51 protein-coding genes, 1 other RNA gene and 1 pseudogene (2 of these 53 running past the window's edge) are annotated in these 55,827 nt (G+C 71.0%); 23 read left to right on the top strand and 30 right to left on the bottom strand.

From position 1 onward, the window contains the following. The 3 genes in view from PZC42_RS18570 to PZC42_RS18560 are tightly spaced (at most 45 nt apart) and all read right to left on the bottom strand, a layout consistent with a single transcriptional unit that may run on beyond the window. Positions 1 to 158, bottom strand: partial view of a phosphotransferase enzyme family protein gene (locus PZC42_RS18570; protein ID WP_277213224.1) — the 5' portion only. It extends 757 nt beyond the left edge of the window; the window shows 158 of its 915 coding nt (coding positions 1–158); its start codon is at positions 156 to 158; the stop codon falls past the left edge of the window. Continuing rightward, positions 155 to 631: an SRPBCC family protein gene (locus tag PZC42_RS18565; RefSeq protein ID WP_368860279.1), complete on the bottom strand. Its 477-nt coding sequence runs from the start codon at positions 629 to 631 to the stop codon at positions 155 to 157. Before PZC42_RS18565 ends, PZC42_RS18570 begins: the two co-directional genes overlap by 4 nt. Before the next feature lie 45 nt (positions 632 to 676). Further along, positions 677 to 2,398 carry a serine/threonine-protein kinase gene (locus PZC42_RS18560; protein ID WP_277213222.1) on the bottom strand — a complete coding sequence of 574 codons (1,722 nt, stop codon included), beginning with the start codon at positions 2,396 to 2,398 and terminating at the stop codon, positions 677 to 679. Positions 2,399 to 2,572: 174 nt separating this feature from the next. Here PZC42_RS18560 and PZC42_RS18555 point away from each other — a divergent pair, with 174 nt between their 5' ends. After that, a complete protein-coding gene (locus PZC42_RS18555) occupies positions 2,573 to 3,019 on the top strand; it encodes a GNAT family N-acetyltransferase (protein ID WP_277213221.1) in 447 nt (148 codons plus the stop codon). Here the strand turns inward: PZC42_RS18555 and PZC42_RS18550 are convergent. Together PZC42_RS18550 and PZC42_RS18545 are read right to left on the bottom strand one after the other, a co-directional pair. Beyond that, positions 3,009 to 4,235, bottom strand: a complete 1,227-nt coding sequence (locus PZC42_RS18550) for a DUF418 domain-containing protein (RefSeq protein WP_277213219.1) — start codon at positions 4,233 to 4,235, stop codon at positions 3,009 to 3,011. The genes PZC42_RS18555 and PZC42_RS18550 overlap by 11 nt on opposite strands. After that, positions 4,232 to 4,945, bottom strand: coding sequence for an NAD(P)-dependent oxidoreductase (locus PZC42_RS18545; protein ID WP_277213217.1), 714 nt, complete (start codon positions 4,943 to 4,945; stop codon positions 4,232 to 4,234). Before PZC42_RS18545 ends, PZC42_RS18550 begins: the two co-directional genes overlap by 4 nt. 78 nt (positions 4,946 to 5,023) lie before the next feature. Between PZC42_RS18545 and PZC42_RS18540 the strand changes: the two genes are divergently transcribed. From PZC42_RS18540 to PZC42_RS18505, 8 genes are all read left to right on the top strand, one after another. Beyond that, the gene (locus PZC42_RS18540) at positions 5,024 to 5,701 is read left to right on the top strand and encodes a TetR/AcrR family transcriptional regulator C-terminal domain-containing protein (protein WP_277213215.1); all 678 of its coding nucleotides are present in this window, start codon (positions 5,024 to 5,026) and stop codon (positions 5,699 to 5,701) included. Between the two features lie 7 nt (positions 5,702 to 5,708). Then, positions 5,709 to 6,116 (top strand): phosphotransferase, encoded by a 408-nt coding sequence (locus PZC42_RS18535; RefSeq protein ID WP_277213213.1) that lies wholly within the window; start codon positions 5,709 to 5,711, stop codon positions 6,114 to 6,116. Further along, positions 6,113 to 6,358, top strand: a complete 246-nt coding sequence (locus PZC42_RS18530; RefSeq protein ID WP_277213211.1) for a hypothetical protein — start codon at positions 6,113 to 6,115, stop codon at positions 6,356 to 6,358. The genes PZC42_RS18535 and PZC42_RS18530 overlap by 4 nt, the downstream gene beginning before the upstream one ends. Before the next feature lie 63 nt (positions 6,359 to 6,421). Beyond that, positions 6,422 to 8,209 (top strand): bifunctional 3'-5' exonuclease/DNA polymerase, encoded by a 1,788-nt coding sequence (locus PZC42_RS18525; protein ID WP_277213210.1) that lies wholly within the window; start codon positions 6,422 to 6,424, stop codon positions 8,207 to 8,209. Between the two features lie 75 nt (positions 8,210 to 8,284). Continuing rightward, positions 8,285 to 9,700, top strand: a complete 1,416-nt coding sequence (locus tag PZC42_RS18520; RefSeq protein WP_277213208.1) for a sugar porter family MFS transporter — start codon at positions 8,285 to 8,287, stop codon at positions 9,698 to 9,700. 43 nt (positions 9,701 to 9,743) lie between these two features. Beyond that, the gene (locus PZC42_RS18515) at positions 9,744 to 10,610 is read left to right on the top strand and encodes a Nif3-like dinuclear metal center hexameric protein (RefSeq protein WP_277213206.1); all 867 of its coding nucleotides are present in this window, start codon (positions 9,744 to 9,746) and stop codon (positions 10,608 to 10,610) included. Positions 10,611 to 10,645: 35 nt separating this feature from the next. Then, on the top strand, positions 10,646 to 11,383 hold the full coding sequence (locus tag PZC42_RS18510) for a zinc ribbon domain-containing protein (protein ID WP_277213204.1): 738 nt from the start codon (positions 10,646 to 10,648) through the stop codon (positions 11,381 to 11,383). Then, a complete protein-coding gene (locus PZC42_RS18505) occupies positions 11,383 to 12,066 on the top strand; it encodes a histidine phosphatase family protein (protein WP_277213203.1) in 684 nt (227 codons plus the stop codon). The genes PZC42_RS18510 and PZC42_RS18505 overlap by 1 nt, the downstream gene beginning before the upstream one ends. A 19-nt stretch (positions 12,067 to 12,085) precedes the next feature. Here the strand turns inward: PZC42_RS18505 and PZC42_RS18500 are convergent, their stop codons facing one another. Continuing rightward, a complete protein-coding gene (locus PZC42_RS18500) occupies positions 12,086 to 12,919 on the bottom strand; it encodes a YaaA family protein (RefSeq protein WP_277213201.1) in 834 nt (277 codons plus the stop codon). 28 nt (positions 12,920 to 12,947) lie between these two features. Here PZC42_RS18500 and PZC42_RS18495 point away from each other — a divergent pair, with 28 nt between their 5' ends. Beyond that, positions 12,948 to 13,415 carry a nucleoside deaminase gene (locus tag PZC42_RS18495; protein WP_277213199.1) on the top strand — a complete coding sequence of 156 codons (468 nt, stop codon included), beginning with the start codon at positions 12,948 to 12,950 and terminating at the stop codon, positions 13,413 to 13,415. Between the two features lie 19 nt (positions 13,416 to 13,434). On the opposite strand, the gene PZC42_RS18490 is transcribed toward PZC42_RS18495, so the two are convergent. Genes PZC42_RS18490 through PZC42_RS18480 form a run of 3 tightly spaced genes read right to left on the bottom strand, consistent with a single transcriptional unit; the run spans position 13,435 to position 15,484 of the window. Further along, positions 13,435 to 14,034 carry a transcriptional regulator gene (locus tag PZC42_RS18490; RefSeq protein WP_277213197.1) on the bottom strand — a complete coding sequence of 200 codons (600 nt, stop codon included), beginning with the start codon at positions 14,032 to 14,034 and terminating at the stop codon, positions 13,435 to 13,437. Continuing rightward, the gene (locus PZC42_RS18485) at positions 14,031 to 15,101 is read right to left on the bottom strand and encodes a PEP/pyruvate-binding domain-containing protein (RefSeq protein WP_277213195.1); all 1,071 of its coding nucleotides are present in this window, start codon (positions 15,099 to 15,101) and stop codon (positions 14,031 to 14,033) included. Before PZC42_RS18485 ends, PZC42_RS18490 begins: the two co-directional genes overlap by 4 nt. Continuing rightward, positions 15,098 to 15,484, bottom strand: a complete 387-nt coding sequence (locus PZC42_RS18480; protein ID WP_277213193.1) for a hypothetical protein — start codon at positions 15,482 to 15,484, stop codon at positions 15,098 to 15,100. The genes PZC42_RS18485 and PZC42_RS18480 overlap by 4 nt, the downstream gene beginning before the upstream one ends. Before the next feature lie 116 nt (positions 15,485 to 15,600). Here PZC42_RS18480 and PZC42_RS18475 point away from each other — a divergent pair, with 116 nt between their 5' ends. From PZC42_RS18475 to PZC42_RS18460, 4 genes are all read left to right on the top strand, one after another. Beyond that, a complete protein-coding gene (locus tag PZC42_RS18475) occupies positions 15,601 to 15,984 on the top strand; it encodes a tautomerase family protein (RefSeq protein ID WP_277213191.1) in 384 nt (127 codons plus the stop codon). Between the two features lie 20 nt (positions 15,985 to 16,004). Then, the gene (locus PZC42_RS18470) at positions 16,005 to 16,679 is read left to right on the top strand and encodes a hypothetical protein (RefSeq protein WP_277213189.1); all 675 of its coding nucleotides are present in this window, start codon (positions 16,005 to 16,007) and stop codon (positions 16,677 to 16,679) included. Between the two features lie 21 nt (positions 16,680 to 16,700). Then, positions 16,701 to 17,105, top strand: an RNA gene (gene rnpB / locus PZC42_RS18465) — RNase P RNA component class A. A 329-nt stretch (positions 17,106 to 17,434) separates the two neighbouring features. Then, a complete protein-coding gene (locus PZC42_RS18460) occupies positions 17,435 to 18,496 on the top strand; it encodes a glycoside hydrolase family 12 protein (RefSeq protein ID WP_277213187.1) in 1,062 nt (353 codons plus the stop codon). Here PZC42_RS18460 and PZC42_RS18455 read toward each other — a convergent pair. Both PZC42_RS18455 and cofG read right to left on the bottom strand, forming a co-directional pair. Continuing rightward, positions 18,493 to 20,046: a flavin-containing monooxygenase gene (locus tag PZC42_RS18455; protein WP_277213185.1), complete on the bottom strand. Its 1,554-nt coding sequence runs from the start codon at positions 20,044 to 20,046 to the stop codon at positions 18,493 to 18,495. The genes PZC42_RS18460 and PZC42_RS18455 overlap by 4 nt on opposite strands. Beyond that, positions 20,043 to 22,442: a 7,8-didemethyl-8-hydroxy-5-deazariboflavin synthase CofG gene (cofG, locus tag PZC42_RS18450; protein WP_277213183.1), complete on the bottom strand. Its 2,400-nt coding sequence runs from the start codon at positions 22,440 to 22,442 to the stop codon at positions 20,043 to 20,045. The genes PZC42_RS18455 and cofG overlap by 4 nt, the downstream gene beginning before the upstream one ends. A 211-nt stretch (positions 22,443 to 22,653) precedes the next feature. On the opposite strand from cofG, the gene PZC42_RS18445 reads away from it, so the two are divergent. Both PZC42_RS18445 and PZC42_RS18440 read left to right on the top strand, forming a co-directional pair. After that, complete coding sequence (locus PZC42_RS18445; RefSeq protein WP_277213265.1) at positions 22,654 to 24,906, top strand: ATP-binding protein; 2,253 nt, start codon at positions 22,654 to 22,656, stop codon at positions 24,904 to 24,906. Positions 24,907 to 25,029: 123 nt separating this feature from the next. Beyond that, positions 25,030 to 25,761 carry an alpha/beta fold hydrolase gene (locus PZC42_RS18440; protein ID WP_306575650.1) on the top strand — a complete coding sequence of 244 codons (732 nt, stop codon included), beginning with the start codon at positions 25,030 to 25,032 and terminating at the stop codon, positions 25,759 to 25,761. A 41-nt stretch (positions 25,762 to 25,802) separates the two neighbouring features. Here the strand turns inward: PZC42_RS18440 and PZC42_RS18435 are convergent, their stop codons facing one another. Together PZC42_RS18435 and PZC42_RS18430 are read right to left on the bottom strand one after the other, a co-directional pair. After that, complete coding sequence (locus PZC42_RS18435) at positions 25,803 to 27,017, bottom strand: cation:proton antiporter (protein WP_277213179.1); 1,215 nt, start codon at positions 27,015 to 27,017, stop codon at positions 25,803 to 25,805. Positions 27,018 to 27,081: 64 nt separating this feature from the next. Then, positions 27,082 to 28,113 (bottom strand): FUSC family protein, encoded by a 1,032-nt coding sequence (locus PZC42_RS18430; RefSeq protein ID WP_277213178.1) that lies wholly within the window; start codon positions 28,111 to 28,113, stop codon positions 27,082 to 27,084. Between the two features lie 476 nt (positions 28,114 to 28,589). Between PZC42_RS18430 and PZC42_RS18425 the strand changes: the two genes are divergently transcribed. After that, positions 28,590 to 28,913 (top strand): STAS domain-containing protein, encoded by a 324-nt coding sequence (locus PZC42_RS18425; RefSeq protein WP_277213176.1) that lies wholly within the window; start codon positions 28,590 to 28,592, stop codon positions 28,911 to 28,913. A gap of 54 nt (positions 28,914 to 28,967) precedes the next feature. On the opposite strand, the gene ppgK is transcribed toward PZC42_RS18425, so the two are convergent. Then, positions 28,968 to 29,732: a polyphosphate--glucose phosphotransferase gene (gene ppgK, locus PZC42_RS18420; RefSeq protein ID WP_277213174.1), complete on the bottom strand. Its 765-nt coding sequence runs from the start codon at positions 29,730 to 29,732 to the stop codon at positions 28,968 to 28,970. A 28-nt stretch (positions 29,733 to 29,760) separates the two neighbouring features. On the opposite strand from ppgK, the gene PZC42_RS18415 reads away from it, so the two are divergent. Beyond that, the gene (locus tag PZC42_RS18415) at positions 29,761 to 29,964 is read left to right on the top strand and encodes an SPOR domain-containing protein (protein ID WP_277213172.1); all 204 of its coding nucleotides are present in this window, start codon (positions 29,761 to 29,763) and stop codon (positions 29,962 to 29,964) included. Between the two features lie 37 nt (positions 29,965 to 30,001). Here the strand turns inward: PZC42_RS18415 and panB are convergent, their stop codons facing one another. Then, entirely contained in the window at positions 30,002 to 30,874 is an 873-nt protein-coding gene (panB, locus tag PZC42_RS18410) for a 3-methyl-2-oxobutanoate hydroxymethyltransferase (protein WP_277213170.1), read from the bottom strand. Positions 30,875 to 30,980: 106 nt separating this feature from the next. Here panB and glnA (PZC42_RS18405) point away from each other — a divergent pair, with 106 nt between their 5' ends. Together glnA (PZC42_RS18405) and PZC42_RS18400 are read left to right on the top strand one after the other, a co-directional pair. Continuing rightward, positions 30,981 to 32,318 (top strand): type I glutamate--ammonia ligase, encoded by a 1,338-nt coding sequence (glnA, locus tag PZC42_RS18405; protein WP_277213168.1) that lies wholly within the window; start codon positions 30,981 to 30,983, stop codon positions 32,316 to 32,318. A gap of 35 nt (positions 32,319 to 32,353) precedes the next feature. Next, entirely contained in the window at positions 32,354 to 35,470 is a 3,117-nt protein-coding gene (locus PZC42_RS18400) for a bifunctional [glutamine synthetase] adenylyltransferase/[glutamine synthetase]-adenylyl-L-tyrosine phosphorylase (protein WP_277213166.1), read from the top strand. A gap of 99 nt (positions 35,471 to 35,569) precedes the next feature. Here PZC42_RS18400 and PZC42_RS18395 read toward each other — a convergent pair whose 3' ends face one another. The 8 genes from PZC42_RS18395 to PZC42_RS18360 form a co-directional block, all read right to left on the bottom strand. Beyond that, entirely contained in the window at positions 35,570 to 36,283 is a 714-nt protein-coding gene (locus tag PZC42_RS18395; protein ID WP_277213164.1) for an ABC transporter permease subunit, read from the bottom strand. Positions 36,284 to 36,291: 8 nt separating this feature from the next. After that, a complete protein-coding gene (locus tag PZC42_RS18390) occupies positions 36,292 to 37,203 on the bottom strand; it encodes an ABC transporter ATP-binding protein (RefSeq protein ID WP_277213162.1) in 912 nt (303 codons plus the stop codon). Beyond that, entirely contained in the window at positions 37,203 to 38,108 is a 906-nt protein-coding gene (locus PZC42_RS18385) for an ABC transporter permease (RefSeq protein WP_277213160.1), read from the bottom strand. Before PZC42_RS18385 ends, PZC42_RS18390 begins: the two co-directional genes overlap by 1 nt. Further along, the gene (locus PZC42_RS18380; protein WP_277213158.1) at positions 38,095 to 39,009 is read right to left on the bottom strand and encodes an ABC transporter ATP-binding protein; all 915 of its coding nucleotides are present in this window, start codon (positions 39,007 to 39,009) and stop codon (positions 38,095 to 38,097) included. Before PZC42_RS18380 ends, PZC42_RS18385 begins: the two co-directional genes overlap by 14 nt. A gap of 87 nt (positions 39,010 to 39,096) precedes the next feature. Continuing rightward, entirely contained in the window at positions 39,097 to 39,849 is a 753-nt protein-coding gene (locus tag PZC42_RS18375; protein ID WP_277213156.1) for a DUF429 domain-containing protein, read from the bottom strand. A gap of 214 nt (positions 39,850 to 40,063) precedes the next feature. Beyond that, complete coding sequence (locus PZC42_RS18370; RefSeq protein WP_277213155.1) at positions 40,064 to 41,050, bottom strand: nucleotidyl transferase AbiEii/AbiGii toxin family protein; 987 nt, start codon at positions 41,048 to 41,050, stop codon at positions 40,064 to 40,066. Next, positions 41,047 to 41,643 (bottom strand): hypothetical protein, encoded by a 597-nt coding sequence (locus PZC42_RS18365; RefSeq protein ID WP_277213153.1) that lies wholly within the window; start codon positions 41,641 to 41,643, stop codon positions 41,047 to 41,049. The genes PZC42_RS18370 and PZC42_RS18365 overlap by 4 nt, the downstream gene beginning before the upstream one ends. A 47-nt stretch (positions 41,644 to 41,690) precedes the next feature. After that, on the bottom strand, positions 41,691 to 42,041 hold the full coding sequence (locus PZC42_RS18360; RefSeq protein WP_277213151.1) for a tyrosine-type recombinase/integrase: 351 nt from the start codon (positions 42,039 to 42,041) through the stop codon (positions 41,691 to 41,693). Positions 42,042 to 42,464: 423 nt separating this feature from the next. On the opposite strand from PZC42_RS18360, the gene PZC42_RS18355 reads away from it, so the two are divergent. Continuing rightward, positions 42,465 to 42,638: a hypothetical protein gene (locus PZC42_RS18355; RefSeq protein WP_277213150.1), complete on the top strand. Its 174-nt coding sequence runs from the start codon at positions 42,465 to 42,467 to the stop codon at positions 42,636 to 42,638. A gap of 11 nt (positions 42,639 to 42,649) precedes the next feature. Here the strand turns inward: PZC42_RS18355 and PZC42_RS23610 are convergent. The 3 genes and pseudogenes from PZC42_RS23610 to glnA (PZC42_RS18340) all read right to left on the bottom strand — a co-directional run. Further along, positions 42,650 to 42,766: pseudogene (locus PZC42_RS23610) on the bottom strand (transposase family protein); the annotation flags it as partial. Positions 42,767 to 43,121: 355 nt separating this feature from the next. Continuing rightward, positions 43,122 to 48,371, bottom strand: a complete 5,250-nt coding sequence (locus PZC42_RS18345; protein ID WP_277213148.1) for a helix-turn-helix domain-containing protein — start codon at positions 48,369 to 48,371, stop codon at positions 43,122 to 43,124. 232 nt (positions 48,372 to 48,603) lie between these two features. Beyond that, a complete protein-coding gene (gene glnA, locus PZC42_RS18340) occupies positions 48,604 to 50,028 on the bottom strand; it encodes a type I glutamate--ammonia ligase (RefSeq protein WP_277213146.1) in 1,425 nt (474 codons plus the stop codon). A gap of 134 nt (positions 50,029 to 50,162) precedes the next feature. On the opposite strand from glnA (PZC42_RS18340), the gene PZC42_RS18335 reads away from it, so the two are divergent. Continuing rightward, positions 50,163 to 50,609 carry an RDD family protein gene (locus tag PZC42_RS18335; RefSeq protein WP_277213144.1) on the top strand — a complete coding sequence of 149 codons (447 nt, stop codon included), beginning with the start codon at positions 50,163 to 50,165 and terminating at the stop codon, positions 50,607 to 50,609. 48 nt (positions 50,610 to 50,657) lie between these two features. Here the strand turns inward: PZC42_RS18335 and PZC42_RS18330 are convergent, their stop codons facing one another. Genes PZC42_RS18330 through PZC42_RS18315 form a run of 4 tightly spaced genes read right to left on the bottom strand, consistent with a single transcriptional unit; the run spans position 50,658 to position 53,637 of the window. Continuing rightward, the gene (locus tag PZC42_RS18330; RefSeq protein WP_277213142.1) at positions 50,658 to 51,389 is read right to left on the bottom strand and encodes a DUF4191 domain-containing protein; all 732 of its coding nucleotides are present in this window, start codon (positions 51,387 to 51,389) and stop codon (positions 50,658 to 50,660) included. Positions 51,390 to 51,400: 11 nt separating this feature from the next. Continuing rightward, a complete protein-coding gene (lipA, locus tag PZC42_RS18325) occupies positions 51,401 to 52,411 on the bottom strand; it encodes a lipoyl synthase (RefSeq protein WP_277213140.1) in 1,011 nt (336 codons plus the stop codon). A gap of 26 nt (positions 52,412 to 52,437) precedes the next feature. After that, positions 52,438 to 53,169 (bottom strand): lipoyl(octanoyl) transferase LipB, encoded by a 732-nt coding sequence (gene lipB, locus PZC42_RS18320; protein ID WP_277213138.1) that lies wholly within the window; start codon positions 53,167 to 53,169, stop codon positions 52,438 to 52,440. A 9-nt stretch (positions 53,170 to 53,178) separates the two neighbouring features. Further along, complete coding sequence (locus PZC42_RS18315; RefSeq protein ID WP_277213136.1) at positions 53,179 to 53,637, bottom strand: MarR family winged helix-turn-helix transcriptional regulator; 459 nt, start codon at positions 53,635 to 53,637, stop codon at positions 53,179 to 53,181. A gap of 27 nt (positions 53,638 to 53,664) precedes the next feature. Here PZC42_RS18315 and PZC42_RS18310 point away from each other — a divergent pair, with 27 nt between their 5' ends. Next, positions 53,665 to 55,827: the 5' portion of an MMPL family transporter gene (locus PZC42_RS18310; RefSeq protein WP_277213134.1), read on the top strand. It continues 117 nt past the right edge of the window; the window shows 2,163 of its 2,280 coding nt (coding positions 1–2,163); the start codon lies at positions 53,665 to 53,667; the stop codon falls past the right edge of the window.

Raw genomic sequence — 55,827 nt, 5'->3', positions numbered from 1 at the left:
TCGATGCCCGACATCCGGTACTCCCGCAGCACCATGTCGCCCTGGGCGGTCGCGATGCGGAAGTTGCCGTTGTCCTCGCCGCCTTCGAGCAGCTTCGGCTCACCGGTCGGGCGCAGACCGTACTCGGCCAGGATCGTGGGGACGTCGACCTGGTTCATCGTCTCCGTCCTTCTGGTCCGTCGGCGTCGCGGGAGACGAGCGCGACGAGATGCGTGTTCCTCGTCCGGATGAGTCGGCGCAGGTAGGGCACCAGCACCAGCCGCTCGGCGACGCGACCGAGCACGGGTGCCGCGATCGTGATCCGGTCGGTCATCCGTGTCGTGCCTGCCGCCTCGGTGAACTCGTGCTCGTGGACGAAGCTCCGAAACGGACCGCGGACCTGCTCGTCGACGAACCGGTGAGGTCGTTCCAGCGCGGTGATGAGCGACGTCATGCGGAACCAGATGCCGACGTGCCGTGCTCGCCAGGTGACGGTCTCGCCGAGACTGATCCGGCCCTGGGTCACGCCGCCGACGGCCCGTTCGCGCGACGCCGCCATCGAGTCGACGTGCGCGTCGATGCTCAACGAGGCGTCGAAGAGCGCCTCGGGCGGGCACGGGCACTCGGTGATGACCTCGAAAGTCGTCGGCACGTTCGCCATGGTCGCACGTGCCCGGGAGGTGCTACGGGCGCCTCGTCAGGGTGCGGGGTCGGTCTCGCCGTCCGCCGTGTCGCTGCCGCCCGCCGAGCCGTCACCGGGGTCCGGGTCCGACGGCGGGTTCGGGTCCTCGGGCGGTGTCGGGTCCGGGTCCGAGGGCGGGTCCGGGTCGCTGGTCGGCGTCGGGTCCGAGGTCGGGGTGGGGTCGCTGGTCGGCGTCGGGGTCGGATCCTCGGTCGAGTCGTCCGTGGGCGACGCAGTAGGTGTCGAGTCGGGCGAGGGAGCCGCAGACGGCGTCGGCGTCGGCGTCGGTGTCGACCGGGCGGTCGGCGCGGACGGCGGCGCTGGGGCCGCCGTCGGACGCGTCTCCGACGGCGTGGGCGACGGAGACGGTGACGGGCTGTGCGTGACCGGTGCGACCGGCACGCTGCCGTCGGTATCGCGCGACGCCCAGAACGCGGCGGCTGCGACAGCGGCCGCCACGACGATCGCGAGGACGGCGACCAAGATCCACCTGCGGCCGGGACGAGCCTCGTGCCCCGTCTCCTCCGAGGGCACCGCCGCGGTGTCCTCGGACGCCGCCGGAGCCGGCACGCCCTCGGGTGGTGTGGCCGGTGTGTCCACGGCTCCGAGCTGGCGCGTGCGCTGGAGCTCGGCCTCGTCACCCGCAGCGGCCGCCGCTGACGCTGCCGCCGCTGCGCCCGCCGCTCCGACGACTGCCGTCCGGTGGGGATCCTCCGCAGCGATCTGACCCAGTGTCATCGTCGCGTCCGAGCCCGTCGCGCCGGTGCTGTCCGGCACCACACCCGTGCCCAGCAGTGCCGCCGTCGCCGCGCGCATCGCGTCGGCGGAGGCGAACCGGCGGCCGGGATCCTTGGCCATCGCCTGTGCCACGTACCGGTCCACCGCGACCGGGATCGCGGCCCGCCGGGCCGATGGTGCCGGCACGGGGGCCCCGACGTGGGCGCGCAGCACGTCGTCGGGACGGGCGCGCTCGAACGGCGCGTGCCCGGTGAGGGCGAAGTAGGTCAGCGCCCCGACCGCGTACAGGTCGCTGCGTGCGTCGAGCGGCCGGCCCTGGGCCTGCTCGGGCGACATGCCCACCACTGAACCGGCCACGAGCTCGCCGTCGCCGTCACCACCCTCGGGGGCGGCGAGGCCGAGGTCGAGCAGCCCGACCACCAGCCCGTCGCCGTCGTGCCGGTCGACCACGACGTTGCGGGGACTCACGTCGCGGTGCACCAGGCCGGCGGCATGTACGGCCGCCAGCGCGTCGAGCAGCCCGTCCACCAGGGCGAGTGCCTCCCGCCACGGCAGGCCGTCGCCGGCCGCCAGCTCGGAGAGAGGTGCGCCGGGAAGGCGGCGGGTCAGGACCCAGGGCACGTTCGCACCCGCGACCTCGTCCTCTCCGGTGTCGAGGACCTTCACCACGCCCGGGTGGTCCACCTGGTCCGACGCTGCGATCTCGCGGGCCAGCGCGGCGCGCGCGACCTCGTCGTCGACCAGGTGCGGGTGGAGGACCTTGACGAGGAGCGCCGGTTCGGGTTCGGAACCGTGGGCCGGTCCGTCACCGGCGTCACCGGCGTCACCGGCGTCACCGGCTTCGCCGCCGTCGCGATCGGCAGCGGCGCCGTCCGGTACACGTGCGGCCTCGTAGACGGTGTAGGTGCCGCCCGTGCCGAGAATCTCCCCCAGGACGTACTTGCCCCCGAGCGCCACCTGCCCGTCCGCCGGCTCCCCGGTCGGTCCTGTCGGTGTCATGCCGCTCACGGCCGGCGGGGCGGAGCGTCGACGAAGGTGCCCGCGCACCGTGGCACGGCTGGTCCGGTCATCTCAGTCATCTCAGTCATCAGCCACCACAGGATATGCGGTGGGCGACACGACGTGCGCGACCCGGCGCCGACGATTGTCAGAGGCGCGGGCTACGTTCTGGCCATGGACCTGCGCATCGAGCCGCTCACACGCGACAACCTCGACGACGTCCTGCGCCTGCCTCCGCAGGCTGGTGACGACGAGCCGGTGGCACCCACGGCGTGGTCGGTGGCCGAGGCGTACGTGCAGCCGACGGCGTGGCCCCGGGCGATCATCGCGGACGGCACCGTGACCGGGTTCGTCATGGCCAACTGGAGCCCCGAGGAGTCGGAACCTGCCTTTCGCGCCGGCATCTGGCGGATGAACGTCGCCGAGGACGCACGCCGCCGGGGCATCGGCAGGTTCGCCGTCGAGCAGGTGGCTGCCGAGGCCCGTCGTCGGGGCGTGGACAGGATCACGGTCCTGTGGGACGCGGGCCATCCCCGGAGCCCGGAGGGCTTCTACCTCCGCTGCGGCTTCCTGCCGATCGGTGAGCTGTTCGGTCAGCGTCTCGGAGAGCTCATCGTGTGAGGCGGCTGACCGGTGTCGCGGAGGTCTCCGTGCCCCGGTAGGAGAGCGCGCGCAGTGCCCGCTCCGCCGGGCCGCGCCGACCGGTCCGGGCGAGTCCGACGGCGACGGCGACCGTCACCAGCCATGCCGCCACCGCGACGAGGGCCGCCTGCCACTGATCCAGGACGCCGCCGAGACCGAGGCCCCAGGCGCACAGCAGCGGTGCGAAGATCACGGACTGCAGCAGGTAGCTGGTCAGGGACCGTTGGCCCACCGCGGTGAGGGCCGCGGTGAACCCGCGCGGGGCGCTGCCGGCGGGGACGCGCAGGGCCAGCAGCGCGAACAGGGCCGCGTACCCGAGTGCCGCGAAGAGGCCGGTGACCAGGTGCAGCACCACCGGGGACCACTCGGGCGCGTCCCAGGTGCCGAGGTGCACCAGCAGCGACGGCACCGCGCCGGCCCAGCCCACCGCGATGCCGACGACGGCGGTGCGCCTCAGCGCCCGGCGGTACGCTCCGGGCTCCTCCAGGATCCGTGCCCGTGCGCAGGCGATGCCGAGGAGCGCCGCCACGGGCACGACGAGCCCGACGATGCTCTGCATGAGCGTGAGGGGCAGCCAGAACGCGAGACGAGGCAGGATCGAGGCGGCGTAGGGGGTGACGCCCGCGAGGTCGGGGTTGGCGTCGCCGGTGACCTCGGTGAGCTCCGCCGGGAGCGCGGCGCCCAGCGCGAGGCTGCCGAGGGCGACGAGGAACAGGACGCCGGTGAGCACACCGGCCCAGACGAGCAGCGTCCGGGTGGTGCGGCCGAGGAAGAGCCAGACCACGAGGAGCCCGACCAGCCCGTAGGCGCCCAGCACGTCGCCGAACCAGAGCAACGCCGCGTGGAGCGCACCGAAGACGATCAGCAACAGGTGACGTCGTTGCAGCACGCGCCGCACAGCCCGGTCGTCGAGCCCCGCTGCGCGCTGCCGTGCGAACGACTGCCAGATGCCGTACCCGAAGAGGAACGCGAACAGCGGGTAGCTGCGCCCGTCGACGGCGACGATCGCCACTGACTGCCAGGCGGCGTCGAGCGCCGTCGAGGGCTCGCGGTGCGCGCTGGTCAGGGAGGTCTGCGTCCCGTAGAGGAACCAGGGGACGTTCGCCAGCGCGATGAGCAGGAGCATCAGCCCGCGCGCGAGGTCGGGGGCGACGGCGCGGACGCGGGGCGGTCGGGCGAGGTCGGGCGTGGTCATCGTGCTCCTTCGGGCTGCTGTCGGTGGGCGGTCGCGCTGGGGGAGAGGCGCCCGACGATGGCAGGCTCCTGGTGGACGAGGCTGTCGTCGTCGAGCGCGGCGACCATGAACAGCGCGAAGTCCACGCGGCGCGTGAGGTTGCTCTCCAGGATGGGATCTCCGACGTGACGGCTCCACACCGGGAGGCCCTGGCTCGGGCCCTCCTCGAGGTCGCTGCCGCGTACCACGGTCCACCGTCGGTCGCTGGTGAAGATGCGCCGGCACGCCTCGACCTGGTCGTCGATCTCGACGGCGCGCACGGCCTTCGCCAGCCAGGTCACCAGGCGCACCGTGGCCAGGAACCGCCGGGAGTACCGGTCCTGGCCGTCGCGGGTGATGTGCCAGCCGCAGGAGAACACGAGCCGCGCGTGGGGCTCGGCGTGATCGAGCACGGCCTGCGCCGTGCCGGAGGAGTACTGCTGCACGCCCCACGGTGCGAGCACCGTCAGCACGCCGTCGCAGCCGGCGACGGCCTGCCGGACCACCTCGGGGTCGTTCGTGGGGCCGGGCACGATCGAGATCCGGTCGGCGAACCGGTCGAGCTTGGGGGCGCTGCGTTCGCGGCAGACGCCTACGACCTCGTGGCCCCGATCCAGGGCGTGCTGGACCATGTACTGCCCGAGCTTGCCGGAGGCCCCGATGATGCAGACCTTCTTCGTCGTCCTGCTCATGAGAGCTCCCTGTCGCTCGACGGCTTACGTTGTAAGTACCGTAGGCTTACAGTGTAAGCAGCGTCAAGGGGGATCGTGATGGCAGCTCTCGGCAAGGTCGACGCACCAGGCTCGCGGCGCGAGCCGCTCGATCGTGCGCGGGTGGTCGGCGCGGCGGTGGCCCTGGCGGACGACAAGGGCGTCACCGGCGTCACCATGCGCGCCGTCGCCGGCAGCCTGGGCGTCGAGGCGATGTCGCTGTACAACCACGTCCGGGGCCGCGACGACCTCCTGGACGGGATGGTCGACGCCGTCTTCGCCGAGATCGAGCTGCCGACCGGGGAGGCGGACTGGCAGGACGCGATGCGCCGACGTGCCGACTCGGCGCGGGCGGTGCTCCGGCGCCACCCCTGGGCGGTCGGTCTCCTGGACTCCCGCAGCGCCCCCGGGCAGGCCACCCTGCGCCACCACGACGCCGTCCTCGGCGCGCTGCGCGCCGGAGGGTTCTCCGTCGCCGGCGCGGCGCGGGCCTTCTCCGTCATCGACAGCTACCTCTACGGGTTCGTGCTGCAAGAGGTGAGCCTGCCGTTCCGCAGCAGCGCGGAGCTCAACGAGGTCGCCGGAGGCATCCTCAGCGGTCTGGACGCCGACCAGTACCCGCACCTCGTGGAAGTCACCACCGAGCACGCCCTGCAGCCCGGGTACGACTACGCCGACGAGTTCGACGTCGGCATCTCGCTGATCCTCGGGGCTCTGCAGCCGGACGACCTGCCATGATGCGGGCATGGAGCTCCTCGCCTCGGGTCGTGGCGCGGACGTCTTCGCCCTCGACGTCGGACGCGTGCTGCGCCGCTACCGCGACGGACGCTCCGCCCTCCGGGAGGCCGAGACCCTCCGTACCGTCGTGGCCGTCGGGTTCCCCGCACCGGCGGTGCATGCCACGGACGGCCCCGACATCGTGATGGACCGTGTCGACGGACCCACGCTCGGTGCGGCGCTCCTCGACGGCACGATGCCGGTCGACGAGGCGGGAGCGACACTCGCCCGGCTGCACCGGGCGCTGTACGCGATCGAGGTGGACGGCGGCACGCTGGTCCACCTCGACCTCCACCCGCTCAACGTGATCCTCGCCCCTGCCGGGCCGGTCGCGATCGACTGGACCGACGCCCGGCCGGGCTCGACATCGCGATGACCGCGCTGATCTGTGCGCAGGTCGCGCTCCGGCCGCAGATGTCCGACCTCCCCGCCGACCTGCTTCCCGTGGTGGGCGCCAAGATGTCCGGCCTGCTGCGGGCCTACGCCTCGCACGTCGCGCCGTCGTACACGGACCACCTCGCGGCCGCAGCTGCGCTGCGTCGCGCCAACCCGACGCTGTCGCCCTCGGAGACCGCCCTCGTCGACGATGCGGTCGTGGTGGCGGCCTCCGCGGCCTGACGGACGCCCGGGCGTTCGCACCATCGGCGGTGCCTTGTCGGTAGCGCCGGGCAGGATGAGCCCGTGCACGTCGTCCTCGCCCGGGAGCCCGCGGGCACCGTCCGTCTGGTCCGCGTCGCCGACGACGGCGGCACACCGGACGACGCCGGTGCGTCCGGCCCGCAGGTGGTCGCGCCGGACGACCTTCCCGCCGTCGTGCAGGACGTCGAGGCGTCGTCCGCCGCGCCGCCGCGCTGGACGTGGGAGGACACCAACCGGTGGTACCCGGCGCTGCTCACGGCGGGGGTGCGCGTCGAGCGCGGCCACGACCTGCGCCTCGCGCGCCGCATCCTACGCAGCTCGGTCCTCGCCGCCGGCTCCGCCCTCGCCACGGGCGCCCCGGACGACTGGGACGCGATGACGCCCACCCCGCCCGGCGGCGCGCCGGCCACCAGCGCGCTGCGCCGTCCGCAGGAGGAGTCGCTCTTCGACCTCGGGACCGCGCCGCGGCCCCGCGCCGGTGGCGGTGCAGCCGCACCGTCGTCGGACGCACCACCTGACCCGCTCGTCGAGCTGGGGGCACAGACGGCCGCCGTCGCCGGCTCCACCGGCCCGGGACGGCTGCGACTGCTGCTCGCGGCCGAGTCCGCCGGGGCGCTCGCCGCGGCCGAGATGCACCACGCCGGGCTGCCGTGGCGCACCGACGTCCACGACGCGATCCTCACCGAGGTGCTCGGCCCCCGGCCGGTCGAGGGACGACGCCCCGAGAAGCTCGAGGCGCTCGCGGTGCGGATCCGCGCCGCCCTGGACGCACCCGCCACGCTCAACCCGGACTCCCACCCCGACCTGCTGCGGGCCATGGAGTACGCAGGTGTGGGCGCACGGAGCCTGCGCAAGTGGGAGCTGGAGAAGATCGACCACCCCGTCGTGGCGCCGCTGCTGGAGTACAAGAACCTCTACCGGTTGTACACGGCCAACGGCTGGTCGTGGCTGGAGCACTGGGTGCGCGACGGCCGGTTCCGGACCGACTACGTCGTCGGCGGCGTCGTGACCGGGCGCTGGTCGTCCAGCGGTGGGGGAGCGCTGCAGCTACCCCGGTCCGTGCGACGGTCCGTCCAGGCCGACCCGGGGTGGGTGCTCGTCGTCGCGGACGCGGCCCAGCTCGAGCCGCGCGTGCTCGCGGGCCTGGCCGCCGACGAGACGATGGCCGCCGCCGGCGCCGGCGGCGACCTGTACGCCGGGATCGTCGCCACCGGTGCTGTGCCGACCCGTGAGCTCGCCAAGGTGGGGATGCTCGGCGCGATGTACGGCGGTACCACGGGCGCCAGTGGTCAGGTCCTGCCGAGGCTGTCCCGCGCCTTCCCGCGTGCGATGGGGCTCGTCGAGGACGCCGCGCGCACGGGGGAGCGCGGTGGCGTCGTGAGCACCTGGCTCGGACGCACCTCGCCACCGCCCGGACAGGCCTGGGACGCCGCCCAGTCGGGGGCCCTCGGCGACGGGGCCGCCCCCGACGCCGCCACCCTGGCCCGCTCGTCGGCCCGCTCGTGGGGCAGGTTCACCCGCAACTTCGTGGTCCAGGGCACCGCCGCCGAGTGGGCGCTGTGCTGGATCGCCTCGATCCGCCGGAGGCTGTGGGACCTGCCGGCGGCCGCCGATGCGAACAGCGGACCCGCACCGTTCGCCGACCGGGCGCACCTGGTGTTCTTCCTGCACGACGAGGTCGTGGTGCACGCCCCGGCGGCGCTCGCGGAGGAGGTCGCGCACCAGGTGCGCGAGGCCGCCGTGGAGGCGGGGCGGCTGCTGTTCGGTGACTTCCCGGTGTCGTTCCCCCTCACGGTCGCGGCGGTCGACTCGTACGCCGACGCCAAGTGAGAGCACCGATGGCGCGGTCCGGGCCACAGGCCTAGTCTGACGAAACCTTGGCGACGGCGGCAGGAGGGGCACGTCATGTCCGGAACGGTCCACACCCACGAGCAGGGGTTTCACGCGGCGAGGGTGATCCAGCTAGCGGTCGCCGCCGCGCTCGGCGGATTTCTCTTCGGATTCGACACGGCGGTGATCAACGGTGCGGTGACCCCCATGCAGGCCGAGTTCGGCATGGGGCCCGGCATCACCGGGTTCGTCGTCTCCTCGGCGCTGCTGGGCTGCATGGCCGGCGCCTACTTCGCCGGCCGGCTCGCCGATCGCATCGGCCGGGTCCGGGTCATGGTCATCGCGTCGGGGTTGTTCACGCTCTCCGCGATCGGGTCGACCTTCGCGATCGGTCCGGGCGACATGATCGCCTGGCGCGTCATCGGCGGCCTCGGTGTCGGGGCCGCGTCGGTCATCGCCCCGGCCTACATCGCCGAGATCTCGCCCGCGCATGTCCGTGGCCGGCTCGGCTCCCTGCAGCAGCTGGCGATCGTCACTGGCATCTTCGTGGCCCTGCTGTCCGACTACGCGATCGCCGCGGCGGCCGGCGGCGCCTCCAACGAGCTGTGGTTCGGCCTGGCCGCGTGGCGGTGGATGTTCTTCGCCGAGGTGGTGCCCGCCGTCGTCTACGGTGCGCTGGCACTGACGATCCCGGAATCACCACGCTTCCTCGTCCACCAGGGTCGTGAGGAGGAGGCGCGCACGGTGCTGAGCAGCGTCCTGACCGAAGGCGTCGAGACCCGCATCGCCGAGATCCGCCGGACGATCATCCGCGACCGGGCGACGTCCCTGCGGGACCTGCTGAAGCCGACCGGGGGACTGCTACCGATCGTCTGGATCGGTATCGCGCTGAGCGTCTTCCAGCAGTTCGTCGGGATCAACGTCATCTTCTACTACTCCTCGACGCTCTGGCAGGCGGTCGGGTTCTCCGAGGAGGACGCGCTGCAGCAGACCGTCATCACGTCGATCACGAACATCGTGGTGACCGTCGTGGCCATCCTGCTCATCGACAAGATCGGCCGACGACGGCTGCTCACGATCGGGTCGGCGGGCATGTTCGTCGCGCTGGGCGTCATGACGGTGGTCTTCAGCCAGGCGCCTCTCGTGGCCAACGCCGAGGGCGAGCTCGAGCCCGTGCTCCAGGGGGCGGCCGGGCCGATCGCCCTGGTCGCCGCCAACCTCTTCGTCGTCTTCTTCGGGATGTCGTGGGGCCCGGCCGTCTGGGTGCTGCTGGGTGAGATGTTCAACAACAAGATCCGCGGCACGGCGCTCGGCATCGCCGCCGCCGCGCAGTGGCTGGCCAACTTCGCGATCTCCAGCTCCTTCCCGACCATGGCCGACGTCGGGCTCTGGTTCGCGTACGGCTTCTACACGCTGGCGGCACTCGCCTCGCTGTTCTTCGTGCTCAGGTTCGTCCCGGAGACCCGGAACAAGGAGCTCGAGGACATGTAGCGCGTCGTCCGTCGGTCGCGCGCGCGTCGGTATCGTCGGGCGCATGAACGCACCCACGCTGGCCGACGTCGTCACCGTCCTGGAGGACCTCTACCCGCCGTCGACGGCGGAGGGGTGGGACGCCGTCGGGCTGGTGGCCGGCGACCCGCACCGACCGGTACGCAAGGTGCTGTTCGCCGTCGACCCCGTGGACGCCGTGGTGGACGAGGCGGTCGAGTGGGGTGCCGACCTGCTGGTGACGCACCACCCGTTGTTCCTCAAGCCCGTCACGTCCGTGGCCGCCACGACCTTCAAGGGTGCCGTGGTGCACCGCCTGCTCGCTGCGGGGTGCGGTCTGCACGTGGCGCACACCAACGCCGACTCCGCGCCGCGCGGGGTCGCCGACGCCCTCGCGGACCTGGTCGGGATCACCGACCGCCGCCCGCTCGTGGCCCGCGTCGACGACGCCGAGCGTGGCATCGGTCGCGTCGGGCCGCTCGACCGGCCGACGACGCTGGGCGAGTTCGCCCGCCGGGTCGCCGACGTGCTGCCCGCCACTGCCCAGGGGGTGCGCGTGGCCGGCGACCTCGACACGGAGGTGACCACCGCTGCCGTCGTCGGTGGCTCCGGCGACTCGCTGTTCGACGCGGTGCGCGCGGCCGCCGTCGACGTCTACGTCACGGCCGACCTGCGCCATCACCCGGCGTCCGAGCTGCGTGAACGCGCCGCCTTCGAGTCCGGGCGCGACACACCAGGCGGCGCGGGGCGCCCGTTCCTCGTGGACGTCGCCCACTTCGCCTCCGAGTGGCCCTGGCTGGCCTATGCCGCCGCCGATCTCGGCGACCGTCTGGGAGACGGTACGGTGACCACCAGAGTGAGCACCTTGGTGACGGACCCGTGGACGACCCGGGTCGCGAGCACGGGTCGCTGACCGTCATCTGAAGAGTTGCACGAGAGGACCCATCCATGGCTACCGCACCCGTCGAGGACCAGCGTCGCCTGCTCGAGGTCCAGGCCCTCGACACCAAGCTCCAGCAGCTCGCGCACCAGCGCCGCAACCACCCCACCCTCGCCACGATCGCCGAGCTGGACGGGCGCATGCGCGACCTGCACGGCTCGCTGGTCGACTCCCGCACCGCCGTCGCGGACCTCGAGCGCGAGGTCACCAAGGCCGAGGGCGACGTCGAGCAGGTCCGCAACCGGGTGACCCGCGACCAGCAGCGCCTCGACGCGGGCGCGCTCAACGCGAAGGACGCGACGGCCGTCATGAGCGAGCTCGAGTCGCTGGCCCGTCGCCAGAACGTCCTCGAGGACGCCGAGCTCGAGCTCATGGAACGGCTCGAGGCGCACCAGGAGGCCCTGGCCAAGGTCGAGGCCGCCCACGGCGACCTCGTCTCCGCCCACGACAAGGCCGCCGCTGAGCGCGACGCGGCCTTCGCCGAGATCGACGGCGCGGCACGGGCCGTGACCGCCGAGCGCGCGTCCGTCGCCGAGGGCCTCGACGCCGGCCTCGTGACCCTCTACGACCGGCTGCGCTCGCAGCTCGGCGGGCTGGGCGCGGCCGCGCTGAACGGCAACCGCTGCGAGGGCTGCCGCCTCGAGCTGAACCCGGGCGACCTGGCCGCCGCGAAGAACGCCCCGCCCGAGCAGGTCGTCCGGTGCGAGGAGTGCGGCCGGATCCTCGTGCGGGTCACCACGGCCTGATGTCGCGCCCGGCTCCCGGCGCGCTCGCCCGGTACGACGGCGCGGTGCCGACCACCGTGGTGCTGGTGCGCCACGGGGTGACGGCGCTGACCGAGATCGGCGCCCTCTCCGGTGGTGACGTGCCCGGGCCGTCCCTGACGACGGCGGGACAGCGGCAGGCGGCGCAGGCGGCGGACGCCGTCTTCCGGGTCGGCAAGGACCTCTGGCCCGACGTCGCCCGCCCCGGTGCGGTGCTCGCCTCGCCCATGGTGCGCGCCCAGGAGACCGCGGCAGCCGTCGGGCGGCGGCTCGGTGCCCGTGTCGGCACCGACGACCGGCTCGCCGAGATCCGGTTCGGCGCGTGGGAGGGCCTGGTCCCCGAGCAGGTGCAGGAACGCTGGCCGGGCGGGCTCCTGCGCTGGGTGACGGAGGGTACCTTCGCGCCTCCCGGTGGCGAGTCGTACGCGGACCTGGCCACCCGGGTGCAGCCCGCCCTGGACGACGTCGCCGCGCAGGGCGAGGGGAGCACGTCCGTGGTCGTCGCGCACGCCGCGGTGGTGCGAACCCTGGTGGGCCTGGCGCTGGACGCCCCGCCGAGCTCCTGGGCCCGCGTACGCATCCCGCCGTGCTCGCTGTCCGTGCTGCGCATCTGGCCCGACGGCGCCCGCGAGGTCACCGCCGTCGGCTTCCCCGCGGCGGAGTGACCGCGGCGGTACCGGGAGCTCAGGCGATGACGAGCTCGAGGGTGCGTGCGCCGCGACGCGACGCGGGAGCGCTGAGTGTCGCCTCGATCATGCGGTAGCTCAGCCCGGTGCCGACCTCGGTGCCGATGATCTCGCCGTCGAGCTCGCGGGCGGCGGCGAGCAGCTCGTCTGCCGACGACGGAGGGTCTCCCGCGCGGCGCAGCAGGTGGCCGGTGAGCACCCCGCGGGTGTGCTTGGCGTTGTGCGAGACCACCGCGCGCCTGCCGTCGGTGTCGCGCACGACCCGGACGGTGACCCACTCGGCGGCGCGCTCGCCCTCTGTCGGGGGCTTCCACGCGGCCAGGTAGGCGGCCGAACGGCAGTCGACGACGACGTCACCCGACGCGCGCTCGGCCAGCGCGTCCGCGAGGTGCGCGCGCCACGCCGTGGCGAGCCTGCCGATCCCCGGCAGGTCGACGCCCATTGACAGGCGGTAGGCCGGGATGCGGTCCGTCGGCGCCACCGCGCCCCACAGACCCGAGAAGATGCGGACCGAGTCCGCGGCGAGGGCTGCCGGCGGGCCGGTCAGGTCGCCCAGGCCCGCCGCGGCGTAGAGGACGCCGGTGTAGACCTGCGTCGCCGGAGCGGCCGGAGCGGTGCGCAGCGACGTGTTGCGGGCGACCTCGTCGGCCAGGCTCGCACCGACCTTGAGGATCTCGGTGGCGTCGGGTCGTACGCTCACCGTGGCCAGGGCGTCCAGCACGGTCTCGCGCTGTGGGCTGAGCCCCGGCGCGGTGAGGGCCGTGAGGTCGACCGGGGCGCCGCCGTCGGGCGCGGGCGTCTTGCCCTCGGAGGGCGGCAGGCAGATCAGCACCCGGACACCCTATGGGAGCATCGGGACCATGACGTCCGACGAGCGGTGGCTCACCCGCGCGGTCCAGCTCGCGGTGGCCGGCGTGCCGGCGGGCGACGGCCCGTTCGGGGCGATCGTGGTGCGTGACGGCGAGGTCGTGGGGGAGGGGACCAACCGCGTCACGGTGGACCTCGACCCGAGCGCGCACGCCGAGGTGGTGGCGATCCGAGCCGCCTGCCGGACGCTCGACGCTTACTGGCTGCGCGGCGCCGTGCTGTACAGCTCGTGCGAGCCGTGCCCGATGTGCCTGGCCACCGCCCTGTGGGCGCGCCTCGACCGCGTCGTCTTCGCGGCCGACCGCCACGACGCCGCCGCCGCCGGGTTCGACGACCGCGACTTCCACGAGGTGCTGGCGGGCCGGGCTCCCGCCCCCGTGCCGATCGAGCAGGTGCCGGTTGGCTCCGCGCAGGCGCCGTTCGATGCCTGGCGAGCCCACGGCGGCCGGATCAACTACTGACCCCGTCGTGCCCGAGGCGTCATCGGGACAGCCCGAGGGTCGCGATGAGGTCCTCGTGCAGCTCGAACCAGACACGGTGGCACGAGTCCCGGTCGGCCGCTGTGATCCATGCCGTGTCGTCCCGCGCCGCCTCCAGCGCTTCGGCGAACCGGCCGTGGTACCCGGCGAACCGCTCGAGGTGTGCGACCAGGCGTTCCTCCAGCCCCACCAACGCCGCCGCAGGTCCTTCGAGGGCGGCGAGCGTGGCAAGGGCGGTCACGGGTTCGGCGCGGACCCCGAGCTCGGTGAGCTGCCACGCGGTGCAGGCCGCGGAGACCTCGTCGTTGAGCGGAAGGAAGTCCCGGTGGACCTCCTCGACGGCGGTGCGGGCGCCGGCATCGTCGAGCTCCGCGGCGAGCAGACTCTCACTGTGCCGTGCGCCCCTGGTCGTGGGTGACCACCCGCCGTCGCCGTCGAACTCCGACCAGCCGACCCGGCCGGACGCCTGTGCGTCGAGCAGGTTCTCGTGTACCTCTGCCTCCGGCAGGCCGAGGCGTTCGGCGACGCAGGCCGTGTCCGCATAGCCGAGGAGGCGGACCGCGTGCGGCACGAGGACCTCGATCGGGGTGCCGCGAGTCATGGGAGCACCGCCGTCAGGTCCTCGTGGACGGTGCCGCGCGACCCGTCCACGGACACCGTGCGACCGTCGGTGAGCATCGACGTCGCCCGCGGCGCGGCTACCACGGCAGGGATGCCGAACTCGCGAGCCACGATCGCTGCGTGCGCCAGCGCTCCGCCGACCTCGGTGACGACGGCGGCCGCGCGGGCGAGGAGCGGGGTCCACGCGGGGGAGGTGGTCCGGCAGACGAGGACCTCTCCCGGGCGGAACGTTCCGAAGTCGTCGAACCCGTGGACGACACGTGCCGGTCCGGTCGCGGTCCCCGGGCTCGCCGCGGTCCCGGCCACCAGCAGGTCGCCGCTCTCGGGAGGGGCCCAGGCTGTATCGCCGGGGTGTGTCGTGATCGGCCGTGCCTGCAGCACCCAGGCGGTGTCGCCGGCGATCGCCCACTCCACGTCTTGCGGGTCACCGAGCACCGCCTCGACCCGCCGTGCGAGCCCGGCGAGCGCACGCGCCTGCGGCTCGGTCAGCACGGGGTCGACGCTGCGAGCGGCGACCGTGTCTCCGTCCACCACCCAGGAGGCGGGGGTGCGGTTCCCGTCGACCAGTGCGTTGCCGAGACCCTGGACGGCCTCGATCACCACCTGGTCCTCGCCGGTGACGGGGTGGCGGGTGAACGCCACCCCCGCGGCGTCTGCTCGTACCAGTGCTTGGACGAGCACGGGTACCTGCTGGTCGACCGCGCGCCCGGTGCGCGCGGCATAGGCGGTGGCGCGGCGCGACGCGGCCGACGCCGTCGTGTGCTGGATCGCCGTGAGCACCTCGGTGGGACCGCGAGCGCCGAGCGTCGTGCGCAGCTGCCCGGCGAAGGAGGCCGCGCCTCCGTCCTCGCCGCGGGCGGAGGACCGGACGGCGACCGGGATGTCACCGAGCCGAGCCAGCGCGCGGGCGAGATCGTCCTGCCAGCCGTCGCGCAGGTCACGGACGACGAACCCGTCCGGCACGTGGAACCCGGCGTGGAGGAGCCGTCCGAGGTGGTGCGCCTTGGCCCCGCAGAACGTGTCGGCGTCGGCGAGCCAGGTGATCATCGGTCACGCACGACGCGGTGGGACCGGGCCAGCACGCGGTCGAGACGTTGCTGCGCAGCCTGCGCGGAGCCGAGCCCCAGCGCAGACGCGATCCCTTGCCAGGTCATGCCGGAGCCGCGGGCCGCGAACAGCAGGCCGGCCTCGAGCTGGTCGAGCTCGGCACGCGCGGAGGAGAGCAGCCCCAGCCCTGCGGCGACGACGGACGGGTCTGTCGCCGCAGGGTCGCGAGCCGCCCACGTCGCGAACCGCACGAGGTCCAGGTCCGACGGCGGTTGGTCCGGACCTTGCCAGGGGCGACGCGTGAGAGCGCTCGCGCCGGCGCCGTCAAGGGTGCCGCGGGCCTGATCGAGGCTGGCGGCGCTGTCGTGGTCCGCTGAGGTCATTGACTCAACCGACCACATCAACGATGCGTTGTCAACGAACTGTTGATATCTCGTGTCGGAGTGCGGCGACCAGGTCGACTGCTGACGGCTCGGTCGCCCGCCCGTACTGTGTCGGGATGGCGCAGGTGAAGATCTACGGCAACAGGTCGGTGTGGGGCGAGCGGCGCACGGAGGTGTCCGACGCCGTGCACGCGGCCGTGGTGGCGTCGTGGCAGCTTCCCGAGGACAAGCGGTTCCACCGCTTCGTGCTGCTGGACGACGGCGACCTCGTCGCCCCGCGCTCGCCCGCGTACCTCGTGGTCGAGATCCTCTGCTTCACCGGCCGCACGGTAGCGGCCAAGAAGGCGCTGGTCCGCGCGATGTACGACGACGTCGCCCCTGCGCTGGGGCTCGACGCCGACGATCTCGAGATCGTCATCGTGGAGAGCCCGCGCGAGAACTGGGGCATCCGAGGGCGCAGCGCGGACGAGCTGGCGCTCAACTACCGGGTGGAGGTCTGAGCAGGGCTAAGGTGCCGCCCATGGACTCCGTCGTCGTCGGCCCTCGCCCATCGTTGCTGACGAGGGTTGAGCCCTGGCTCTCCTCGCGCCTGCCGGACGCACCCCCGCATGCAGTCGTCATCATCGGTGCCGGTGCCACGGACGCAGAACGTGATGCGGCTCGCGAACGCGTTCTCGCCGCGGCTTCCGCCGCCGACCGGTTGCAGCGGAGACACGCCGTCGCTCAGCTCGTGATGCTGGTCCTGGCGTTGGGGTTCTTTGCCGTGACCACAGGCGTGCTCCCGATGACCGACGAGGTCATCCCGCTGGCCCTCGTCGTGCTGGTCCCGCTGTTCTTCCTTGTGGTGGTGGTGGATCTCAGGCGGATACGTCAGATCCGCCGGCATCTGAACGTCCCGCATACCCTCGCCGAAGAGGTGGCCGCGGTGCGGCTTATAGCGCTGACGGGGATGGGCAGCCCGCCCGGGGACGTGAGGGTGAAGGAACTTGTCGACGTGCTCCGGACACGGTCGCCGCATGACCAGGCGCGGGTCGCGTCCATGCTGTGGGACTACTCCGCCGCTCTCGAGGCGGAGGCGGCGTCGTGGCAGTCACCGGAGGCATCCGAGGCCGCGCTCCAGGAGTCCCGCGCAGCAGCAGCACGGATCGAGGCCGAGTTCTCGGTGTACCAGACGGCGTCGGATCAGCTCCGCTGAGGGGTATCCTTGCCGGGCGGACGAGTCGGTCGGACGGTCGCGTCGTCGCTGCTCCTCGGAGCGGCGACGCCGAGGAACGTCCGGGCTCCGAAGGGCAAGGTGGTGGCTAACAGCCACCCGGGGTGACCCGCGGGACAGTGCCACAGAAAACAGACCGCCCGCACGCCTCGGCGTGCGGGTAAGGGTGAAACGGTGGTGTAAGAGACCACCAGCGTGCCCGGTGACGGGTGCGGCTCGGTAAACCCCACCTGGAGCAAGGTCAGACAGACTGTGATGGAGGGCGGCCCGCCCGATTCTCTGGTGAGAAGCACAGTCGGGTAGACCGCTGGAGGCCTGCGGCAACGCAGGTCCTAGATGGATGACCGTCGCCCGCGCGGGGGCAACTCGGCGCGGGAACAGAACCCGGCGTACAGACCGGCTCGTCCGCCCTTCAACCCGCAAGGAAGCCCCGGCCAGAGGCGCCCGGGACACACGTGGCACACATGATGGTGCAACGCGATGGCCTCGGGCCACAGTTGGTGTTAGCGCTCACACCCTGCCGCCGCACTGCCTGCACGTGCAGGGGACGACGTCGGGTGGAGCGAAACTGCCCGGTGTGCCAGGCGTTCGACACTCGCCACGGGCAACTGTGAGCGGTAACATGATATTTCTCCAATATCGCACCTCCCTGGGCGTTCGCGCCCGTGGGCTCACACCGATCCCCGGAACGGACAAACATGAAGACAGCGAGGCAGAGGCACGCCGCGTGGCGGAGCGTGACCAGGCACCGGCTCCTGTGGGGTGGCGCGGTCGCGCTGGCCGTCCTGGGGGTTCTCTCGTACCCGGTCGTGGCGTCGCTCTCGGACGGCGCGGCCGACACCGCGCGGACGGCAGACGCTCTCGTGGCCAGCGCCTCACGGGTGAGTACCCCGACCCCGACCCCGACTCCGACAGCCACTCCGACCTCCACGGCCACCCCGACTCCGACAGCCACTCCGACCTCCACGGCCACCCCGACTCCGACAGCCACTCCGACTCCCACGGCCACCCCGACTCCGACTCCCGGTGCCCCCGACCCGGCGGCAGGGCCGTCGCCCGACACGACCACGCCGCCGAAGTCGAACACGGCCGGGTCCGCGGGACGGACTCGCCCCGGGACCACGGACGAGGAACAGGAAAAGGCCAAGGTCTACTCCTCGTGCGACACGTGGGGGGAGCACACCCAGGGCGACTGGACGGTCTACAACAACGTCTGGGGCAACACAGGCAACAACTCGCAGTGCCTCACTGTCCACAGCATGAACTCGTGGTACGTCGACTCGACCCAAACCGGCGGCGGCATCAAGTCGTACCCGAACACCTCGGTCAGACCGCGAACCCCCCTGTCGCAGATGGCGGACGCGGGGTTCACCTACAACACGTCATCAGCCCCCTCCGCCAGCGGAGACTGGTGGAACTGGACGGCGGACCTCTGGTCCACCGACAACCAGGACGAGATCATGATCTTCACCAGCTGGTACCCGAGCGCAAACGGCTGGGGGAAGAAGATCGCGAGCAACGTGACGATCGGCGGCATCCTCTACTCGGGGGTCTACCAGGCCGACCCTGGCTGGAACGTCCTACAGTTCATTCCCGCCAAGCAGAATCATGACGGCTACGTGGACGCCCTGGCGACCTGGCGATGGGCCGCGGACCGAGGTCTCCTGCGCAACACCACCTTCGACACGATGCAGTTCGGCCTCGAGATCACCTCGACCAGCGGTCAGCAGAAGAGGTACTCGCTGAACGACTACCACGCCTCGTGGACCAACACCTCGGGCCGCGGGTCGGGCATCTAGTCCGGCAGCCGCACCGACACGTCGAGCCCCGCCCTGTGCGCGGCTCGCCCGAGAGGCCTCGGCCCAGGGCGCTGCGCCCGGGCCGAGGCCGTGACCGGAATCGGCGTCCGAACCGCGAACGGCGCCGGGTCGAACACGCCGAACCGCTCGCGGTACTCCGCCGCCTGTCCGGGCCACAGGAGCGTGAGCCGGCCCGAGCGCTCGTCCACGTACCAGCTGCGGCAACCGCCGCGCAGCCACACCGTCCCCGCGGCGCGCTCGTCGATCTCCCGGGTGTACGCCGCCTCGGCCGCCGCGGACACCTCCAGCGGCCCGCCGGCCGCGTCGAGGTGGTCGAGCGCGCCGAGCACGTAGCCGATCTGCGCCTCGATCACCTCCAGCGCGGAGTGATGGCCGAGCCCTGCGTTGGGGCCGTCCAGCACGAACAGGTTCGGAAAGCCGTGCACGGCAGTCGAGGCGTGGCTGGTCATCCCGCCGGCCCAGTGCTCGGCGAGCGTCTGCCCGCCGCGGCCGGCCACCAGGTGCGCGAACGGCGGGCGCGTCGTCTCGAACCCCGTGGCCAGCACCAGCACGTCCACCTCGTACCGCGCCCCGGACGCCGCGACCAGCGTCGCTCCGTCGACGACTACCGGCCCGCTCGGCTCCAACGTGACCTGGGGCTCCTGCAGGGCCGGGTACCAGTCGTCGCTGAACAGCGCCCGCTTGCAGCCCACCGCGTAGTCCGGTGTGAGGAGCGCACACAGCGCGGGGTCCCGCACCTGCGCGCGCAGGTGTGCCTCCGCGCGCCCGCGCAGCTCGGCCTCCGCCGTCGTGCCGGCGATGCGCGCGTCGAACAGCCGGTCCGCGTCCTCGGCCAGCGCCACCCGGTCCGGCCGGGCCTCGCCCGGCGCGTAAACGCGGTCCCCGCGCGGCAGCACCCAGGGAGGCGTGCGCTGCAGCACGACGACGGACTCCGCGTGGCGTGCCAGCTCGGGGACGAGCTGCACGGCGCTCGCCCCGGTCCCCACCACGCCGACCCGCAGCCCGGCCGGCAGGTCACGGTCCCAGCGGGCGGAGTGGAACACGCGGCCCGGGAACGTGCCGAGCCCCGGCAGGTCGGGCACGTGCGGCTCACTGAGCCGGCCCACCGCCGTCACCAGCACCCGGGCGGTCAGCGGACCGTCGGATGTCGTCAGGTGCCAGGTCGCGTCGTCCTCGTGCCAGCGCGCGCCCGTGAGCTCGGTGCCGAGGCGCAGGTGCTGGTCGAGCCCCTCGGACCGGGCGACGTCCCGCACGTACTGGTGGATCTCGGCGCCCGGCGCGAACACCCGTGACCAGGTCGGCTGGGGCAGGAACGAGTAGGAGTACAGGGCACTCGGGATGTCGCACGCGACGCCCGGGTACACGTTGTCGCGCCAGGTCCCGCCGACGTCGTCGGCCCGCTCCAGGACCGCGAAGCCGGTGCGGCCGGCGCGCCGCAGGCGGGCGCCGAGCCCGACCCCGGCGAGCCCGGCGCCCACCACCGCGACGTCGAGGTCCGTGCGCGGCGTGCTCGGGTCCGTACCTGTCACCCCACCTGCTCGTACGTGGTCGTGCGCTGCCGCACCGGCCGGCCCAGCCCGGCGGCGAGCCGCGTCACGTCCGCCACCGCCAGCTCACGGCCCCGCTCGGGGCCGGCGTCCGGGGCCAGGACACCGTCGAGCAGCACACCGCCCAGGTCGTCGGCGCCGCCGGCGAGGACCCGCTGCGCCCCGCGCATGCCGAGCTTGGTCCACGCGGCCTGCACGTGGTCGATCCGCCCGGCGAGCATCAGCCGGGCCACGGCGTGCAGGGCGCGGCTCTCGCGCGAGGTCGCCCCGCGAGCGCCGGGCACCGGCACCGGCGACTCCGACGGCAGCCACGGCATCGGGATCAGCTCGGTGAACCCGCCGGTCGCGTCCTGCACGCGAGCCAGCGTGCGCAGGTGCCGAACCTGGTCGCGCGCCGTCTCCACGTGCCCGTACACGATCGTCGCCGTCGACCTCAGGCCCGCGGTGTGCGCGGCGGTGATCAGCTCGACCCAGCGCTCGGCCGGGATGTCGGTCCCGCCGGTGAGCAGGGCGCGGACCCGGTCGTCGAGGATGCGCGCGCCCGTGCCGGGCACGGTGTCGACACCGGCCTCGCGCAGCGCCGTCAGCCAGTCCGCCAGGGGCAGCCCGGCGCGGGCGGCGCCGTCGGCGAGCTCGGCCGGGCGGAAGGCGTGCAGGTGTTCCGTCCCGCCCCGCTTCACCGCCCGGGCCAGGGCGAGGTAGCCCTCCGCGCCCGACGCGGCCGGTGGCACGCCCTGCGCGCACACCTCCGTGGCGCCGAGCTCGACGGCCTCGGCGGCCAGCTCGGTGACCTGCTCCGGCGGCAGGCCCAGCGAGACGTCGATGTTCCGGTTCACGGCGTACGTCACCGCGTCGCCGACCCGCTCCCGGCGGACCTGGTCCGCGAGCGCCGTGAGTTCTTCGAGGTCCGTGCCCTGGGCACCGAGCAGTTCCACCCACGCGGCGTCGTCGACCCCCGCGGGATCGGCTGCGACGTCGGCGAGCAACCCACCCAACCGCCCCGGCCTGTCGAGTGCTGGCTTCTTGCGGCCTGGTGGCGCTGAAGGGCGCAAGGAGCCGGCACTCAACGGGTCGGAGGCGGGGAACTCGCCCTGCAGGGCGTCGTGGCGGGCCAGGCCGTAGTCGTCGGCCAGGGCCAGGACACGGGGGCGGAGGCGGTCGTCGAGCCAGTCCGCGCCGTCCCGGGCCTCGCGCAGGTAGTGCGGGTGGGCGGTGAGGCGCTCGCGCAGCGTGTACCCGCCCTCGGCGGTGAGCCGCGCCAGGTTCTCGATCTGCGGCCAGGGCCGCTCGGGGTTCACGTGGTCGGGGGTGAGCGGGCTGACGCCGCCCCAGTCGTCGACGCCGGCGCGGACCAGGAGCTGGAGCTCGGCGGCGTCGGTCAGGTTGGGCGGCGCCTGCACGCGCATGCCTGGGCCGAGCAGCACCCGGGTCACCGCGACGGCGGCCGCGTACTCCTGGGTCTCCAGGTCCTCGGCGCCCATCATGGCCGTCGCGGACTTCGCGCGGAAGTTCTGCACGATCACCTCCTGCACGTGGCCGTGCCGGGCATGCGCGTCGCGCAGCGCCAGGATCGAGTCCACGCGCTCGGCGTAGTTCTCGCCGATGCCCAGCAGCACCCCGGTGGTGAAGGGGATGCGGGACCGGCCGGCGTCGTCGATCACGCGCAGCCGCAGGGCCGGATCCTTGTCGGGGGAGCCGAAGTGCGCCTGCCCCTTCTCGGACCACAGCCGTTCCGACGTGGTCTCCAGCATCATGCCCATCGACGGGCCGACCGGCTTGAGCCGTTGCAGCTCCGCCCACGACATCACGCCCGGGTTGAGGTGGGGGAGCAGCCCCGTCTCGTCGAGGATCAGCCGGGCCATGTGGCCCACGTAGTCGAGCGTCGAGGCGTACCCGTGGGCGTCGAGCCACTGCCGGGCCACCGGCCAGCGGTTCTCCGGCCGGTCGCCGAGCGTGAGGAGGGCCTCCTTGCAACCCAGCTCCGCGCCCTGCCGAGCCACCTCCAGGACTTCCTCGGCCTCCATGTAGGGGGAGATGTCGGCCTGGGCGAGCTTGCCCGGCGTCTGGACGAAGATGCAGTAGTGGCACCGGTCCTGACACAGGTGTGTCAGCGGGATGAAGACCTTGCGGGAGTACGTGATGACGCCGGGCCTTCCGGCTTCGGCCAGGCCGGTGTCGCGCATCGTGCCCGCGACGGCGAGGAGCCGGTCCAGGTCGGCGCCGCGGGTGTGCAGCAGCACCTCGGCGTCGGCTCGGTCGGGAGTGCTGCCGCCGTCCTCCTCCAGACGGTCGAGGGCTGCGTCGAGGACGTCGCGGTCCGGGGCAGGCGGCTGGTCGGCCGTGTGCGAGGGCGTGCGCAGGGTCAGGGGAACAGTCATGGGCCCACCTCGGGTGCGGGAACCGGATCGGGATGGTCCGGAGGGGACGGGCCGACACTATGTCATCCAGCCGCGGCCCTTCGCGTCATCGGCAGCGGCCACCGCTCCGCGCTCGGAGGCGAACGTGGCGCCGGTGAATCGGGGAACGCTGCGATAATCGACCCGCCCGAGCGCACCCGCGCCCGCGGCGGGCGAGGACGCTGGAGTCGTGATGGTCAGAGAGCCGCGAAGCGTGTTCGTCGGTCGCCATCGCGAGCTGGAGACCCTCCAGTCGCTCCTCGACGCATCTTCGCTCGTGACGCTCACGGGCGTCGGCGGTGTCGGCAAGACCCGGCTCGCGATGCGCGCGGCGAACCAGTACGCGGAACACGAGGGCATCGACTGTTGGTTCGTCCCGCTCGAGTCCGTGCAGGACCCGCAGAGAGTGCCGAGCGCGGTGGTGCGCGCCCTTCCGCTCGCGGACCAGTCGGCGCGCGACCCGCTCGAAGCTGTCGTCGCCGCGCTTCGCGACCAGCCCGCGATCCTGGTCCTGGACAACTGCGAGCAGATCATCGATACCGCCGCCTCGTTCACGGACGAGATCCTGCTCGCGCTCCCGCAGCTCACCGTGCTCGCGACGAGCCGTCGTCCGCTCGAGCTCGACGGCGAACTCGTCTACACGGTGCCCCCGCTGTCGATGGAGGTCGCGCCGGAGGGACCGTCTGAGGCGGTGTCGCTCCTGGTGACCAGAGCGCGTGCCGCCGACGCCGCCTTCGAGCTCGGTCCGACAGAGGTGGAGGCCGCCGTGAAGCTGTGCCGATCCCTCGATGGGCTGCCGCTCGCGATCGAGCTCGCGGCGACGCGGCTGCGGACCCTCTCGATCGCGGAGCTCGCGAGCGGTCTCTCCTCCCGTTTCACCCTCCTTCGCGGCGGCTCTCGCAGCGCCGTCGGGCGGCAACGCACCCTGCGGGCGGTGGTCGACTGGAGCTACGAGCTGTGCTCACCCGACCATCGAGAGCTCTGGTGCGCGCTCGCTGTGTTCTCCGGCCCGTTCGACCTCGAGGCCGCTGCGGCGGTCGGGGGCTACACGATCGACGACATCGTCGATCCCCTCGACGAGCTCGTCGCGCAATCCGTCGTCGAGGCGGACCGTGAGACCGGTCGATTCAGGATGCTTGAGACGATCCGCGGCTACGGGCGCGATCGCGCAGAGGAGGAGGGGTGGTCGACGCTGCTGACCCGACGCCACCTCGATCACTTCGCGGCCGTCGCGGCGAGCTCGCGCGTGGACTGGTACGGCCCGGGCCAGACCGCGGTCCTCGCGCGGCTGCGTGCCGACCGGGCTGAACTGCAGTCCGCTCTCACCGTGGCCACCGTGATCGACGCAGATGCTGCTCTCACCATGTTCTCCGATCTGTGCTACCACTGGGCGGTCGGCGGGTTCATCCCCGAGGGGCGCGGCTGGGCGACTCGCGTGCTCGCCTTGCCGGGGGGTTCCGCCACCCACCGGGTTCCGGCACTCATCAACGCCGCATGGCTGTGCCTGCTGCAGGGTGACCTCGACGAAGCGGCGGCGCGACTCGACGAGGCGGACAGCCAGACGCCGGGCGCCTCGCTCTCAGCGGACGGGGCGGCCACGATCCGCGTCGAGATCCACCGCTGGCGTGGAACGCATGCGATGTTCTCCGGCCGGCCGCGGGATGCCGTCGGCGAGTTCGAAGCGTCGATCCGCGCCGCTCAGGAGTGCGGCCGTCCCGAGGAGGCCCTCCTCTCGCAGTTCCAGCTCACCACGGCACTGAGCCATCTGCGCGTGCCCGAGGCGGCCCGTGCTGCGAGGGACGCACTCGCCTACGCCGAGTCCGTGCACGAGAGCTGGATGCGCTCGCACGCCCTGTGGTCGCTCAGCCTCGCCGCGTTCGTCGACAGCGACCTGGATACCGCGGAACGGTTCGCGCGGGAGGCGATGACAGCCGATCGCGGTTTCGACGATCCCGTCGGCGAGTGCCTCATGCTCGAGGTGCTCAGCTGGGTTGACGCCGAGCGCGGCATGGCGGATCGGGCCGCGATCCTGCTGGGGGCGACCGATGCCCGGTGGCGGCTCATCGGGTCGGCGATCACGGTCCACGGGCCGCAGCTCGCGGCTCATCACGATCGGTGCGTCGATGAGCTCCGGCGGCGGCTCGGCTCCCAGCGGTACGACAAGCTCGTCGCTGCGGGCGGGCGCCTCGCCCCCGACGAGGCGGTCGCGTTCGCCCTCGAGCCGAGGAGCACGGTCGCGGGCGGGCTCAGCGCGCGGGAGCGCGAGGTGGCGATGCGCATCCATCGCGGGATGACCAACCGGGACATCGCCGCGGAGCTTGTGCTCTCGGTGCGCACCGTCGACACTCACGTGCAGCGCATCCTCGGCAAGCTCGGCTTCTCGTCGCGCGCTCAGATCGCGGCCTGGTACGAGGCGACGTTCGTCACCGCCTCGCCGATTACGTAGTCTCACGGATACCGTCGCCTGGTCCGCGGCGGCACGCTGGGCGAACGACACCGACGTCGACCCAGCAGATGCGCAAGGTCGGGTCTCGCGACAGCGAACCCGTGCGCGTCTCGTCCGAAAGGCATGGAATCTCCGATGACTGCGCAAGTCCGTCCCCGAATCATCCTCGTCCACGGCGCCTGGGTAGGCTCATGGGAATTCGAACCGCTGGTGCAGGTCCTGCGAGAGCGCGGCTGGGAGGTCGACGCGCTCGATCTTCCCTCGACCGGGAGCACCGAGAGCATGCTCCAGGATGCCGCGGCCATCACCGCCGCGATCGAGCGCGCCGGCGGACCGGTCGTACTCGTCGCGCACTCCTACGGGGGCGTGCCCGTGACCGAGGCGGGCGATCACCCTGCGGTCGAGCGCATCGTGTACGTCGCGGCGTTGGCGCTCGACGCCGGTGAGAGCGTCATCGCCTCGATGGGCGGCTCCCTCCCCGAGGTGTGGGGTACCGCAGACGGACAGGTCACGATGGGCCGCAGCCGAGACGAGCGCGTGGACCTGATCGCCGCGGACATGCCCCCCGGAGTACCGCGCGAAGCCTCCGAGCAGCTCGCCGATCTGTTCCGACCGCAGTCGCTCGCCTCCTTCAGCGACGAGGTCTCCCGTGTCGCATGGCGGGTCAAGCCCGCGACCTTCATCCTCACCGAGAACGACGGCGTCCTTGCGCCCGCGTTCCAGGAGTCGCTCGCCGTGCGCAGCGGCGCCGAGATCGTCCGCATCCCTCACGGTCACGCGCCGTTCCAGGAGGACCCTGCCGGCTTCGCGGACTTGCTCGAGCGCGCCGCGGACCTCTCGGCCGTCGCAAGCTGAACGCGCCACGAACAGCCGGGCACCGAGCGGGACGGCGACCTCTACGCGACCCTGTCGTGACCGGAACGGCTCGCGAGGTGGGCGGCGGTGAACGGGAAGACGAGCACCGTGACCGCCCCCGCCGTCACCATCACCGAGGCGAGATCGGTGCTGATGATCTCCGAGGACGCAGCGATCTGGGTCACTGCCACGATGATCGGCAGGCCTGTCGACGCGTACAGGCCGAGTGCCGCTCGCTCCCGCAGGTTCGTCAAGCCCGAGTGGGTGGTGGTCCACTGCTCGCGCGCGAAGACGGGCAGCCCGCGGACCAGCAGGATCACCGCGACGAACCCCAGGAGCAGCGGCCACCGGGCGGCCACCGCGGCCACGTCGATGTTCATGCCGCTGGTCACGAAGAACACCGGGATCAGGAGGCTGAAGCCCACGATCTCGACCTTGTGCGTGATCTCGCGCGCGTGGTCGGGCGCCGCGCCCTTCAGCACGGCGTTGAGGAGGATGCCCGCGGTGAAGGCTCCTAGTGCGACGTCGAGCTCGAGAACGGCGGTCAGCAGCATGAGCGTGATCAGGATCAGGACCGTGATGCGCAACGTCGTCTGCATCGTCGTGTTCGATGCCCGGCCGAATGCCCGGCCCAGGATGGGCGCAAGATGATAGACGCGGCGTGGGATCGCCACGACCACGGCGGCCGCCGCGGCGAACGCGACCAGGACGACGGCGGCCTGCCAGGTGCCTCGCGTGGAGAGCAGGAGCGACATCGCCACGATGGGGAGCATCTCCCCGTAGGCGCCATGGATCATCGTGGCGCGGCCGAGCGGGGTGCCCAGGGCGCCGGAGTCCTTCAGGATCGGCAGGAGGGTACCCAGCGCCGTCGAGGTCGAGGCGATGGCCAGCACGACGGCGACGTGCACCTGGCCCTCCAGCAAGAGCATGCCCGCGCCGAACCCGAGAGCCGCGCACGCCAGCCACGTGACGGCCGCCTGGCGTCCTTGCCGGCCGCGCATGTCCGTGGTGTCGACCTCGAGGCCGGCCAGCAGGAACAGGAAGCCCAGACCCAGCTCGCGCAGGAACACCACCGACTCCGTCGTGGCGGCCAGTCCCAGGGCGTGCGGGCCGATGACAGTCCCGAAGACCAGCAGCCAGACCACGTCAGGGACCCGGCGACGGGTGACCAGCGCCAGGATGGGCGCCAGGACGGCCGCCAGGGCGACCCACCACACCGAGACCAGGTTCTCTACCAGCAGCTGCCCTTCTGCCATGGCTGGGACGCTACCGGCGAAACCGGTGGGCGGCTCGCCCAGCACCAGGAAGGCCAGCTGCCCCTCAGGCTGGCGTCGACCCGTCGTGGCTCCGGGAGCGCCCCCGCGTAACGAGCGTGTGGCCCACCGTCAGGACGACGGCGGCGCCGGCGGCACCCACCAGGGTGTAGGCCGCTCGGTCGACGATGCTGTCGATGATCGCGTCCGACCCCCCGGCGGTCTGCAGGACGACCGCGGGGGTGAGGAAGGTGACGAACGCCCAGTACGGCAGCTTCATGTTCGCCCACGCGGCCGCGATCGTGAGCGCCAGGGCCAGTGCGGTGATGACGGCCGGCAGGTCCTTGAAGGCGGCGACGATCACGACCGCGACCAGTGCACCGGCGAGGGTCCCGGCGACGCGCGCCGCCACGCGGGCGGCGCTGTCGGCGTAGTACGGCTGGACGACGACGAAGACCGTGAGGATCAGCCACCACGAGTCCGGACCGAGCCAGCTCATGGCGATGTAGGTCCCCACCCCGACCAGCAGTCCGAGTGCGGCAGCGAAGTAGCCGGCGGTGTGCTGCGGAGTGGTCGCCGGTGGCTGCACCGGGAACGCCCGGACGAGGAGCTGACCGAGCGTGGCGGCCCAGAGCCCGCCGAGGAGCACGAACCCGACGGTGACGAGTCCCGAGGTCAGTGACGCACCGGCCGCCACCGTGCCGGAGGGCAGCCCGACGTCCAGGTCACCGATGAGGGCGAAGGCCGCCAACGGGCCGGCGAACGAGAGCATCAGGTGCCAGCCCCGCAGCGCCGCGAACCCGGTCGCGACGCCGATCGCCGCCATGTACAGCGCGCCCACGATCGGCATGTCCTGCAGGAGGAGGGAGATTCCGACGAACGCGGGAGTGACCAGGGCGGCGGCGAATCCCACCCGGGCGCCCGCGAACAGGCCGATGACGACGGGCAGCATGCCGAGGTACCAGAGCGAACCGTTCGCGTGCCAGGGGGAGACGCTCAGACCCACCATGGGCGCCAGCACGGCCAGCGCGAGGAGGGCGATCACCCCGGGTGGCGGCGCGTGGCGTGCGGCCGGTCGTCCGGGTGTCTCAGCCGCCATGTCCGCACACGCTAGCCGTCGCTCACCGGGGCCGCACTCGCGAACGTGTGCGCCGATGATCAGGGTCGCCCGCGCCCGGCGGCCTCGTCGCCTCTGAGGACGGCGAGCCCGTCGGGTGGGTCGCCGTCGCGCCGCGTACGACCTATCGCCGCTACTACGGGCGCATCCCCGTCGTGTGGGCGGGGCGGAGCGAGGACCGCGAGGACGGATCGGTGTGGTCCGCGGTCTGCTTCGTGGTCCGCGCCGACGGTTCGTCGTCGGTCATGCGCATCGACTTTCTGAGCACTCCGGCGAGCGGCGCGAAAACGTTGCCTGGAGGTGAATTTTTGGTCAAGTAATCTTCTGTGACGGGGTTCACTCTCAGGCAGGGCTGGTGTAGATTGGCGCCCACGCGACAACGAGGTCGCGTGCCCTGAATCGCCGGTGCCGCGCCGTGGCACGCAGGGGGCGAGGACTCTAGGGATGAAGGTGCGACTGTGACCCTCACCAGTGAGGTTCGTGCCGGCGGGATCGCTCTGAGCGAGCGCCCGTCGGTGAGTGTGGTGATGATGTGGGGCGAGATCGACGTCGCCCTGCGCAACGAAGCCTCGGCGGCACTGGCCGGGGCCTTCCAGCGAGACCTTCCTGTGATCGTGGACGCCTCCCGGGTGACGTTCATCGACTCCGCGGGAATCGCCTTCCTCGTCCAGCTCTGCCGCATCGGGCAGGACGAAGGGCTCCAGGTCTCGCTGCACGACCCGCCGTCCGCTCTCCGCGCTGCGCTGCGTACGCTCGAGCTCGACTCGCTCGTCGCAGGGTGACCTCGATCGATCGGTGCCGGCCACGCGAGCGTGGCCGGCACCGTCGTGTCCGGGTCAGTGCGGGCGTGCCGCCAAGGACGCTGCTCCGACGATTCCTGCCTGGTTGCGCAGGGTCGCCGGGATGATTTCGGCCCGCAGGTCGAGCAGAGGCAGGAACTTCTCGTGGTGCTTGCTGATGCCGCCACCGATCACGATCAGATCGGGCGAGAGCAGCATCTCCACCGTCTCGAAGTAGCGCTGCAGCCGCTTGGCCCACTTCTCCCAGGACAGGTTCTCGCGGTCCCGCGCAGACTCGGCGGCCCGGCTCTCGGCGTCGTGACCGTCGATCTCCAGGTGCCCCAGCTCGGTGTTGGGGACCAGGACGCCGTCGACCAGCAGCGCCGACCCGATGCCCGTGCCGAGGGTCGCCAGGAGGACCACCCCGTCGCGGCCCCGGGCCGCGCCGTACCGCTGCTCGCCGACGCCGGCCGCGTCCGCGTCGTTGACCGCCACGGCCTCGTGCCCGGTCGCCTCGCGGACGAGCGCGGGCAGGTCGATGCCCTTCCAGGACTTGTGCAGGTTCGCGATGAACCGGACGATGCCGTGATCCAGCGGGGCGGGGAAGGCTACGCCGACCGGCACGTCGTCCGGCAGGTCGAACCCGTCGACCAGCTCGGCGAGGACTTCGCCCACGGCTTCGGGGGTCGACTTGTCGGGCGTGCGGATCCGCTGCCGTTCCGCGGTGAAATCCCCGGTGGTCAGGTCTACGGGCGCACCCTTGATCCCGGAACCGCCGACGTCGATGCCGAAGGCCACCCGGTGCTCTCGTTGCTCAGACATGAGGACCATCTTGGTGCAGGATCGTGGCATGAGCGAGAACAGTCCACGTCAGAGGCAGTACTGGTACAACGCCGACACCGGCGAGGTCGTGGAGGCCAGGCAGAAGCCTGCCTGGACGCACCGCATGGGTCCGTACCCCACCCGCGAGGCAGCTGAACGCGCTCTCGACACCGCTGCGCAGCGCAACGAGAACTGGGAGGACGACGACGCCGAGTGGCGGGGCCAGGACTGAACCAGGCGTCGTCCCTGGTGGTGGGGCGACCGGCCGGCTACTGCCCGAACGAGTGCTCCGTGGTGGGGAACGCTCCGGAGCGGACCTCGCCGGCGAAGTCCGCGGCAGCCTGCTGCAAGGCCCTGCCCAGCTCGGCATAGCGCCGGGCGAACCGCGGCGACCAGTCCGTCATCCCGGCCATGTCGGTCCACACCAGCACCTGCCCGTCCACGTGCGGCCCGGCGCCGATGCCGATCGTGGGGATCTGCAGGAACTCCGTGATGCGTGCGGCGACCTCGACGGGCACCATCTCCAGCACGACGCCGACGGCGCCGGCCTCCTGGACGGACAGCGCGTCCTGGCTCAGCTCTTCTGCCGCGTCGTCCCCCCTGCCCTGCACGCGGGGGCCGCCGAGGGCGTTCTCCGCCTGCGGGGTGTATCCCAGGTGCCCGACGACGGGGATGCCGGCCGCGGTGATGGCCTGGATCTGGGCGGCAGAGCGGCGGCCCCCCTCCAGCTTGACGGCAGAGGCGCCGGTCTCCTTCATGACGCGCACCGCGGAGGCGAGCGCCTGCTCGGGCCCGGCCTCGTAGCTGCCGAAGGGCAGGTCGACGACGACGAACGCATGGCTGGTCGCCGAGGCGACGGCCCGGCCGGCGCGGACCATGTCGTCGAGCGTGACCGGGAGGGTGGTGGCGTGCCCCAGCATCGTGTTGCCGATCGAGTCCCCGACGAGCAGCATGTCGATCCCCGCCGCGTCGAAGAGCGCCGCCGTGGGTGCGTCGTAGGCGGTGAGCATGGTGATCTTCTCGCCGCGCTCCCTCGCCTGCCGCAGGTGGTGGACGCGCACCCGGCGGGCGTCGGAGGTGACCGACCTCACACCGGCTGGGGGGTCGGTCTGGGGCGACGGATCCTGGCTCGTGTTTGCCATGGTCGATAGCGTAGGCGACAGCCGGTCGGGACCCTGTCTCGCATCGGTCGACGGTGCCGGAGCGGTACGTCACCCACGGGCAACAGGTATCGGGCAGGATGGGGTCATGGACAGGCAGCAGGAGTTCGTGCTCCGCACGGTCGAGGAGCGCGACATCCGCTTCATCCGTCTCTGGTTCACCGACGTGCTGGGGGTGCTCAAGTCCGTCGCGGTCGCCCCGGCGGAGCTCGAGCAGGCCTTCGTCGAGGGCATCGGGTTCGACGGCAGCTCGATCGAGGGACTGACACGGGTCTACGAGGCGGACATGATCGCCAAGCCGGACCCGACGACGTTCCAGGTGCTGCCCTGGCGTGGTGAGCGCCACGGCACGGGCCGGATGTTCTGCGACATCCTCACGCCCGAGGGGGAGCCCTCCCTGGCCGACTCGCGCAACGTCCTCAAGCGTCAGCTCGCCAAGGCGAGCGACAAGGGGTTCACCTTCTACACCCACCCTGAGGTCGAGTTCTACCTCTTCAACCAGATGTCCGCGGCCGACCAGCCGCTGGTCCCGGTCGACCACGGCGGGTACTTCGACCACCTGGCCCGTGGCAGCACGCACGACTTCCGCCGTGCGGCGATCACGATGCTCGAGTCGATGGGCATCTCGGTGGAGTTCTCCCACCACGAGGCGGGTCCCGGCCAGAACGAGATCGACCTGCGGTACGCCGATGCCCTGACCACGGCCGACAACCTCATGACCTTCCGCACGGTGGTCAAGGAGGTGGCGCTCGAGCAGGGCGTCTTCGCCTCCTTCATGCCCAAGCCGCTGGCGGACCAGCCGGGCTCCGGCATGCACACCCACATGTCGTTGTTCGAGGAGGACCACAACGCCTTCCACGAGCCCGGCGCGCAGTTCGAGCTGTCCAAGACCGGCCGTCAGTTCATCGCAGGCCTTCTCGTGCACGCTGGTGAGATCACGGCGGTGACGAACCAGCACGTGAACTCATACAAGCGGCTCTGGGGCGGTGCGGAGGCGCCCAGCTACATCTGCTGGGGTCACAACAACCGCTCGGCGCTCGTGCGGGTACCGATGTACAAGCCCGGCAAGGGCAACTCGTCGCGGGTGGAGTACCGCGCGCTGGACTCCGCCGCCAACCCGTACCTGGCCTTCGCGGTGCTGCTGGCCGCCGGCCTGAAGGGCATCGAGGAGGGCTACGACCTGCCCGAGGCCACCGAGGACGACGTGTGGGAGCTCACCGGTTCCGAACGCCGGGCGCTCGGCATCGCGCCGCTGCCGGACTCGCTCGACGAGGCGATCGAGCTCATGGAGTCGTCGGAGCTCGTGGCCGAGACCCTCGGCGAGCATGTCTTCGACTACGTGCTGCGCAACAAGCGCAACGAGTGGGACGCGTACCGCTCGCAGGTGACGCCCTACGAGCTGCAGACGTCGCTGCAGTTCCTCTGAGCGGCTGTGGTGACCGGTGCCGCTAGGGTCGGGACGTGAGTTCGACGACGTCCGGTACCGGTAGGCGCGAGACCCTGACCCGGAGGCTCCTCCGGGCAGGGTTCGCCGACCTGACCCGCTCAGCGTCGTTGTGGGCCGACGACGCCCTCCAGCAGCGCCTGCCCGCCGACGACGGCGACCCCGTGCTGCGCGCGCTCGGAGCTACGGCCGATCCCGACCTCGCCCTCCTGCAGCTCGTCCGCCTCGCCGGCGCGCCGGGCACCGGCGACCGTATGGACCGCCTGCTGGCCGTCGAGTCCTCGGAACCGGAGAGCTCCACCCGCACGCGGCTGTTCGCCGTGCTGGGTGCGTCGTCCGCCCTCGGCGACGAGATCGTGCGGCGTCCCGACCTCCTCGACGTGCTGGCCGGTGACGACTCCGGTATCGGCTCCGACCCTGCAGCCGTCCGTGCCGACCTGCTGCGCGCCGTCGGCGCGGACCCGTCCGCGGAGGTCCCGGTCGCCGCGGACGAATGGAGCGACGCTGCCGCCAGCACCGCCACGGACGCCTTGCGGCGGGCCTACCGAGCACACCTGCTGCGGATCGCCGCCACCGACCTGACCTCCACCGACCCGCTGGCCGTGCTGCCCGCCGTCGCCGCGGCGCTCGCCGATCTCGCCGCCGCGGCACTGGAGGCAGCGCTCGCGATCGCCCGCTCCCAGCTGCCGGACCACGGCGCGGGCGTGCGGCTGGCGGTGATCGGCATGGGCAAGACCGGTGGCAGGGAGCTCAACTACGTCTCCGACGTCGACGTGGTGTACGTCTGCGAGCCGGCGCTGGCGGCGGACGGCACGCCGGTGATGGACGAGGCCGCCGCCATGCGGGTGGGCACCCAGCTCGCGTCCCGCCTGCAGAAGGTGTGTGGCGGAACGTCGGTCGAGCCGTCGCTGTGGGAGGTCGACGCCGCGCTGCGCCCCGAGGGCAAGCAGGGACCGCTCGTCCGGTCGCTCGAGAGCCACCTGGCCTACTACGAGCGCTGGGCCGCTACCTGGGAGTTCCAGGCGCTGCTCAAGGCGCGGCACGTCGCGGGCGACGTCGAGCTCGGCGCCGCGTACCGGGACGCCGTCGACCCGTTCGTGTGGGCGGCCGTGAACCGCGACCACTTCGTCGAGGACGCGCAGGCGATGCGCCGTCGCGTGGAGCAGAACGTCCCCGTCGCCGAGGCCGACCGGCAGATCAAGCTCGGCAAGGGGGGTCTGCGCGACGTCGAGTTCACCGTGCAGCTCCTCCAGCTCGTGCACGGCCGCACGGCCGAGAGGATCCACGCCGCCAACACGTTCGCGGCCCTGGACACGCTCGCCGAGGCAGGGTTCGTGGGACGCGAGCACGCGGCCCGGATGGGGGAGTGCTACCGCTTCCTGCGTTCCCTGGAGCACCGGGTGCAGCTCTTCCGGCTGCGGCGGACGCACTTGCTGCCGACCTCCGAGGAGGACCTGCGCCGCCTCGCCCGGTCGCTGGGGATGCGCGGCCAGGGTGCCGACGACCTGATGCGCCGCTGGCGGGACACCCGCCGGGAGGTCCGGGCGCTGCACGAGGCCGTCTTCTACCGGCCGCTGCTGCCGGCGTGGGCGCAGCTCTCCGACGACGAGCTGTCGCTCGCTCCGGAGGCGGCCCGCGCCCGCTTCGCTGCCGTCGGCTACCGCGATCCCGACGGGGCGATGCGTCACGTCGTGGCGCTCACCGAGGGGACGTCACGGCGTGCGGCGCTGCAGCGCCAGCTCCTGCCGGTCATGCTCGGGTGGTTCGCCGACGGTGCCGACCCGGACGCGGGGCTGCTCGCCTTCCGCAAGCTCTCGGAGGCGCTCGGCGGGACCCCTTGGTACCTGAGGCTGCTGCGCGACTCCGGCAACGCGGCGTACCACCTCGCGCACCTGCTGGCGTCGTCGCGCTACCTGGCCGAGGCACTGGCCCGGTCGCCCGAGTCGGTCCAGTGGCTCGCCGAGACGTCGCGGCTGGAGCCGCGCGGACCACAGCGGCTCGCGGCGGAGGCCGACGCCGTCCTCGCCCGGTCCGAGGACCCCGGGCCCGCCGGGACCAAGCTGCGCGCCCTGCGGCGGCGCGAGCTCGCCCGGACCGGCGCCGGCGAGGTCCTGGGTGTCCTCGACCCGGTGCGTGCCCAGGCGGCGATCACGGACGCCGCGGACATGGTGCTGCTCGGCGGGCAGCGGGTGGCCGAGTTCGCGGCCCGTTCCGAGATGGGGCTCGGCCCCGACCCTGCGGCGAACCCCACCCGGATGCTGGTCGTCGCGATGGGGCGCATCGGGGGGCGCGAGATGGGTTACGGCTCGGACGCCGACGTGATGTTCGTGCACGACCCGCTCCCCGGCGCGGACGCCGAGCAGGCGCAGGACTTCGCACTGCGGACCGCGCGGACGCTGCAGAAGATGCTCTCCGCCGTCGGGCCCGAGCCGAACCTTCCGACCGATGCCGATCTGCGTCCTGAGGGACGTCAGGGCGCTCTGGTGCGCACCTTCGGCTCGTACAGCGAGTACTACGAGCGGTGGATCGACGTGTGGGAGCAGCAGGCGCTGCTGCGGGCCCGGCCACTCGCAGGAGCCCTCGGTGGCGACGTCGAGCTCGCCGGGCGGTTCGCGGCGATGGTCGACCGGTACCGTTACCCGGCCGGCGGGCTCTCCGCGACCGCGTTGCGGGAGGTGCGCCGCATCAAGGCGCGGGTCGAGGCCGAACGGCTCCCGCGCGGAGCCGACCCGACGCGTCATCTCAAGCTCGGCCGTGGCGGCGTCTCCGATGTCGAGTGGGCGGTCCAGCTCTTGCAGCTCCAGCACGCGCACGAGGTGCCCGGGCTGCGGGTCACCGAGACCGTGGCCGCGCTCGACGCCGCGGAGTCGGCAGGCCTGCTCGACGTGCACGACGCCGAGTGGCTGCGCGAGGCGTGGATCCTGGCGTCCCGCCTGCGGTCCGCCCTCGTGCTGTGGTCGGGCAAGGTCGGCGGACCGCGTGGCGACGTGCTGCCGGCCGATTCCTGGGCCCTGTCCGGGCTGGCGAACCTGCTGGGCGACGTGGGCACGGGCGGCGAGCTGGAGGAGCTCTACCTGCGTGCGTCACGGCGCGCACGGACCGTCATGGAGCGCGTCGTGTACGGCGAGGACTGATCTGCCTCAGTCCTCCGAGCCCGTGGGTCGGACTGCCGCTGCGCTCCGCTACGGGCGAGTACCTCGTCCCTCGGTCTTCACCCTGCGCTGTGCTCCGCGTCAGTCCTCCGCGGCGAGCGTGAGGACGTTCAGGCGGTTGCCCGCGTACCAGGTCGCCGCGACGAAGCCGCCCACGATCAGGCCGCAGGCGAGGCCGAGGCCGACGTCCGCCGTCACGAGCCCGGCGGGAGCGATCGACTCCGTGACGGACAGCGCCCACTGCTGCACGCTGAGGGACCGCGCGCCGGGGACGAAGCTGCCGACCAGGCTCTCCCACATCAGGGCGTAGACCAGCCCGATGATGACGGCGTGCCGCGTGACCACCGTGAGCAGCAGGAAGAGCACGCTGTAGACCGCGCCGGCGGCCAGCGCCCCCGCCCCGAACGCCAGCACCGTCTGCGGCCCGGCGCCCAGGATGACGGCGGCGAGCATCGTCGGGACGACGGCCAGGGCTGTGATGGCCCCGATCGCCACCAGCAGCTTGCTCTGCACGATCGTGTGCCGGGAGACCGGCTTGGCCAGCAGGTGCACGATCGAGCCGTCGTCGATCTCGGGGGCGATCGCCCCGGTGCCGACGATGAGCCCGAACAGGGGCAGGAAGGTCGAGAACGCGACAGCGCGGAGCAGCCCGGCGGCGTCGGCCTCCGAGACCGGCACGAGCAGCCGGGTCGCGACCGCGATCACGACGATCAGCAGGGCCAGGGCGCCGAGCAGCCACAGGCGTCTGCCGCCGAGCATCCCCTGGGCGGTCAGGCGGACGATGGTGCGATTCACGGTGGCTCCTAGTTCTCGACGAGGTAGGAGAAGACGCTCTCCAGGGACTCGTCGGCCGGCGAGACCTCGAGCAGGCGGACGTCGGCGTCGCGGGCGACCCGGGGGAGCAGCTCCGCGAAGCGGAGGAACTCCCGGGCCTGGACCCGCAGGACACCGTCCTCGAGGCTGACCCCGGCCGTCGAGGGGTCGGCCACGAGGGCGGAGGCGAGCACCCGGTCGTCGCTCGAGACGATGGTGTACTGGTGCGGACGGTCGGTCATGAGCCGCCGGATCTCGCGGTAGTCGCCCGACGCCGCGTACCGGCCGGCGACGACCACCTCGATCTGGTGCGCGAGCTGTTCCACCTCTTCGAGGATGTGTGAGCTGAACAGCACGGTCCGGCCCTCGGCCCCCATGCCCCGCAGCAGCTCGATCAGGTGCAGGCGCTGGCGAGGGTCCATCCCGTTGAACGGCTCGTCGAGCAGCAGCACCATCGGGTCGTGCACGAGGGCGGAGGCCATCTTGACCCGCTGCTTCATGCCCTTGGAGTACTCACCGACCTTGCGGTCTTGGGCGTCCTGCATGGCGACGGTCGCGAGCGCACGCTGGGCTGCTGCGCCCGGGTCCGCGAGCCCGTGCAGCTCGGCGCTGGCCACCACGAGCTGCCGACCGGTGAGGAAGTCGTAGGTGGCCTCCCGCTCCGTGACGATGCCGAGCACCCGGTACGCTTCGGGGTTCTTCCAGGTGGCGGCACCGTCCAGCGTCACCGTGCCGGCCGACGGCGGCAGGAACCCGGCGAGCAGGTTGAGCAGGGTTGACTTGCCGGCGCCGTTGGGTCCCAGCAGCCCGGTGATCCCCGGGCCGATCGACATCGAGACGTCGTTCACCGCCACGACGTTGCCGAACCAGCGCGAGCACTCCTCGATCCTGAGCGTGGCCATCAGACCTTCACCTTCCGGTAGCGCCGGGTCAGGGCCCAGTAGGCCAGTGCGACGAACGCGAGGGCGACCACGAGGAACGTGGGCCCGGCGAGGTCGCCCGCGGGGCCGGCCGGCGTCGAGGACGTGACGCCGAAGGCCCAGACCTGCACCCCGTCGACGAGGGTCATGGGGGAGAAGAGGCCGATCCATCCGGCCGTCGTCGCGTCATCGGCCTCGAAGGCGACCACGCCCTGGAGGCTGGAGACGATCGAGTAGCTCAGCACCAGCACCGTGACGATCGCGGCGATGCCGAACCCGCGGCGAGCGGTCAGGGACGCGATCACCAGCGACAGACCGGACAGGACCGCCGCGAACAGCAGCGCACCGAGCAGCGCCTGGGCGAGGTCGAGCGTCTCGCGTCCGGCGTCGAACCGGGCCGCCAGCGAGCCGAGGTACAGCACCAGTAGGGGTGCCGCGAGCAGGAGGAAGACCGCCGTCGTCATCGCGGCGAGCTTGGCCCGCACGTAGTCGACCCGCTCCAGCGGGCGCGCGAGGTAGAGCGGCAGAGAGTGGAACCGCAGGTCGAGCGACACCGCCTGGGGTGCCGCGACCGCGACGAAGATGGCCAGGGCGGCCTGCAGGATCATCGCGTACCGCGTGTACGGAACCACCGGTCCGTCGAGCTGACCCAGTCCCGCGCCGACGACGGCGACGACGGCGAGCACGACCGCAGGCAGCAGCATGACGACGACCATGCCGAAGGGCACGACCTTGGACCGAGCGGCGCGCCCCAGCCCGAAGATGCCGCGCAGGCTGTGCGCGTAGAGGCCGAACGTGATGCCGCGTCGGGTCAGGCGCTCGCCGTCGTAGCCGCGATAGCCGATGTTGTGGATGACGCCTGACGGCGCGCTGTCAGCGGGTGACACGGGTGGCCTCCTCCTCGAACACCTCGGCGATGTGGTGGCGCCGCGGTTGCAGCCTGACCAGCCCGAGCCCGTGGTCGGCGACGGCGTCGCGCACCAGGTCGTACGTCGTCTCACCCTCCAGCTCGATCAGCAGCAGGGGGCCGTCCCGGGTGACCCGCAGGCCCACGGCAGTCAGTGCGGCGAGAGCGTCCGCGGGCTCCGCGACGACCTCCAGGGCGATCTGGGCGCTGGACCGGGTGAAGTCGGCCACCGAGGAGGACCGCAGGAGCGTGCCCCCGTCGATGATCACCACGTTGTCGCAGATCCGCTCCAGCTCACCGAGCAGGTGCGAGGTGACCAGCACGGAGATGTCGAAGTCGGTGTGGATGCGCCGCACCAGGGCGAGCATCTCGTCCCGTCCGGCCGGGTCGAGGCCGTTGGTGGGCTCGTCGAGGAAGACCACGTCCGGGTCGTGGACCAGGGCCTGGGCGAGCTTGACCCGCTGCTTCATCCCGGTGGAGTAGCCGCCGATCGGCCGGTAGCGCTCCTCGTAGAGCCCGACGTGGCGCAGGGTGTCGGCGGCGCGCTCGCGGGCGGCCGACGTCGGCAGCCCGGACATGCGGGCCAGGTGGACGACCAGCTCGGTGGCGGAGACGTCACCCGGCAGGCAGTCGTGCTCCGGCATGTAGCCGACGCGGCTGCGCAGGGCGAGGCCCTCGGTGTGGATGTCGTGCCCCAGGACACTGGCACCACCCGAGGTCGGCTCGGTCAGCCCCAGGAGGATCTTGATGAGGGTCGACTTGCCGGCACCGTTCGCGCCGACCAGCCCGGTCACGCCGTCGCCGATGTCGATGGTCAGCGCCTCGAGCGCGGTGACGCCCGGATATCGCTTGGTGAGTCGTTCCGTGGAGATGACTGGCACGAGGCTCACGCTAGCCGTGCAGGTCGGCGACGGACAGGGCTCCAGGCGTAGACCAGGGGGCGTTCAGGGTGATCACCCATCGCCGGGTCAGGGCGTCGGGAACCGCTGCCCGGACCGTTCCGCGGACGGCAGGGCGATCCAGCCTTCGGTGCGCGCCTCGGGAAGGGCATCGGGCGGCACCGGCTCGCACAGTCCTTGGTGAGCCAGGCCGGCGAGGACCGCGCACACCACGGCGTCGAGCGCGTCGTCCGACGTGCGGCAGAGGGCGGTGTGGTCGCCGAGGTCGAGCCACGGCATCTGAGCCTCGCATCGCCGGACCAGTTCGTCGCGAACCGCTGTGTTCGTCGAGGTCGGCCCTTTGTAGCCCTGGTGCGGGAGCCCCCAGATCCTCAGCGCGGCTGCCGGATAGACCTCGACGACCGGCCCGTCGATTCCTGAGCGGTCGACGGCGGCACCGGCCTGCGTCAGCCTCGACAGGAGTGCGGCGCACCGCATGGCCGTGGCGCCGATCCGGTCGGCGGAGACACTGAGAGGCCGCACGCCGGTGCGTTCGATCGTGTGCCGGTCCGTCGTGCGCAGGAGGAGCGACCTGCGGGTCTCCGGGACGGTGAGCTTCTGCCCGCCGGCGCGGTGGGCGACGACGTAGTCGACGAACGGCGAGGGCCAGCCCAGCGGGCAGTCGATGCCGGACTTGTCGGCGCCATCGATCAGCGCGACGAGATTGTCGTCGTCCGCACCGAGCGCGAGACTCGTCAGGACCGCGCTGTCGCGGCGCCACTCGATCGTCGCGACACCGGTCTTCCTCGGGTCGGTCGAGAGGTCGATCCCGGCGGAGCGCATGGGATCGACAGTAGGGGAGCGGCGTCCCACCCTCTCGTTCTCCTGCCCGGCGAAAGACGACGCCCTCGGCCGACCGAAGTCGTCCGAGGGCGTCGCTCGTGCTGCGACTATCGATCAGATGTCGTAGTAGTGACTGGATGACCACTGCTGACCTGCGGAAACGTCGCTGATCAGGTCGCTGGGTACGCTCTGGGTACGCTCGGCGATCACGATGTCATAGCCGTTCGCGGTTCGTCTGGACAGTCATGGTCACGTCATCGAGGGTGATCCGGGTGCCGTGGATGAGGTCCTGTGCGGCGTCGAACGCCGCGCGGATCGTCTCGCGCGCTTCGGAGTGTGGGTCGAAGGCCGGGCTGTCGGCGTACCCGCCATCGGGGCGTGGGCTCCAGGAGAACCCGGCGTCGGCGCTGTGGGCGTTGATATCCTCGACCAGCTCGGCGAACCCGTCCGACCCCAGTGCGTCGAGTGCCTCGACGACGGTCGCGGTGTTGAGGAGCCGGTCGATGTCGTAGAAGTGCCGGCCGTGCTTGAGCAGGATCTCGGTGTCGCTGCGCACTGCGGCGTCGTGGACAGCGGCGACCTTCTCCAGCAGGGTCCGCTCGGGCGCCAGCACGTTGACCGTGAAGGAGGCGAACTCCTCCCAGGTGTCCTCGGTCTCGCCGAGCTCGGTGATCGCGTAATCGGCGACCATCGAGCGGTAGGAGTGCGGTCCGGCGGGGTAGGTGCCGCCGCGGCTGCCGAGTTCGAGAAGCACGCCTTCCTTGAGTCCTTCGTCGTACTCGGCGACGGGGTAGTGGTAGGTCGTGTACCGCTTCACGCCAGTCGTCGACGCGCCTATAGTGACGTCGGACTTGGTCAGGCCGAGTTGGGCAGTGACGTCGGTGTCGACCTGCTTGAGGACCTTGTGCCGGGCGTTGGCTGCGGCGCCGTCGGGGAAGACGGCGAGCAGGTCGACGTCCTCGGAGAAGCGGTCCACGATCCCGAAGACGCGGCTCAGGCTGGTGCCACCCTTGAACAGGAATACCACCGGCGCAGTCGATCCGTCGGGCATTCCGACGGTCCGGTCGACAGAGGCGGCGCGGAGTACCTCGGTGACCCAGAAGTCCTTCTCGACGTAAGGAGCCGGAAGGCCCCGTGCCGCAGCGGTGCGGGCGACGAGGGCCTCCAGGTCATCGGGGTGACGACACAGTTGGTCGGTCATGCCGCCATGCCCACAGTTGCTTCGAGGCGGGCGAAGTTGTCACGCACCGAGCGGTTGTACTCGCCCGGCACCGCTTCGCGCAGCCGCGTCGCGCTGACCTCGCCGGACCGCAGCGCGGTCCGGACCTTCTCGACCAGGGCGTCCCAGCCGGCCTCGACGTAGACCTCGGGGGAGCGCAGCAGCTCCAACAGCGCGACTTCCTTCTCGTTGAGGTCGGCGCGGGCGAGGTTGCGGCGCTCGTGCTGGATCACGCCGTCGATGGGGTCGACGGTGCGCAGGGTCGCGATATGCCACACCGGAGGGATCTGGGTGGTGACACCCCAGGCTCGGGCGGCGGAGTAACCAGCCGGGCCGATGCCCCGTGTGCCAAGCACCGCGCGGGCGACTTCCTCGGCCCGGGGAGCCGTCACGCCATACCGGGTGCGACGACCCCGGTAGTACAGCCCCCGGCGCACCGGCAGCAGCAGGCCATCCTTGACTGCTCGCGACGCTGCTTTCCGGGCAGCGGTCGAGGAGCCGGGGAGCCTGTCCACGCGGACGAAGGTCTTCTCCCGCGTCTCTCGGATCACCGCAGCGGGTGACAACGTCGCCATGTCACCAAAGTGTACCGGGAACGTGACATCAACGGTAGTCAGACCACTCATTCCGGGTCCTCCCCATCGTCGTCGAAGTCCCGGCGCTCGTCGTCCGCGTCGGGCAGGGTGCCGACGTCGTCGAGGGCGCCGTCCTCATCCTCGGTGACCTGCTCCTCGGCATCGGACTGGGTGCCGAATACGGCGTCAATGGCCCGCTTGGTGCGCTCGGAGCTGCCCTCCATGAGGTGCGTGTAGGTCCGCAGAGTGAACCCAGGGTCGGCGTGACCGAGGTACTCGCTGACGGCCTTGATGGTCTCGCCCTCGTGGAGCGCGGTGCTGGCGAAGAAGTGCCGCAGCGCGTGGCAGCCGTTCTCCCGCAGGTCGGGGATGCCTGCCCGCACCAGAGCAGTCGCCACAGGTAGGTGTTGAAGTAGTTGCGGTTGAGTGCCTTCGTCTCCCGCGTGGTCAACAGCAGTGACTCCGTGGTCGCCTTCCCATCCGGGACCATCCACGGCAGCGTGACCTCAAGCGGCGGGTACTGCGTCATGTGCCGGGCAATCGCCTCCAGCACGCCGTCGGGCAGGGGGACCTTGCGGGTCTTGCGGCCCTTGGGAAGCCCGAAGACAAGCACGTTGCCGCCGAACACCTTGATCTGACGGCAGACGTGAACCTCGCCGCGCTCCAGGTCGAGGTAATCGGGGGAGAGGGCGAAGCTCTCTCCCTGCCGGAGCCCGAGACCCGCGCCGAGCACGACGACCAGCGAGTAGCGGTTGGGCAACTCGTCGCTCATCGACAGCACCTGCTGCTGAGTCCACGGCACGAGCTTCTTCGGGTCGGACTTGGGCCTGCGAACCGACGGGGCCTCGCACGGGTTCTTCGCGAGCATCCCGTCGTCGACCGCCGCAGTGAAGACGGTGGCCACGTTCGCGAACACGACCTTGCGGTTCAAGCACGGCCCGCGGGGCGGCAACCTCAAGTTCTGCTCGGTGAACGAGGCGACTTCGCAGTCCTGATCCGGGCAGACCCAGCGACGCTTGCGCCACCGCAGCCGCACCGGGCGCCCGAACGCCGGGACGTCGATCAGCTCGACCACCCGACGCCCCTTCGAGGTGGCCACGACGCTGCAGGACGGGCAGCCCATCAGCCCGGGCGGCGACTCCACCGCCACGACGAGGCCGTCGCCGTCGCGGTCAACGTCGATCACGTGCAACGACTCGAGCCCCACCAGCAGATCGCAGCGCACGCAGTACAGATGAGCAGATGTCGGATCAGGGCAGCACGAACTACAGGCCGTCGGCTCGGACACGTCGAGGCCTCTCAGGGGCAGGGTTGCTTGGTCGCTCCCGATCCTGGAGGCCTCGACCCCTACCCGGCCATCACCACCGCGCCCGGCGTGTCACCCGGGCACCCCCCTCAACTGCGGAGAGCCGGATTACGGAGGTCAGCAACTACTGGGGACCCGGTGTACTCGGGGGACCGGTGGGGAGTCGAACTGGCTACTCGTCGAGTTGCTGAAGACGAACGGCGGCCCGGTCGCCGGCCGCGGCGAGACCATCGATGATTCGGTGGTACCTAGTGCGGACTTCACCGTGGATCACGTTGGCGCTCCGGAGTTCGGTGAACCACTCCTCCAAGTAGTACAAGCGGTTTGCGATCAGGTCGTAGCGGTGGTCGACGATGACCTCGATCCATTCCAGCGCCACAGTGGTCTGCCAAGCCCGGGTGGCGCTCCTGCCGAACTTGATGACGGCGTCTACGGCCTTTGATTCGTGCTTCGCGAGCTGTAGCCACCGTGGAGCGAGGTCGCCGAGTGCTTCAGGCCGGATCCAGTTCTGGCGTGCTCGAGTGAACGTGCCGTCGATGTCTGGATCCCACGAGTGAGGGCTGGGAGTTGGAAGCAGGGCCGCGACCATGTAGTCGAACCAATGATGCTCAGATCGAAGAGCTGATCCGTCGCCTACGGCATCCAGCGCAGTCTCAAGCGCGCGCGGCCAGAAATCGGGCATCGCCGAGCGAAGGTCATCCGCATACGTGAAAACGGTTGCGAAGCCATCGAACAGCAGATGGAGTGCGTTCGAGTTGGCAGCGAGCGTCCTGACGAAGGTCTCGACAACCTCAGGATCGTCATCCAGGGCGACTTGGACCATCCGCTGGGCGATCGGCTCATGCTTCGCTTGCGCGTGGTGGTCGTAGCCTTCCTCCCACCAATGCGCGGTTCCTCGGCGGTAGGAGTCCCACAGAGGAGTCCACAGCCCACTCACGGCCTCCTGCAGACACGGCACGCGCCGAGCGTCGACCATGACCGAGAGCGGCATCCGCAACCGATTGACCATCATTGCGTCTGCACTGACGGACGGCAGCGTCACATCGAAAGGCGGCGGAAGCGGATCAGGCTCGCGGCGTTGGGTCTCCTGGCTCCATTCGCCTAGGCGGCAGTCACGCAGGCCCCTCGTCACCGCTGACCAGGCAGGACTATGCCGGCGGCAGACCCCCGTAGCATGGTCAACGTCACACGACCTTTCCCAGAGCGGCTCGCAGCCTTTCACATAGATCGCACGCACTTCGTCGAACAGACTGGTCGCGAGGGCTGCGAGGGCGTTTCCCACGCGGGCCGTGTCGAGGCCGAGGTTGTCGAACGGGTCGAGGAGCAGGAGCGGGAGGGCTGCTGCGGCGGCTCGATCAGCGCCCATGGGAAACGTGGTCTCGTAGTAGCTCATTTCGTCGACACGAGGGTTCTCGGCTGCCCACAGCAGGGCCTCGATTGCCCAACGGAGATCGGGCTCAACGATCGTTGCTAGGTCGAGGGCGTGGGAGCGAATTGCCGCCGCGGCGACCGCGACGAGCGCGTTCTCGGGCCAGAGCATGCCTTCAGGGACGTGCTGGCCCTCTTCGATCCGACGGGCAGTGGCGAGGTCTTCAGCGAGTGTGTCGAGCGGCCACTTCGTCGGCTCGTCGTTGAAGCGTCCGTAGGTGTTCTGAAGTCCATAGAGGGCGTTCGTCTTCTGGAAGTCTTCATCACGCGGTGCCAAGACGCGCTCGATCGGCTCCGGGCGCTCGAACTGGATCAGGACCTGCTCGCCATTCCTGCTCGCGCGGTAGTTCTCGATGCAAAATTCGGCCGCCCAGCTATCGATCGTTGCCAGGTACTCGGCGTAGTTGCCCTCCGGTCCCTCCAAGTTGGTGCGGGCCGCAGCGACAAGTTTCTCGCCAAGGGAGCCCAGTTGTGCGAGGCGTTCCTCGTTGCCAGCTAGCCGCGCGTTGATGACCATCCCGGCGACGGTCTCGTGGAACATGTACTGCCGTCGATCTGAGCCGGTGAGTTTGTCGGCGTCCGGATCCCGCACGCGGAAGCCGTAGTCACCGGTGACGCGGGCGGACTCCAGGTGCCAGACCGAGGGTGAGGCAAGGAACGGGTCGAGTAGATCGCCAGTTGCCTCGGGGTGACGGGTGAGAATGCCGACCACAAGTCCTGGGACCGCGAGGTTGTGGCAGTCGGCGAGGAGGAGTTCTACGAGCCGCTGAGCGGGAACTTTTACTCGCTCAAGCATGTCATCGGCGAATCGCTCCAGCGCGAGGAGCGCGCTCATGCAGGCGTAGGGTCCGACGCTAGTTCCGCGGTACCAGGCCCATACATGGCTGTCGCCGACGAACAACCGCTCGCCGATGCCGGGTAGGTCGAGGCGGACACCTTCGAGGTCTTCTGGCGCATCGCTTCCGTGGCGATAAGTCGACATCTTATCGACGCGGAACCTTGCCGCATGGTCGAGCATCCGGTTGATGAAGGCGATCGTCTCGATTGGGCGAGAGTTGAGCAGTCGGAAGAACGGTCCGTAGTACCAAGCGGCTGCGGGGACTCCAAAGCCCGGCCCGACGCCGTGTTTGAAGTCTCGAATGCCATCGTCCAGTGTGTGTCCTCCCCATCGGTCGCGAGGGTCAGGCAGTTCGATGTAGTAGGCCTCGGCAAGATCGAGCAGTACCTCGGGTCGGGCCACGGACATGCTTGCTGAAACTGCAAGCGACTCGACAGTGGCGTTCAGGCTTCCCGGTCGCTCCCGCGCCACGTCGCGTAGCCATGTCTCTGCGCGCTCGTTGAGATCGGGCCCAAGCGTTGCGAGTGCCTCTACGGCGAACTCGTCATAGTAGGGGCGGTCGTCGAGCAGGATCGTGTCACGTACAGATTGACGGAGGCTGTTGGGCTGGAGTTGTGAGGTAGCCATGCCTCGGAGCCAGGCGAGGACGAGGTCGTTGATGACCTCGCGGAGTGCGCGGTGCCCGAAACGCTGACCACTGGGGATGGTTGGCCGCTCGCAGAAAGCGACCTTGACCAGCGGCGCGAGCGCGAAGACGTCTCCGAACGTTCCGCTGACGAAGCGCGCTTCCGCTAGCCGGAGGAGGGTCGCCAGCGCTGTGGCATCGCCGTCGGTCAGCGAATCCCACAGCTCGCGGATGGCCTGATCGGCGCCTCCCAGAGTCAGGAGCGCCTCGAACGGCACCTCTGACCACCTTGCCCCGTGTGCTTCGGCAATTGGCGTGAAATGGGCCGTCAGTTTGTTCCATGCAGTTGCGGCCCCATGGGCGACCAGTGCGGCTTGGCATGCGAGCCGAGCCGCGCGAATCGACCAGCGGGGGGCGTTGGCGCTTTCCAGAGTCTGCCAGCCCTCGACAATGAAGAGGCGGCAAAGTGCAAAGTCACGGAACAGATCGGTCGAGAACTCGTCTCCGGAAGACAGGGCCGGATTGTTCGGTAGCCGGAGGACACCGTCAGATCGCAACTCACCAGCAGCTGTCCCAGCGACGTGATCGCCGACCAGGCCAAGAACCCTTTTGGCCACCGACAGCATCACACGTTCGCGATCGTCTGGCGACGCGGTTCCCGTGCGGCGTTCCTCGTTCCCCCGAATGAGGCTGAGCCACACCGCGCCAAACACGTCGGCCTCGCAAAGGAACTCGGCTGGATCGAGTTCTTGACCGGTGCGTAGGAGCACATCAAGTAAGCCCGGACGACCGAGCAGCCAACTCGCCCGGCCGTCGCCACCCAACCGCGTAAGGGCAGGGAACGTAGCGGCCACTTGGGCGCGCTCGCCCTGCGCGAGGGGCCCCAGGACCAGCTCGGTTGGGGGCGTGCCTATCCCGGCGAGCTCGCAGGATCTTGACAGAACATCCTGAACGTGACGCGACCCATCCGTCCGGGTGACGGCTACGACACCGAGGCCCGCCTTCATCGCGGCCGTAGCAAGCGTTTGCAGCACGGCGGCCTTGCCTTCGAGTACGGACTCAGCACCGTCGACGAGGATTAGCCTGAGCGGTGCCGTTGCGCCAGCGGCCAGCACCTCGTCGATCGAGGGCCCGGCCAGGAGAGTCTCGAACTCGGCGGTGCTCTGGGGAAGGTCTCGCAAACTGAGGGTCGTGACGGTGGCGTCGAGGCCGTGGAGCCCTTCTGCTACACGGAGGCACAATGCGGACTTCCCGACGTCAGGGTCGCCCGTGACGACGAGGGATCCGGCTGAGTCGCCGACCAACTTCATGGCGGCTTTCACGCGGGCCCGCTCCGCTGAACGCTCCAGCTCAAGGGTGCATGACCCGGCGCCGAGCGCGGGTCGGACTGATTCGCGGAGTCGCAAACCCAAGCGGTCGATGACAGACCACGCGCTCGCGAACCTTGGTGACGTTGCCAAGGGGTAGTTGCTCAGGCTTCGGCGGATCACAGTTTGGTTCAACACTGCGGCTTGCGGTGCCCAGGTGCCCACGAGTTCTTCGATGCGTGAGAACAGTGCATCTGCGGCGGCCGGGGTTCCGTCGCGAAGGATGCGCTGAAGTGTGTTCACAGCAGCGCTGCGATCGACGCGGTCAGTTCTCTCCAGGCGTAGCTCGCGGACGGTGAGGCACGACAGCAGTCGCCACACAAGTTCCGCGGTTTCGATTCCCTCGGTTGAGGTCAGGTCTTCAGCAGCCTGCTCAACAAGACTCGTGAGGTGTTCGTAGCGGTTACGGACGTTGGCGTTGGTGCGTCCTGGCTGCGCTAGTCGGTCCTCCAACTCGGCTGCATTCGGGAGGGAGCTGGCCAGTTCCGCGAGTTCCGCGAGTTGCGTGATCGCATTGGCGTTGGTTGAGACCGCGAGAACCAGTCGCCAGTGCCCAGCCTCGACGGTGGTCCAGTGGTGAATGACGACACTCAGGAAGTCTTGGAACAGCGGAACTGAGGCGGAGTCGCTCTTCGTGAGCAAGGGACTCCTGCGCACGGCGATCGACGATCGGTGAACCTCGCCGTGAGCGTCGCGTCCTTCGAGCAGGATGTCATCGACATCGCTTCTGTCGCTGGCCTGTAGACGGATCGAGTCGGCTGAGATTGCGTCCCCGAGTTCGGGAATGGCGTCCCCCGCCAAGAGACTGGCGACTAGGCACGCGGCGTAGGTGTGTTCGAGGCGGACACCACCGCCGCCGGTTGAGTAGGGACTGGAGCCGGTTGAAGGACTCGCGCCTATCGGCATCGTCTCCTCCAGCCAGGTCGAGATCGATGGGTTTGTCACGGCCAGTCGCCAGAGGGTCGCTCGCCCGGACTTCCTCGATGTCACGAAGCCTGCCTCCGCGAGGGTTCCGAGGGCGTCGTTCGCGGTGGTGGGGGAGACGTTCAGCGCAGTGGCGACCTTCCTGCCCGACAGCTCGTCGGCACTGCCGGCGAGTACCGTCAACGCGTTGTACTCCGTGTCGCTAAGCGTTGCTCTGAGCGTCTCCTCGGCTGTGGCCATGCACCCATCATAGGACGCTATGTCCAGAAACGCTGGACATGCAGGCCTGGGCGAGTTGCGCCATCGGGAGGAGGAGCATGCCCCGGGGCGCCAGCGCGCGGACCGGTTTTGGGGTGCACTGGGTACGCACGACAACGAAAAACGGCGCCTGCCGTTGGAAGACGTCGAAAGACGTTTCCGCAGGTCAGGCGCCGTTTTCGGCAACTACTGACAGAGGGTGGAAACCCCTGAATCAGATGTCGTAGTACAGCTCGAACTCGTGCGGGTGCGGGCGCAGACGGATCGGGTCGATCTCGTTGGTCCGCTTGTAGTCGATCCAGGTGGCGATGAGGTCCTCGGAGAAGACGTCGCCCTGGGTGAGGAACTCGTGGTCGGCCTCGAGGTTGTCGAGGGCCTCGCCGAGCGAGGCGGGGACCTGGGCGATCTCCGCGTGCTCCTCGGGGGGCAGCTCGTACAGGTCCTTGTCGACCGGCGCCGGCGGCTCGATGCGGTTCTTGATGCCGTCGATGCCCGCGAGGAGCTGGGCGGCGAACGCCAGGTACGGGTTGGCCGACGGGTCCGGCACGCGGAACTCGACGCGCTTGGCCTTCGGCGAGTTGCCGGTGACCGGGATGCGGATGCACGCGGAGCGGTTGCGGGCCGAGTAGACCAGGTTGACCGGAGCCTCGTAGCCGGGCACCAGGCGGTGGTACGAGTTCGCGGACGGGTTGGTGAACGCGAGCAGCGACGGCGCGTGCTTGAGCAGACCGCCGATGTACCAGCGGGCCGTGTCGGACAGGCCGCCGTAGCCCTTCTCGTCGTAGAAGAGGGGCTCGCCGTCCTGCCACAGGGACTGGTGCGAGTGCATGCCCGAGCCGTTGTCGCCGAAGATCGGCTTCGGCATGAACGTGACGGACTTGCCGGCCTGCCAGGCGACGTTCTTGACGACGTACTTGAACTTCATCAGGTCGTCGGCGGAGTGCAGCAGGGTGTTGAACTTGTAGTTGATCTCCTGCTGGCCGGCGGTGCCCACCTCGTGGTGCGCGCGCTCGACGTCGAGACCGACCTGGGCCAGCGCGGCGCAGATGTCGTCACGGAGGTCCGCGAACTGGTCGTTGGGGGAGACGGGGAAGTAGCCACCCTTGTAGCGGGTCTTGTACCCGAGGTTGCCACCCTCCTCCTCGCGCCCGGTGTTCCAGGCCGCCTCGACCGAGTCGATCTGGTAGAAGCTGGAGTTCGCCGACGTCGCGAAGCGCACGTCGTCGAAGATGTAGAACTCGGCCTCGGGGGCGAAGAACGCCGTGTCCGCGATGCCGGTGGAGCGCAGGTACGCCTCGGCCTTGGCCGCGATGGTGCGCGGGTCGCGGCCGTAGGGCTCGTCCGTGAACGGGTCCACGATCGAGAAGTTCATGATGAGCGTCTTGCGCTTGCGGAACGGGTCGAGGTACGCCGTCGTGACGTCCGGGACCAGCTTCATGTCCGACTCGTGGATCGCCTGGAAGCCTCGGATCGAGGAGCCGTCGAACATCAGGCCCTCGGTGAAGGAGTCCTCGTCGAACTGCCCGACGGGGATGTTGAAGTGCTGCATCACGCCCGGCAGGTCGATGAACCGGACGTCGATGAACTCCACCCCCTCGTTGCGGGTGAAGGCGATTGCCTCCTCGGCATTGGTGAACATGCAGGCTCTCCTTGGTGAGACGGTGCCAGGTCGCTCGGCGCCCTTGACGCTAGGGCTGCAGGGTTACCCTTGCATAGCGCGTATGTTTCGGCCGTGTTACGTGACCCGCTGGTTGCCGCGCGTAGGCTGTTTACATGGCTTCACGTGGCGATCTCGGGTCGTGGCTGTCCGGCGGAAGTGTCCCGACAGGTGAGACGCAAGGGCCCGACCGGCTCGGTCTGCCGTCGTCAGGGTCCGGATCGCAGGCACCTCTCGGCCGGCGCGTGGTCGCGCTCTGCCTCGACTGGGCGGTCGCCAGCGGGATCAGCTACGGCTTCTTCGCTTTCCACGAGGGAGCCACGCTGGGCATCTTCGCCGTCATGAATCTCGTCCTGGTGGCCTCCGTCGGCTCGACGATCGGGCACCGCCTGCTCGGGCTGCAGGTGCGGCGTCTGGGGGCCGAGGAGCCGCATCTGGTCGGGTTCGGGCGCGCAGCAGTCCGTGCGCTCCTGGTGTGCCTGGTGATCCCCGCCGTGGTCTGGGACGCCGACGGTCGCGGCATGCACGACAGAGCGGCCGGCACCGTCATCGTGCGTCGATGACCGTACCGGCCGCTGGGAGCGTGCCGCTGGGCTTGCTGGACCGAGGGCTCAGCGCCCGCGCATCCCCTTGCGGTCCGGGCGGGCCTTCATCGGGTCGATGCCCTTGGGGACGGGAAGGCGGACGCCGCCGAGCGCCTTGAGACGCTTGCCGACCTCGGCAGCCTCGGCCCGGGTGAGCTTCTTCTTCATCCGCTGCACCTTGCGCGCGACCTTGGGCAGCGGGATCTGACCGTCCTCGGAACCCACCTGCAGCAGGGTGATCGGCACGTTCGGCAGGACGCGGGCGGTGCGTCGGCGCTCGTCTTCGAGCATGCGCTGCACACGGTGCGAGGGGCCCTCGGAGACGAGGACGACGCCCGGTCGGCCGATGCCCCGGAAGACCAGGTCCTGCTGGCGGTTGACCGCCACCGGCTCGTCCTGGAAGTTCCAGCCGCCGCGCACGGTGCCCAGCGCCGCGCGGACAGCACCCGGCTGTCCCTCGATCTGGGTGTACGCCGCACGCTCGGCCTTGCGGGTGAGGACGAACATCGCCCCCAGCAGGGAGAACGGCAGGCCGACGATGGTCGCGTAGATCGGGTGCCCGGTGAGGAACCCGATGAGCAGCGCGAGCGCGAGGATGCCGCAGAAGACCGCGAGCATGATCCAGGTGACGAGCGGGTCCTGCCGCTTCGTCATCTTGTAGGCGGCCCAGACCTGGTGGTACCACCGCTGCTTCTTGGGCTTCTTCTGCTTCTTGGGCGCGTCGGCTGAGTCGCCGGCGCCGGACTTGGTGCGGGCCATGGTCGTTGAGTCTACTGGGCCCGGGAGGACACGAGGCTCGCGGCCTCCTGGCGCGACGTCGTCGGCTCGGTGAGGTGGGCGAGGGCCGCCGGCACGGACTCGCCGCGCTTGGTCATGGCCTGCCCCCACAGGCGCCCCGCACGGTACGAGGAGCGGACGAGCGGCCCGGCCATGACGCCGAGGAACCCGATCGCCTCGGCATGGTCGCTCAGCTCGACGAACTCCTCGGGGCGGACCCAGCGGTCGACGGGGTGGTGCCGCAGCGAGGGGCGCAGATACTGCGTGATCGTGATGAGGTCGCAGCCCGCGGCGTGCAGGTCCTCGAGCGCCTGCTTGACCTCGTCGATGGTCTCGCCCATGCCGAGGATCAGGTTGGACTTCGTCACGAGACCGGCCTCGCGGGCGCGGGTCAGCACCGACAGCGACCGCTCGTACCGGAAGGCGGGCCGGATCTGCTTGAAGATGCGCGGCACGGTCTCCACGTTGTGCGCGAGCACCTCGGGGCGGGAGTCGTTCACCTCGTCGAGCAGCTCCGGGATCGCGTTGAAGTCCGGGATGAGGAGCTCCACGCCCGTGCCAGGGTTCAGCGCGTGGATCTGCCGCACGGTCTCGGCGTAGAGCCAGGCCCCGCCGTCGGCGAGGTCGTCACGCGCGACGCCGGTGATCGTGGAGTACTTCAGGCCCATCTCCCGGACCGACTCGGCGACGCGACGCGGCTCGTCCGCGTCGAAGTCCGCCGGCTTGCCCGTGTCGATCTGGCAGAAGTCGCACCGCCGGGTGCACTGGTCACCGCCGATGAGGAACGTGGCCTCCCGGTCCTCCCAGCACTCGAAGATGTTGGGACAGCCGGCCTCCTCGCACACGGTGTGCAGGCCACCGCCCTTGACGAGCCCCTTGAGCTCTTTGTACTCCGGGCCCATGACCGCGCGGGTCTTGATCCAGTCGGGCTTCTTCTCGATGGGGGTGGTGGCATTCCGGGCCTCGACCCGCAGCATGCGGCGGCCCTCGGGTGCGATGGTCACGACGTCGGTCCCTTCGTAGACGGCACTCAGCCTACGGCGGCCCTCGCGGGCTCGGGTCGGATGTCTTGCTGGGTGACCGTGAGTTCCGTCACCAGGGGCGACAGATGCTCGACGAGGGAGGAGGCCAGCAGAGGGCGGACCTCCTCGACGGTCACGCGACGGCCGGCCTCCGCGGACAGCGAGGTCACGTCGGCGTCGTCGATGCCGCACGGCACGATCACGTCGAACGCGGACAGGTCCGGGTCGCAGTTGAGCGCCAGGCCGTGCATGGTGACGCCCTTGGCCACGCGTGCCCCGATGGCGCACACCTTGCGCTCACGCCGCGGCGCCGCGCCGTCGTGCGCCGGGCCTTCCGGTCCTGGGCCCGCCGCGTCGTCGGCGGCGAACCAGACTCCGGAGCGACCCTCGACGCGCACGGTGTCCAGCCCGAACGTGGCGCAGACGTCCATCACGGCGGTCTCGAGCGTGCGCACGTACCGCACGACGTCGACGGGGGACCGCAGGGCGACGATCGGGTAGGCCACGACCTGACCCGGTCCGTGCCAGGTGATCTTGCCGCCGCGGTCGACGTCCACCACCTCGGTGCCGTCCGTGGGGTACTCGTCCCGCCGGGTCCGGCGCCCGGCGGTGTAGACGTCGTCGTGCTCGAGCAGATAGGTCACTCCGGGACCGCCGGTGCGCACGGCTTCGTGCGTCCGGCGTTGCAGGTCCCAGCCCTCGCGGTAGTCGGTGAGCCCGGGCAGCGTGACGACGTCCATGCGGGCAGGCTACTCCTCGCTGGCCGGCTCGCCCGCGCGCTGGGCTCGCACCATGGTCACGAGCAGCTCGCGCAGCTCGCGCGCCTGGCGTTCGTCGAGGCCGCGCAGGGTGAGGTCCTCGGCGGGCTGCCGGCGCCCGGCCTCCCGTGCCGCGCTCAGCCCGGCGTCGGTGACGGTCACGGTCCGACGGCGTCGGTCGGCCGGGTCGGTGGACCGGGTGACGTAGCCGGACCGCTCGAGCCGGGCCACGACCTTGCTCATGGTCTGCTCGGTGACGCCGGAGACCGCGGCCAGCTCGCGCTGGGTGCGCGGTCCTCCGGCGAGGTGCAGCAGCACCGGGAACCCGGCGTGGTTGAGCTCCCAGGCGGCCAGGTGCTCGTTCCACTCGTGCTCGATGCGGCGCACGACGGTGAACAGCAGGCGACCGGTGGGCCAGTCGGCCGGTTCGTCGCTCGTGGGGTCGGTCACTTGCTCAGGATCCCCTCCGCGTAGAGAATGCTCAACATGCTGAGTAATAGGTGGACGGGTGTCGTCCGTGGTCTGGTCATTCTGGCAGCCATCGGCGTCTGGCTGGCCATCGGCGCCTTCGGCGGACAGGCCCAGGGGCAGCTCAGCAGCGTCCAGACGAACGACGCGGCGGCGTTCCTGCCGGCGAGCGCCGAGTCCACCGAGGCCGCCGCGCTCGCCGAGCGGTTCGCCGCCGACGAGTCGCTGCCCGCCCTGGTCGTCGCCGAGACGCCCGACGGCGCCCAGCTCACCGAGGACCAGCTCGCCGCCGTCCGGGCGTTCGCCGACGCCGTGCCCGACGCCCCGCTGGAGGGCACCGCCGGCGACGAGCCGACCACCGTGGGGGACGCCAGCATCACCGACCCCGTCGTCGTCCCGTCCGACGACGGTCAGGCGGCCCTCGTCGTCGTCTCCCTGGACGCGGGGCTCGCCCAGCAGGACGTGGGCTCCGAGGAGTCCAGCGTCTCGAGGCTGGCGGTCGACGCCCTGCGTGACCTCGCGTCCGCCGATGTCGACGACGGCGGCCTCGCCGGCACCGGCCTGGATGCCTGGGTCTCCGGCCCGGCCGGCTTCGTGGCGGACCTCGTCGCGGCGTTCGGCGCGATCGACACCGTGCTGCTCCTCGTCGCCCTCGGCGCCGTGCTGGTGATCCTGGCGCTCGTCTACCGCTCGCCGGTGCTGCCGTTCGTGGTGATCTTCAACGCCGTCCTCGCGCTGTGCCTCGCCGGTCTGGTCGTCTACCACCTGGCGGCGAACGACGTCCTGACGCTCAACGGTCAGTCCCAGGGCATCCTGTCGATCCTCGTGGTCGGGGCGTCGGTGGACTACGCGCTGCTCGTCGTGGCCCGCTACCGCGAGGAGCTGCTCGCCACCATCTCGCCGTACACGGCGCTGCGCCGTGCCGTGCGTGCCTCGGTCGAGCCGATCGCCGCCAGTGCCGGGACCGTCGTCGCGGGCCTGCTCTGCCTGCTGCTGTCCGACCTGTCCTCCAACCGCAGCCTCGGCCCGGTCGCGGCGATCGGCATCGTCGCGGCGTTCCTGTCCGCGCTCACGCTGCTGCCCGCGCTGTTGCTCGTCGGTGGCCGCCGCGCCCGCTGGGTGTTCTGGCCGCGCGTACCGCGCCTCGCCGACGAGGCCGCGGAGGAGCCGCGACCGGCCATCGTCGCGGCGGCCGAGGCGTTCGACGCCGACACGCGGGTCGTCGTCGCCGGTCACGGCGTCTGGTCGCGCATCGCCGCGTTCGTGGGCCGGCACGATCGGCCGGTGTGGATCGTCACCGCACTGGTCCTCGCCGCAGGCGCGGCGTTCGTGCCGACGTTCGACGCCGACGGCACCGGCGACTCCGAGGTGTTCCTCACGCAGGTCGACTCCGTCGACGGCGAGGAAGCGCTGACCAGGCACTTCGAGGGAGTGTCGGCACAGCCGGTCACCGTCGTCGCGGCGGCCGAGGACCTCGACGCGGTCGTTGCGGCGGCCGAGGACACCGACGGCGTCACGGCGGCCGCGCCGGTGACGGACCAGCCCGCCCCCGCACCCGGCGCCCCCGCCCAGGGCGACCCGCTCGTCGTCGACGGCCTGGTCCGCGTCGATGTGACCACCTCGGCGCCGTCCGACAGCCAGGAGGCCGCCGAAGCCGTCGCTGCCCTGCGCGACGCCGTGCACGAGATCTCGCCCGACGCGTTGGTGGGCGGGGCCGCGGCGGAGCGCCTCGACACCCAGCTCGCGGGTCAGCGCGACCTGCGGGTGATCGTGCCGGTCGTGCTCGTCGTGATCCTGCTGATCCTCATGGTGCTGCTGCGCTCCGTGCTGGCCGCGGTGCTGCTCATGGCCGCCAACGTCCTGTCCTTCGGCGCCGCGCTCGGTGTCGCGGCCATCGTGTTCGACCACGTCTTCGACTTCCCCGGGGCCGACCCCTCGGTGCCGCTGTACGCCTTCTGCTTCCTGGTGGCCCTCGGCGTCGACTACTCGATCTTCCTCATGACCCGTGTGCGCGAGGAGAGCCTGCGCCTCGGGACGCGGCAAGGCGTCCTGCGCGGCCTGGCTGTCACCGGCTCGGTGATCACCTCGGCCGGGGTGGTCCTGGCGGCGACCTTCGCTGCGCTCGGCGTGATCCCGCTGCTCTTCCTGGCGCAGATCGCGTTCATCGTGGCG

The sequence above is a fragment of the Isoptericola croceus genome, assembly GCF_029382255.1.
Classification (GTDB): Bacteria; Actinomycetota; Actinomycetes; order Actinomycetales; family Cellulomonadaceae; genus Isoptericola; species Isoptericola croceus.
This window is presented reverse-complemented; position numbering and strand designations above follow the sequence as displayed.

What these genes read in the sequence shown, in the direction of transcription:
- PZC42_RS18480 (WP_277213193.1), bottom strand. Translation starts at nt 15,484, where the DNA reads ATGACCTCAGCGGACCACGACAGCGCCGCCAGCCTCGATCAGGCCCGC.
- PZC42_RS18415 (WP_277213172.1), top strand. Translation starts at nt 29,761, where the DNA reads ATGAGCGAGAACAGTCCACGTCAGAGGCAGTACTGGTACAACGCCGAC.
- PZC42_RS18470 (WP_277213189.1), top strand. Translation starts at nt 16,005, where the DNA reads ATGGACTCCGTCGTCGTCGGCCCTCGCCCATCGTTGCTGACGAGGGTT.
- PZC42_RS18535 (WP_277213213.1), top strand. Translation starts at nt 5,709, where the DNA reads ATGGAGCTCCTCGCCTCGGGTCGTGGCGCGGACGTCTTCGCCCTCGAC.
- PZC42_RS18435 (WP_277213179.1), bottom strand. Translation starts at nt 27,017, where the DNA reads ATGGCAGAAGGGCAGCTGCTGGTAGAGAACCTGGTCTCGGTGTGGTGG.
- PZC42_RS18370 (WP_277213155.1), bottom strand. Translation starts at nt 41,050, where the DNA reads ATGACCGACCAACTGTGTCGTCACCCCGATGACCTGGAGGCCCTCGTC.
- glnA (WP_277213146.1), bottom strand. Translation starts at nt 50,028, where the DNA reads ATGTTCACCAATGCCGAGGAGGCAATCGCCTTCACCCGCAACGAGGGG.
- PZC42_RS18550 (WP_277213219.1), bottom strand. Translation starts at nt 4,235, where the DNA reads ATGACCACGCCCGACCTCGCCCGACCGCCCCGCGTCCGCGCCGTCGCC.
- PZC42_RS18335 (WP_277213144.1), top strand. Translation starts at nt 50,163, where the DNA reads ATGGCTTCACGTGGCGATCTCGGGTCGTGGCTGTCCGGCGGAAGTGTC.
- PZC42_RS18515 (WP_277213206.1), top strand. Translation starts at nt 9,744, where the DNA reads ATGAACGCACCCACGCTGGCCGACGTCGTCACCGTCCTGGAGGACCTC.
- PZC42_RS18375 (WP_277213156.1), bottom strand. Translation starts at nt 39,849, where the DNA reads ATGCGCTCCGCCGGGATCGACCTCTCGACCGACCCGAGGAAGACCGGT.
- ppgK (WP_277213174.1), bottom strand. Translation starts at nt 29,732, where the DNA reads ATGTCTGAGCAACGAGAGCACCGGGTGGCCTTCGGCATCGACGTCGGC.
- PZC42_RS18445 (WP_277213265.1), top strand. Translation starts at nt 22,654, where the DNA reads ATGGTCAGAGAGCCGCGAAGCGTGTTCGTCGGTCGCCATCGCGAGCTG.
- glnA (WP_277213168.1), top strand. Translation starts at nt 30,981, where the DNA reads ATGGACAGGCAGCAGGAGTTCGTGCTCCGCACGGTCGAGGAGCGCGAC.
- PZC42_RS18485 (WP_277213195.1), bottom strand. Translation starts at nt 15,101, where the DNA reads ATGATCACCTGGCTCGCCGACGCCGACACGTTCTGCGGGGCCAAGGCG.
- PZC42_RS18530 (WP_277213211.1), top strand. Translation starts at nt 6,113, where the DNA reads ATGACCGCGCTGATCTGTGCGCAGGTCGCGCTCCGGCCGCAGATGTCC.
- PZC42_RS18390 (WP_277213162.1), bottom strand. Translation starts at nt 37,203, where the DNA reads ATGGCCACGCTCAGGATCGAGGAGTGCTCGCGCTGGTTCGGCAACGTC.
- PZC42_RS18520 (WP_277213208.1), top strand. Translation starts at nt 8,285, where the DNA reads ATGTCCGGAACGGTCCACACCCACGAGCAGGGGTTTCACGCGGCGAGG.
- PZC42_RS18505 (WP_277213203.1), top strand. Translation starts at nt 11,383, where the DNA reads ATGTCGCGCCCGGCTCCCGGCGCGCTCGCCCGGTACGACGGCGCGGTG.
- PZC42_RS18430 (WP_277213178.1), bottom strand. Translation starts at nt 28,113, where the DNA reads ATGGCGGCTGAGACACCCGGACGACCGGCCGCACGCCACGCGCCGCCA.
- PZC42_RS18545 (WP_277213217.1), bottom strand. Translation starts at nt 4,945, where the DNA reads ATGAGCAGGACGACGAAGAAGGTCTGCATCATCGGGGCCTCCGGCAAG.
- PZC42_RS18490 (WP_277213197.1), bottom strand. Translation starts at nt 14,034, where the DNA reads ATGACTCGCGGCACCCCGATCGAGGTCCTCGTGCCGCACGCGGTCCGC.
- lipB (WP_277213138.1), bottom strand. Translation starts at nt 53,169, where the DNA reads ATGGACGTCGTCACGCTGCCCGGGCTCACCGACTACCGCGAGGGCTGG.
- panB (WP_277213170.1), bottom strand. Translation starts at nt 30,874, where the DNA reads ATGGCAAACACGAGCCAGGATCCGTCGCCCCAGACCGACCCCCCAGCC.
- PZC42_RS18560 (WP_277213222.1), bottom strand. Translation starts at nt 2,398, where the DNA reads ATGACACCGACAGGACCGACCGGGGAGCCGGCGGACGGGCAGGTGGCG.
- PZC42_RS18555 (WP_277213221.1), top strand. Translation starts at nt 2,573, where the DNA reads ATGGACCTGCGCATCGAGCCGCTCACACGCGACAACCTCGACGACGTC.
- PZC42_RS18365 (WP_277213153.1), bottom strand. Translation starts at nt 41,643, where the DNA reads ATGGCGACGTTGTCACCCGCTGCGGTGATCCGAGAGACGCGGGAGAAG.
- PZC42_RS18510 (WP_277213204.1), top strand. Translation starts at nt 10,646, where the DNA reads ATGGCTACCGCACCCGTCGAGGACCAGCGTCGCCTGCTCGAGGTCCAG.
- cofG (WP_277213183.1), bottom strand. Translation starts at nt 22,442, where the DNA reads ATGACTGTTCCCCTGACCCTGCGCACGCCCTCGCACACGGCCGACCAG.
- PZC42_RS18495 (WP_277213199.1), top strand. Translation starts at nt 12,948, where the DNA reads ATGACGTCCGACGAGCGGTGGCTCACCCGCGCGGTCCAGCTCGCGGTG.
- PZC42_RS18475 (WP_277213191.1), top strand. Translation starts at nt 15,601, where the DNA reads ATGGCGCAGGTGAAGATCTACGGCAACAGGTCGGTGTGGGGCGAGCGG.
- PZC42_RS18345 (WP_277213148.1), bottom strand. Translation starts at nt 48,371, where the DNA reads ATGGCCACAGCCGAGGAGACGCTCAGAGCAACGCTTAGCGACACGGAG.
- PZC42_RS18440 (WP_306575650.1), top strand. Translation starts at nt 25,030, where the DNA reads ATGGAATCTCCGATGACTGCGCAAGTCCGTCCCCGAATCATCCTCGTC.
- PZC42_RS18540 (WP_277213215.1), top strand. Translation starts at nt 5,024, where the DNA reads ATGGCAGCTCTCGGCAAGGTCGACGCACCAGGCTCGCGGCGCGAGCCG.
- PZC42_RS18330 (WP_277213142.1), bottom strand. Translation starts at nt 51,389, where the DNA reads ATGGCCCGCACCAAGTCCGGCGCCGGCGACTCAGCCGACGCGCCCAAG.